Source organism: Streptomyces sp. NPDC047917 (assembly GCF_043204345.1).
Taxonomy (GTDB): Bacteria; Actinomycetota; Actinomycetes; order Streptomycetales; family Streptomycetaceae; genus Streptomyces; species Streptomyces sanglieri.
Window position 1 is genome coordinate 1 of sequence record NZ_JBIDCA010000014.1, and the last position, 57,671, is coordinate 57,671.

At 71.7% G+C, this 57,671-nt stretch carries 40 protein-coding genes (1 of these 40 running past the window's edge); 22 read left to right on the forward strand and 18 right to left on the reverse strand.

Going from position 1 to position 57,671, the window contains the following annotated elements:
* Positions 1–184 precede the first annotated feature (184 nt).
* Entirely contained in the window at positions 185–1,483 is a 1,299-nt protein-coding gene (locus ACGF8B_RS31290) for a DUF6986 family protein (protein ID WP_392745315.1), read from the forward strand.
* Between the two features lie 207 nt (positions 1,484–1,690).
* Here the strand turns inward: ACGF8B_RS31290 and ACGF8B_RS31295 are convergent, their stop codons facing one another.
* On the reverse strand, positions 1,691–2,719 hold the full coding sequence (locus ACGF8B_RS31295; RefSeq protein WP_392745317.1) for a LacI family DNA-binding transcriptional regulator: 1,029 nt from the start codon (positions 2,717–2,719) through the stop codon (positions 1,691–1,693).
* A gap of 181 nt (positions 2,720–2,900) precedes the next feature.
* Between ACGF8B_RS31295 and ACGF8B_RS31300 the strand changes: the two genes are divergently transcribed.
* Positions 2,901–3,857, forward strand: a complete 957-nt coding sequence (locus ACGF8B_RS31300) for an ROK family protein (RefSeq protein WP_392745318.1) — start codon at positions 2,901–2,903, stop codon at positions 3,855–3,857.
* Between the two features lie 101 nt (positions 3,858–3,958).
* On the opposite strand, the gene ACGF8B_RS31305 is transcribed toward ACGF8B_RS31300, so the two are convergent.
* Positions 3,959–5,944 carry an NPCBM/NEW2 domain-containing protein gene (locus ACGF8B_RS31305; protein ID WP_392745320.1) on the reverse strand — a complete coding sequence of 662 codons (1,986 nt, stop codon included), beginning with the start codon at positions 5,942–5,944 and terminating at the stop codon, positions 3,959–3,961.
* 328 nt (positions 5,945–6,272) lie between these two features.
* Between ACGF8B_RS31305 and ACGF8B_RS31310 the strand changes: the two genes are divergently transcribed.
* The 3 genes from ACGF8B_RS31310 to ACGF8B_RS31320 are packed head-to-tail and all read left to right on the forward strand — an operon-like array spanning position 6,273 to position 9,416.
* Positions 6,273–7,562, forward strand: a complete 1,290-nt coding sequence (locus ACGF8B_RS31310) for an ABC transporter substrate-binding protein (RefSeq protein WP_392745321.1) — start codon at positions 6,273–6,275, stop codon at positions 7,560–7,562.
* 46 nt (positions 7,563–7,608) lie between these two features.
* Positions 7,609–8,523, forward strand: coding sequence for a carbohydrate ABC transporter permease (locus ACGF8B_RS31315; RefSeq protein ID WP_392745323.1), 915 nt, complete (start codon positions 7,609–7,611; stop codon positions 8,521–8,523).
* Complete coding sequence (locus ACGF8B_RS31320) at positions 8,520–9,416, forward strand: carbohydrate ABC transporter permease (RefSeq protein ID WP_392745324.1); 897 nt, start codon at positions 8,520–8,522, stop codon at positions 9,414–9,416. Before ACGF8B_RS31315 ends, ACGF8B_RS31320 begins: the two co-directional genes overlap by 4 nt.
* Positions 9,417–9,450: 34 nt before the next feature.
* Here the strand turns inward: ACGF8B_RS31320 and ACGF8B_RS31325 are convergent, their stop codons facing one another.
* Positions 9,451–9,858 (reverse strand): excalibur calcium-binding domain-containing protein, encoded by a 408-nt coding sequence (locus ACGF8B_RS31325; protein WP_392745326.1) that lies wholly within the window; start codon positions 9,856–9,858, stop codon positions 9,451–9,453.
* 382 nt (positions 9,859–10,240) lie between these two features.
* Between ACGF8B_RS31325 and ACGF8B_RS31330 the strand changes: the two genes are divergently transcribed.
* Positions 10,241–11,278, forward strand: a complete 1,038-nt coding sequence (locus tag ACGF8B_RS31330; protein ID WP_392745327.1) for an NUDIX domain-containing protein — start codon at positions 10,241–10,243, stop codon at positions 11,276–11,278.
* Positions 11,279–11,654: 376 nt separating this feature from the next.
* Here the strand turns inward: ACGF8B_RS31330 and ACGF8B_RS31335 are convergent, their stop codons facing one another.
* Positions 11,655–13,019 (reverse strand): dipeptidase, encoded by a 1,365-nt coding sequence (locus ACGF8B_RS31335; RefSeq protein WP_392745329.1) that lies wholly within the window; start codon positions 13,017–13,019, stop codon positions 11,655–11,657.
* A 147-nt stretch (positions 13,020–13,166) separates the two neighbouring features.
* Here ACGF8B_RS31335 and ACGF8B_RS31340 point away from each other — a divergent pair, with 147 nt between their 5' ends.
* Positions 13,167–14,417 carry a geranylgeranyl reductase family protein gene (locus ACGF8B_RS31340; RefSeq protein ID WP_392745672.1) on the forward strand — a complete coding sequence of 417 codons (1,251 nt, stop codon included), beginning with the start codon at positions 13,167–13,169 and terminating at the stop codon, positions 14,415–14,417.
* Between the two features lie 37 nt (positions 14,418–14,454).
* On the opposite strand, the gene ACGF8B_RS31345 is transcribed toward ACGF8B_RS31340, so the two are convergent.
* A complete protein-coding gene (locus ACGF8B_RS31345) occupies positions 14,455–14,907 on the reverse strand; it encodes a nitroreductase family deazaflavin-dependent oxidoreductase (protein WP_392745330.1) in 453 nt (150 codons plus the stop codon).
* 128 nt (positions 14,908–15,035) lie between these two features.
* Here ACGF8B_RS31345 and ACGF8B_RS31350 point away from each other — a divergent pair, with 128 nt between their 5' ends.
* The 4 genes from ACGF8B_RS31350 to ACGF8B_RS31365 all read left to right on the forward strand — a co-directional run bounded on the left by ACGF8B_RS31350 (position 15,036) and on the right by ACGF8B_RS31365 (position 18,337).
* Positions 15,036–15,743 carry a TetR/AcrR family transcriptional regulator gene (locus ACGF8B_RS31350; protein WP_392745332.1) on the forward strand — a complete coding sequence of 236 codons (708 nt, stop codon included), beginning with the start codon at positions 15,036–15,038 and terminating at the stop codon, positions 15,741–15,743.
* Positions 15,744–15,837: 94 nt separating this feature from the next.
* Positions 15,838–17,100 (forward strand): sensor histidine kinase, encoded by a 1,263-nt coding sequence (locus tag ACGF8B_RS31355; RefSeq protein ID WP_392745334.1) that lies wholly within the window; start codon positions 15,838–15,840, stop codon positions 17,098–17,100.
* Positions 17,097–17,762 carry a response regulator gene (locus ACGF8B_RS31360; RefSeq protein WP_392745336.1) on the forward strand — a complete coding sequence of 222 codons (666 nt, stop codon included), beginning with the start codon at positions 17,097–17,099 and terminating at the stop codon, positions 17,760–17,762. Before ACGF8B_RS31355 ends, ACGF8B_RS31360 begins: the two co-directional genes overlap by 4 nt.
* Positions 17,763–18,211: 449 nt before the next feature.
* The gene (locus tag ACGF8B_RS31365) at positions 18,212–18,337 is read left to right on the forward strand and encodes a hypothetical protein (protein WP_392745337.1); all 126 of its coding nucleotides are present in this window, start codon (positions 18,212–18,214) and stop codon (positions 18,335–18,337) included.
* Between the two features lie 48 nt (positions 18,338–18,385).
* On the opposite strand, the gene ACGF8B_RS31370 is transcribed toward ACGF8B_RS31365, so the two are convergent.
* Entirely contained in the window at positions 18,386–19,141 is a 756-nt protein-coding gene (locus ACGF8B_RS31370) for a maleylpyruvate isomerase family mycothiol-dependent enzyme (protein ID WP_392745339.1), read from the reverse strand.
* Positions 19,142–19,185: 44 nt separating this feature from the next.
* Entirely contained in the window at positions 19,186–20,409 is a 1,224-nt protein-coding gene (locus ACGF8B_RS31375; protein ID WP_392745341.1) for an MFS transporter, read from the reverse strand.
* A 390-nt stretch (positions 20,410–20,799) separates the two neighbouring features.
* Here ACGF8B_RS31375 and ACGF8B_RS31380 point away from each other — a divergent pair, with 390 nt between their 5' ends.
* The 4 genes from ACGF8B_RS31380 (at position 20,800) to ACGF8B_RS31395 (ending at position 26,306) form a co-directional block, all read left to right on the forward strand.
* Positions 20,800–22,014: an ROK family protein gene (locus tag ACGF8B_RS31380; protein WP_124719319.1), complete on the forward strand. Its 1,215-nt coding sequence runs from the start codon at positions 20,800–20,802 to the stop codon at positions 22,012–22,014.
* A gap of 647 nt (positions 22,015–22,661) precedes the next feature.
* A complete protein-coding gene (locus tag ACGF8B_RS31385; RefSeq protein WP_392745343.1) occupies positions 22,662–22,952 on the forward strand; it encodes an SHOCT domain-containing protein in 291 nt (96 codons plus the stop codon).
* On the forward strand, positions 22,949–23,737 hold the full coding sequence (locus tag ACGF8B_RS31390) for an ABC transporter ATP-binding protein (RefSeq protein WP_392745344.1): 789 nt from the start codon (positions 22,949–22,951) through the stop codon (positions 23,735–23,737). Before ACGF8B_RS31385 ends, ACGF8B_RS31390 begins: the two co-directional genes overlap by 4 nt.
* A gap of 4 nt (positions 23,738–23,741) precedes the next feature.
* Positions 23,742–26,306, forward strand: coding sequence for an ABC transporter permease (locus tag ACGF8B_RS31395; protein WP_392745346.1), 2,565 nt, complete (start codon positions 23,742–23,744; stop codon positions 26,304–26,306).
* A gap of 79 nt (positions 26,307–26,385) precedes the next feature.
* On the opposite strand, the gene ACGF8B_RS31400 is transcribed toward ACGF8B_RS31395, so the two are convergent.
* Positions 26,386–26,907, reverse strand: coding sequence for an ATP-binding protein (locus ACGF8B_RS31400; RefSeq protein ID WP_392745347.1), 522 nt, complete (start codon positions 26,905–26,907; stop codon positions 26,386–26,388).
* 187 nt (positions 26,908–27,094) lie between these two features.
* Positions 27,095–27,412 (reverse strand): hypothetical protein, encoded by a 318-nt coding sequence (locus ACGF8B_RS31405; RefSeq protein ID WP_365475645.1) that lies wholly within the window; start codon positions 27,410–27,412, stop codon positions 27,095–27,097.
* 205 nt (positions 27,413–27,617) lie between these two features.
* Here ACGF8B_RS31405 and ACGF8B_RS31410 point away from each other — a divergent pair, with 205 nt between their 5' ends.
* Positions 27,618–28,748, forward strand: coding sequence for a PLP-dependent cysteine synthase family protein (locus tag ACGF8B_RS31410; protein WP_392745348.1), 1,131 nt, complete (start codon positions 27,618–27,620; stop codon positions 28,746–28,748).
* A 30-nt stretch (positions 28,749–28,778) separates the two neighbouring features.
* On the opposite strand, the gene ACGF8B_RS31415 is transcribed toward ACGF8B_RS31410, so the two are convergent.
* Both ACGF8B_RS31415 and ACGF8B_RS31420 read right to left on the reverse strand, forming a co-directional pair.
* Positions 28,779–29,258 (reverse strand): SRPBCC family protein, encoded by a 480-nt coding sequence (locus tag ACGF8B_RS31415; RefSeq protein WP_392745350.1) that lies wholly within the window; start codon positions 29,256–29,258, stop codon positions 28,779–28,781.
* Between the two features lie 407 nt (positions 29,259–29,665).
* Positions 29,666–30,301, reverse strand: coding sequence for a TetR/AcrR family transcriptional regulator (locus ACGF8B_RS31420; RefSeq protein ID WP_392745352.1), 636 nt, complete (start codon positions 30,299–30,301; stop codon positions 29,666–29,668).
* A 130-nt stretch (positions 30,302–30,431) separates the two neighbouring features.
* On the opposite strand from ACGF8B_RS31420, the gene ACGF8B_RS31425 reads away from it, so the two are divergent.
* Positions 30,432–31,862, forward strand: a complete 1,431-nt coding sequence (locus tag ACGF8B_RS31425) for an amidase (protein ID WP_392745353.1) — start codon at positions 30,432–30,434, stop codon at positions 31,860–31,862.
* Between the two features lie 78 nt (positions 31,863–31,940).
* Here ACGF8B_RS31425 and ACGF8B_RS31430 read toward each other — a convergent pair whose 3' ends face one another.
* Together ACGF8B_RS31430 and ACGF8B_RS31435 are read right to left on the reverse strand one after the other, a co-directional pair.
* Complete coding sequence (locus ACGF8B_RS31430) at positions 31,941–32,393, reverse strand: SRPBCC family protein (RefSeq protein ID WP_392745355.1); 453 nt, start codon at positions 32,391–32,393, stop codon at positions 31,941–31,943.
* A 68-nt stretch (positions 32,394–32,461) separates the two neighbouring features.
* A complete protein-coding gene (locus ACGF8B_RS31435) occupies positions 32,462–33,298 on the reverse strand; it encodes a DeoR/GlpR family DNA-binding transcription regulator (protein WP_392745357.1) in 837 nt (278 codons plus the stop codon).
* A gap of 137 nt (positions 33,299–33,435) precedes the next feature.
* Here ACGF8B_RS31435 and ACGF8B_RS31440 point away from each other — a divergent pair, with 137 nt between their 5' ends.
* Positions 33,436–35,877, forward strand: coding sequence for a hypothetical protein (locus tag ACGF8B_RS31440; RefSeq protein WP_392745359.1), 2,442 nt, complete (start codon positions 33,436–33,438; stop codon positions 35,875–35,877).
* On the opposite strand, the gene ACGF8B_RS31445 is transcribed toward ACGF8B_RS31440, so the two are convergent.
* The 5 genes from ACGF8B_RS31445 to ACGF8B_RS31465 all read right to left on the reverse strand — a co-directional run bounded on the left by ACGF8B_RS31445 (position 35,847) and on the right by ACGF8B_RS31465 (position 44,116).
* Positions 35,847–38,285: a right-handed parallel beta-helix repeat-containing protein gene (locus ACGF8B_RS31445; protein ID WP_392745360.1), complete on the reverse strand. Its 2,439-nt coding sequence runs from the start codon at positions 38,283–38,285 to the stop codon at positions 35,847–35,849. The two genes, ACGF8B_RS31440 and ACGF8B_RS31445, sit on opposite strands and share 31 nt — an antisense overlap.
* Before the next feature lie 152 nt (positions 38,286–38,437).
* Complete coding sequence (locus ACGF8B_RS31450; protein WP_392745362.1) at positions 38,438–39,046, reverse strand: hypothetical protein; 609 nt, start codon at positions 39,044–39,046, stop codon at positions 38,438–38,440.
* A gap of 223 nt (positions 39,047–39,269) precedes the next feature.
* The gene (locus ACGF8B_RS31455) at positions 39,270–39,776 is read right to left on the reverse strand and encodes a DUF6643 family protein (protein WP_392745364.1); all 507 of its coding nucleotides are present in this window, start codon (positions 39,774–39,776) and stop codon (positions 39,270–39,272) included.
* 352 nt (positions 39,777–40,128) lie between these two features.
* Complete coding sequence (locus ACGF8B_RS31460; protein WP_392745366.1) at positions 40,129–40,605, reverse strand: DUF6630 family protein; 477 nt, start codon at positions 40,603–40,605, stop codon at positions 40,129–40,131.
* Positions 40,606–40,768: 163 nt separating this feature from the next.
* Entirely contained in the window at positions 40,769–44,116 is a 3,348-nt protein-coding gene (locus ACGF8B_RS31465; protein ID WP_392745367.1) for a BTAD domain-containing putative transcriptional regulator, read from the reverse strand.
* A gap of 112 nt (positions 44,117–44,228) precedes the next feature.
* Here ACGF8B_RS31465 and ACGF8B_RS31470 point away from each other — a divergent pair, with 112 nt between their 5' ends.
* The 4 genes in view from ACGF8B_RS31470 to ACGF8B_RS31485 are tightly spaced (at most 33 nt apart) and all read left to right on the forward strand, a layout consistent with a single transcriptional unit that may run on beyond the window.
* The gene (locus ACGF8B_RS31470; RefSeq protein ID WP_392745369.1) at positions 44,229–45,302 is read left to right on the forward strand and encodes an ACP S-malonyltransferase; all 1,074 of its coding nucleotides are present in this window, start codon (positions 44,229–44,231) and stop codon (positions 45,300–45,302) included.
* Between the two features lie 3 nt (positions 45,303–45,305).
* The gene (locus tag ACGF8B_RS31475) at positions 45,306–45,563 is read left to right on the forward strand and encodes an acyl carrier protein (RefSeq protein WP_392745371.1); all 258 of its coding nucleotides are present in this window, start codon (positions 45,306–45,308) and stop codon (positions 45,561–45,563) included.
* Positions 45,564–45,596: 33 nt separating this feature from the next.
* Complete coding sequence (asnB, locus tag ACGF8B_RS31480) at positions 45,597–47,639, forward strand: asparagine synthase (glutamine-hydrolyzing) (RefSeq protein ID WP_392745373.1); 2,043 nt, start codon at positions 45,597–45,599, stop codon at positions 47,637–47,639.
* Positions 47,639–57,671: the 5' end (the start) of an SDR family NAD(P)-dependent oxidoreductase gene (locus ACGF8B_RS31485; RefSeq protein ID WP_392745375.1), read on the forward strand. It continues 10,172 nt past the right edge of the window; the window shows 10,033 of its 20,205 coding nt (coding positions 1–10,033); the start codon lies at positions 47,639–47,641; its stop codon lies beyond the right edge, outside the window. The genes asnB and ACGF8B_RS31485 overlap by 1 nt, the downstream gene beginning before the upstream one ends.

The window sequence follows — 57,671 nt, forward strand, 5'->3', positions numbered from 1 at the left end:
GGGCTGACCCACGACACCACTTCCCCCGCTTTCCCGACGGTCCGGGGCCGTACGGTGCACACGCACCGCACGGCCCCGGACCGTTTCCGATCACCATTGACGCAGGTCCGACGGGCTTATAGCTTCACTATACGGATTGTTGATTCCGGGAAGCGGAAACGGCGTGACTGTGGAGGGTGTGGAAATGGGTCAGCAGGAGAAGGTGGCAACGAGCCTCGCCGGTGCGGTCAGCGAGGAGATCAGCGCCTCCCTCACCGCGGTCGACGCCGAGCTCGCACGCCGCTACCCGGGAGACCCGGGCACGCGCCAGCCGGTCCACACGGTGTACGTACCCGGCGACACGTTCGACGAGGGAACCATCCGCTCCTGGGGCGACCGGGCCCTGAAGGCACTCGACGAGCACGCCCCCGACGCCGCCTCGTTCGCCGCGGTCCTCGGCATCCCGGACGAGCTCGCCGGGCCGGTCCACGACCGGGTGCGCGCCAAGCTGGAGCGCGAGCCGGTCGAGGACCTCCGCATCGACTTCGAGGACGGCTACGGCCCCCGCCCCGACGCGGAGGAGGACGAGGCCGCCGCCCGCGCCGCCCGGCTGGTCTCACAGGCCTTCGCGAACGGCACCGCGGCCCCCTACATGGGCATCCGGATGAAGTGCATGGAGGCCGCCGTACGCGACCGGGGCATCCGCACCACGGACATCTTCCTCACCGGCCTGACGCGGGCCGGCCGCCTGCCCGACGGGCTGGTCCTCACGCTGCCCAAGGTGACGTACCCGGAGCAGGTCACCGCCTTCGTCCGACTGCTCGAAGCGTTCGAGGAGGCGCACGGGCTGCCCGCCGGGCGGCTCGGCTTCGAGATCCAGATCGAGACGAGCCAGTCCATCCTCGCCGCCGACGGCACCGCAGCCGTCGCCCGCATGATCGACGCGGCGCGGGGCCGGGCCACCGGCCTGCACTACGGCACCTTCGACTACAGCGCCTGCGTCGGCGTCAGCGCCGCCTACCAGGCCGGCGACCATCCGGCCGCCGACCACGCCAAGGCCGTCATGCAGGTCGCCGCCGCCGGCACCGGCGTACGGGTCTCGGACGGCTCGACCAACGTCCTCCCGATCGGCCCCACGTCCCAGGTCCACGAGGCCTGGCGGCTCCACTACGGCCTCACCCGCCGTGCCCTGGCCCGCGCCTACTACCAGGGCTGGGACATGCACCCGGGCCACCTGCCGACCCGGTACGCGGCCGTCTACACCTTCTACCGCGAGGGCCTGGAGCAGGCCGCAGCCCGCCTCGCCGCGTACGTGGCCAAGGCCGGCGGCGACGTCATGGACGAGCCCGCCACCGCCAAGGCCCTCAGCGGCTATCTGCTGCGCGGCATCGACTGCGGGGCCCTGGACACCGCCGAGGTCGCCCGGCTGACCGGGCTGACGCGGGACGACCTGGACGCCTTCGCCTCGCCCCGGCGCGGGGGACTGACGGTCACGGCACCGTAGGGCGCGGGCCCCGGGCCCTGCGCCCTTTGCGGCACCCCTGGAGGGAGGCTCGGCGATCCCGCTGGAGCAGTCGGGGTCGTCCAGCCGCAGGAAGTGCCCGGCACCCGGCTGGACGACCGGTTCGGCCGAGAGGAACACCTCCGCGACCGCGGCCAGGGTGTCCCGGGCCGCGCCAGGCGCCGCCCCGGGCCGTCGGCCCGGGCCTGCTCAGGCGGGCGGCAGTTCGCCGGAGCCGCGGGGGACGAGGTACGTCGGCAGCTCCACCCGGGCCGGCGCGTGGTCCGCGCCGTCCAGGCGGCGGAAGAGGTGCTCGGCCGCCGTGCGGCCCACGGCCGCGGCGTCCTGGGAGATGACGGTGATGCCGAGGAGGTCGGCGAGCTCGATGTCGTCGAAGCCGACCAGGGCGATCCGGCGGTCCTGCTCCGCCAGTACGCGGACGACGGTGACCGTCACCCGGTTGTTGCCCGCGAAGAGGGCCGTGACCGGCTCCGGGCCCGCGAGCATCGCCTCGGCGGCGGCTCTGACCCGCGCGGGCTCGGTGGAGCCCAGCGAGACCCAGGAGTCCTCGACGGTGATCCCGGCGTCCGACATCGCCGCGTGATACCCGCGCAGGCGCTCCGTCGCGGTGTGGATACGCGGCTGGTCACCGATGAAGCCGATCCGGCGGTGACCGTGCGCGATCAGATGGGCGACGCCCTCACGGGCGCCGCCGAAGCTGTCGGAGAGCACCATGTCGGCGTCGATCCGGCCCGCCGGGCGGTCCACGAAGACGGTGGCGACGCCCGCCCTTATCTCCGGCTCCAGATAGCGGTGGTCGTCGCCGGCGGGGATCACGATCAGCCCGTCCACCCGGCGCGCGCACAGTGCCAGCACCAGCTCCTGCTCGCGCTCCGGGTCCTCGGCGCTCGACCCGTTGATGAGCAGGGCGCCGTGTGCGCGGGCGACCTCTTCCACGGCCCGGCTCAGCGGCCCGTAGAACGGGTCCGCGAGATCCTCCAGGACCAGGCCGATCGAGGCGGTGCGGCCCTTGCGCAGCACGCGCGCGCTGTCGTTGCGCCGGAAGCCGAGCGCCTCGATCGCCTCCTGGACCCGGCGCTCGGTGTCGGGTGTGACCCCCGGCTCACTGTTCACCACGCGCGAGACCGTCTTGAGCCCCACTCCGGCGCGGGCGGCCACGTCCTTCATGGTCGGCCGGTTGCCGTAACGGGTCTCGGAGTGACGGGCGGTCTCGGCCACGGTGCGCTGTCCTGTCCTCGGGTGCGGGAGGGGCCGGCGGATCCGTGGACGGTGTCACGGGCCGGCCGGAGGCTGTGCCGACGAGCATAGGCCCTGGACAACGTTGTCAGCTGAATGGAGACTGGGCAGACTGTTTTCCTGAAGCCGCAGGTCCCCGCCCTCTACTCACGGAGCCACACCGATGCATACCGACCTCGTCGCCGCGCTGGACATCGGCGGCACCAAGATCGCCGCCGCGTTGGTGGACGGCGGCGGCTCGCTCCTTGTACGGGCGCAGCGGCCGACGCCCGCCCGCGAGGGCGCCGAGTCGGTGATGGGGGCGGTGACGGAGGTCCTCGCCGAGCTGTCCGGCTCTCCGCTGTGGGGGCGGGCGACGGCGGTCGGCATCGGCAGCGCGGGTCCGGTGGACGCCTCGGCCGGTACGGTCAGCCCGGTCAACGTCCCCGGCTGGCGGGACTTCCCACTGGTGGAAAGGGTCGGCAAGGCGGTCGGCGGGCTCCCCGTCGAGCTGGTCGGCGACGGGGTCGCGATGACGGCCGCCGAGCACTGGCTGGGTGCCGCCCGCGGCTACGACAACGCGCTCTGCATGGTGGTGTCGACCGGTGTCGGCGGCGGGCTCGTCCTCGGCGGCAGGCTCCACCCCGGTCCGACGGGCAACGCCGGGCACATCGGCCATGTCTGTGTGGACCTGGACGGCGACCCCTGCCCGTGCGGTTCGCGTGGCTGTGTCGAGCGCATCGCCAGCGGCCCGAACATCGCCCGCCGGGCGCTGGAGGCGGGCTGGCGGCCCGGGCCGGACGGCGATGCCTCGGCCGTCGCGGTGGCCGCCTCGGCGCGCGCCGGGGACCGGATCGCCGTCGCCTCGTTCGAACGCGCCGCTCAGGCGCTGGCCGCCGGGATCGCCGCCACCGCCACGCTCGTCGAGATCGACATCGCGGTGATCGGCGGGGGAGTGGCCGGTGCGGGTGACATCCTCTTCACGCCGCTGCGCCGGGCCCTGCGCCAGTACGCGACGCTCTCCTTCATCCGGCAGATCGAGGTGGCCCCGGCGGTGATGGGTACCGACGCGGGACTGGTCGGCGCGGCCGCCGCGGCGGCGCGGGTGGGGCCGGGCGGAGTGGCGGCGGTGCGGGGCTGACCGGGCCGTCCGGCGCATCGCGCCGGACGGGTTCCCGGGGGCAGCCCACGGGGCGGGTTCCCGGGGCAGCACCCCGGGAACCCGTCACCGAGCCCTCTGCGTCAGCAGGTGATCCGCAGGTCCGCCCAGTCCGCGTGGTCGGAGTCGACGCCGTCCCCGCCGTCGGTGACCACCAGACGTACCACCTGCGCACCGCTCACGTCCGCGCCGACCGGCCGGGCGGGCATCGCGTTGGTCAGTACGCCGGTCGACGCCACCTTCGTGCCGTCGGCCCAGACCTCGAAGGCAACCGTCCCCTTCGCGCCCTTCTCGTCGTCGACACCGACCTGTGCCGTCACGGTCTCGCACGCCCCGCCGGTGTAGAACTCGACGGCGCTGTCGGCGTGCACGCCGAGGCCCTTGGCGTAGACCGTGCCGCCGATCGTCAGCGGATTCCCGTCCCGCGCGCCGCTCTCACCGTTGCTGGTGTCCTTCTCGACCGGGCCCCAGCCGTTGGCCGCCGAGAGCTGCGGCAGATCGCTCATGAAGCCGCCGCCCGCCGGTGGCGCGACCACCACATGGGCCCGGAGCGGGACCGTGGAACTCACCCGTGTCCCGGCCGGCGAGCGGTACCGGACGGTGAAGTCCAGGTCGTACGCACCGGTGGCGCCGGCGGGGGCCGTCACCTGCCAGCGGGTGGTCAGCGACCGGCCGGTCGGCAGGGCCGGCGAACCGGTCGGCGACACCGCCTTCAGCCGCCAGCCCGAGGGGCCGGTGAGCAGCGCCGAGACCTTCCTGGCGGGGGTGCGGCCCAGACCGGTGACCTTCGTGGTCAGCACGGCGGTGCGTCCCGCCTCGATCAACGGGCTTGATTCCAGGCCGAGTTCCACGGCGGGCGGCTGCGCGGCCCACGTACCGTCGGCGGCGACCCGCAGCAGCACCGTCCCGTGCGCGGGGACGGTCGCCGCCAGGGTGCCCGCCGTGTTGTACGACCTGTGCTCCCACAGGTCGCGCATCGTGTACCCGTCGGCCTTCGGCAGCCCGACCTCCTCCGCCGTCGTCGCGATGCGCTGGGCGCTGCCGGTCTCGTTGAACAGGGCGACGGCGCGACTGCCGTCCCCCATTTCCTTGGCGACCACCCAGCGCCCGTCGGTGGAGGAGAGCACGGTGCCCTGCTTGCCCAGCGGGTCCTGATCGACCGCGACGACCTCGTGGTTGGAGAGGATCTCGAAGGTCTCCGCGCTCGCCTTGCGCAGGTCGGATCCGATGAGCAGCGGTGCCGCCATCACGGACCACATGGAGAAGTGGGTGCGGTACTCCGTGTCCGTCATGCCGCCGTTGCCGACCTCCAGCATGTCGGGGTCGTTCCAGTGCCCCGGTCCGGCCGCGGCCGCGAGGGGCAGGTTCTTCTTCATGATCGACAGCATGCTGCCCCAGCTGTCGTTGATGTCGCCGGTCGTGCGCCAGAGGTTGCCGAGCCCGCCGGCCCACTCCCAGGGCTTGTTCTCGCCCCATTCGCAGATGCTGTAGACGATCGGGCGGCCGGTCGCCGCCAGCGCGTCCCGCATCGTCGTATAGCGCTCCTTCGCGTCGACGCCCTGGTTGTTGCAGTTGTCGTACTTCAGATAGTCGATGCCCCAGTCCGCGAACTGCCGTGCGTCGCTGAACTCATGGCCCAGTGCGCCCGGGAGGCCCACACTGTCGCAGGTCTTGGTGCCGGCACTGGTGTAGATGCCGATTTTGAGGCCCTTGGAGTGGACATAGTCCGCGACGGCTTTGATCCCGTTCGGGAAGCGTTGCGGATCGGCCTCCAGTCTGCCGTCGGCATCGCGCTGCGGTTTCGCCCAGCAGTCGTCGAGATTGACGTATCTGTAGCCCGCGTCCTTGAGGCCCTTGTCGACGAAGATGTCGGCGATTCCCTTGACCATCGACTCGTCGAACTCGGCCCGGCAGTGCGTCGAGTTCCAATTGTTGAACCCCATCGGCGGGGTGAGCGCAAGGCCGTTTCCGGACTGCGGATCCGCGGCGGGAGCGGATGCCGGCGCGGGTGCGGGCGAGTGCGCGGCGGCGGGAACGGTCGTTCCCGCGGCACACAACAGTCCGGCCATCAGGGCTCCGACGACTCCACGACGGCTGGTTCGGGTTGTACGGGTTGGAAGATGACGCATCGTTACGTTCCTCCATACTCGTCCATGATCGGATGACAGCATGTGCACGCCAAGGCGTGCGAATACGTTAGGGCGTGTTGAAGTCTGTTGGAAGAGGGAGTGGCGGCGGTTGCCCGGCATCTCGTCAAAACCCTTGACGACACCATGACTTGGGGGTGAGATCCAATCGCACGTTCGGTTGTGTTGGGTTGCATCTCCGGAGGAGTGGGGCATGACGCAGTCTGATTACGACAGGTCTGGTGTGCCGGGAAGTGTCGCGGGACATCGGATGTCCCGACGAAGTCTGCTGCGTGGTGCGGCCGTCGGCGCCGGAGCGGTGGCGCTCCCCGCGCTGCTCACCGCCTGCGGGAGCGGCCCCGGCGGCGACGGGAAGACGATCACTCTGGGGTCCAATTCCTCCGACCCGGTTCCGAAGAAGGCCTTCGCCGACGCCTTCGCCGCGTACGAGGCGCAGTCGGACGGGCGGAAGGTGAAGGTCAACACCGTCGACCACAACACCTTTCAGGAGAACATCAACCGGTATCTGCAGGGCAAGCCCGACGACGTCTTCATGTGGTTCGCCGGCAACCGGATGCAATTCTTCGCGGAAAAGGGACTGCTGCACGACATCAGCGACAACTGGCAGGGCTACAAAGGCTTCTCGGCCGCGCTGAGGGCCCAGTCCACCGGAGCGGACGGCAAGCAGTACCTCACCCCGTACTACTACTATCCGTGGGCCGTCTTCCACCGTAGGAGCCTGTTCGCCGACCGCGGCTATCAGGCACCGAAGACGCTCGACGAATACGTGGCGCTCGCCGAACAGATGAAGAAGGACAAGCTCGACCCCATCGCATTCTGCGACAAGGACGGCTGGCCCGCCATGGGCACCTTCGACTACATCGACATGCGGACCAACGGCTACGAATTCCACAAGAGCCTGATGGCGGGCGAGGTCGCCTGGACCGACAAGCGGGTCAGGGAGGTGTTCGACACCTGGCGGCGGCTCCTGCCGTACTGCCAGCAGGGAGCCAACGGCCGTACCTGGCAGGAGGCCGCCAACAGCCTTCAGAAGAAGGAGGCCGGCATGGCCGTCTTCGGGCTGCCGCACCCCGGCGCCCAGTTCCCCAAGGACGAACAGGGCGACATCGACTTCTTCCCCTTCCCCGTGATCGCCCCGGAGCACGGGCAGGACGCGGTCGAGGCCCCCATCGACGGCTTCCTGCTGGCCAAGAAGTCGAAGAACCTCAGGAACGACAAGAGCCTGGAGAGCGCCAAGGACCTGCTCAAGTGGCTGGCCACCGGGAAGGCCGAGGACATCTACCTGAAGAGCGACCCGAACAACATCGCGGTCAGCGACCAGGCCGACATCTCCGCGTACTCACCGCTCCAGAAGAAGGCCGTGGAGCTGGTCTCCGGGGCGAAGCAGATCTCCCAGTTCCTGGACAGGGACACCAGGCCGGACTTCTCCTCCACGGTCATGATCCCCGCGATCCAGAAGTTCATCAGCGACCCGGACGACGTGGACGGCCTGGTCAACGACATCGAGCGGCAGAAGAAGACCATCTTCGCCGCCGACTGACCCCGGACGACCCGATGGCAATCCGACCGAACCTGGAGTACCGACCGTGTCGTTCATCCCGGCCCGGCGCACCGGACGGCGGGTCTCGCGGCGGTTCACCGGCCGCGACCTCGCCGTACTCGGTGTGCTGCTCGGCATACCCGTACTGCTCGACATCGCCATCGTCTGGGGACCGACCCTCGCCTCCGTGGCGCTCTCCTTCACCGGCTGGGACGGCATCGGTGAGATCAAGTGGGTCGGTACGCGGAACTACGAGAACCTCTTCACCAACTACCCGCAGTTCTGGCCGGCGGCCCGGCACAATCTGCTCTGGCTCGCCTTCCTCGGCCTGGTCGCCACCCCCTTCGGACTGCTGCTGGCCGTACTGATCGACCGGGGAGTGCGTTTCAGCCGCTTCTACCAGTCGACGCTGTACATGCCCGTCGTGCTGTCGCTGGCCGTGGTCGGATTCATCGCCCAGCTGGTCTTCTCCCGCGACCAGGGCGCCCTCAACGCGGTCATCGGCGACACGGCTTCACCGACGGACTGGCTGGGCGACCCGGACCTCAACATCTGGATGGTCCTGCTCGCCGCCGCCTGGCGGCACACCGGCTACGTGATGATCCTCTACCTCGCCGGGCTGAAGGCCGTCGACCCCTCGCTGAAGGAGGCCGCGGCGATCGACGGGGCGGGCGAGGCCCAGACCTTCTTCCGCATCGTCCTGCCCACCCTGCGGCCGGTCAACGTCATCGTCGGCGTCATCACCGTCATCGAGTCCCTGCGCGCGTTCGACATCGTGTACGCGGTCAACCACGGCCGCAACGGACTCGAACTGCTCTCGGTGCTCGTCACCGACAACATCATCGGCGAGGCCGGCCGGATCGGCTTCGGCTCCGCCATCGCCGTCGTCCTGCTGGCCGTCTCCCTGGGATTCGTCGTGACGTACCTGGTCCAGGAGCTCCGAGGGGAGAAAGACCGTTGACCGTGCAAGCCGCCCCCGCCCGCCGCACCGCCCGGCGCCGGATCCGCCCCGGCCGGATCGGCGTCCACGCCTTCCTGATGGCGGTCTCCCTCGCCTTCCTCGCCCCGCTACTGCTCGCGGTGTACGCGTCCCTGCGGCCGCACGACGAGACCGCCGAGCACGGCTACTTCTCGCTGCCGCGCCACCTCTCCCTGGACTACTACCGCCAGGCGTTCTCCGACTCGGGCATGACGAAGTACTTCGTCAACACCATGATCATCGCGGTCCCGGGGGTGCTCGTCACCCTCTTCCTCGCCTCGTTCGTGGCCTTCGCGCTGGCGCGCCTGAAGATGCGCGGCGGGCTCGTCCTGCTGATGCTCTTCACCGCCGGGAACCTGCTGCCGCAGCAGGTCATCGTGACGCCCCTGTACGTGGTGTTCAACCGGATCCCGCTGCCCTACTGGATGTCCGACTCGATGACGATGTACGACTCGTACTGGGCCGTCGTCGCCGTCCAGGTCGGATTCCAGCTCGGCTTCTGCGTCTTCGTCCTGGCCAACTTCATGCGCACCCTGCCGCAGGAGATCCTGGAGGCGGCCGTCGTGGACGGCGCCGGCGTCTGGACCCGGTACTGGCGGATCACCCTGCCGCTGTGCCGGCCGGCCCTGGCCGCGCTCGGCACGCTCCAGTTCACCTGGATGTACAACGACTTCCTGTGGGCGCTGGTCTTCATCTCCGACGGCGACAAGCTCCCCATCACCTCGGCGCTGAACAACCTCAGGGGCCAGTTCTTCACGGACTACAACCTGCTCGCCGCCGGTTCGGTGATCGTCGCCCTGCCCACGATCGTGGTCTTCCTGCTGCTCCAGCGCCACTTCATCGCGGGCCTCACCCTCGGGTCCAGCAAGGGGTAGCCGCCGGACCCGGGGGAGGGGCCACTCCGGGCGGCTATTCGCAGGCCACCCCGTCCCCGTCCCGGTCGAGGTGGTGACCGTAGCCGGGCTCGCCCGCGTGGATGGGCGCGGCGCCGGCCGCGCGCACGGCGGTGCAGTTGGCGTAGTACGTGCCGGCGCTGCCCCCGCCCGAACCGGATCCGCCGGAGGAGCCGTCGTCGTCGGCCGCGGGCGGGACGGTCACCTTGACGGTGCGGGTCTTCGTGACGGTCGGCGCCGGCTTCGGGCTCGCGGTCACCGTCTCGGTGACCGACGGCGCCGGGGTGGCCGTCACCGTGGCCGTCGCGGTCACCGTCGAGGACGGCGCGGCCTTCGCGGCCGCGGTCTTCTGTGTCGCGGCTGGATCGTCCGCGGCCCCGATGCCCACACCCACGAAGAACAGGACGACGGCGGCCGGGATCACTATCCGCTTCCGCGCCCACTTCGGACGGCGCTCCGGCGGCGCGGGCGGTCCGTACGGCGTGTTGCCGGGCGGCGGTGGCGGCGGTCCCCATGGCGGTTGCTGACTTTGAGACATATGTCCCCCCTGGTGCGGCTCGTGGAGAGATGACCGTAACGCTCCCGGCCAGCGCCGAGGATTCGAATATTCCGGTGGTGATGAAATCGTGATGGTGCGGTGGAAGGGGTGTGGCCGTCCGGCGGTCGTCCGGAGATCGCGGCAGCTCGCGGTGGCGTCGGCGCCGTACGGCCGCCGGTTCCGCCCGGGAAGCAGGCATCGCCACAACCGGGTTTTCGCGGCAGGGTGTTGCGGGCAAGCCACAGGGGGCTACGGAAGAGGGGGAACCGTGATCGTTTGGCTCAACGGCGCGTTCGGCGTGGGCAAGACGAGCGCCGCGCGTGAACTGATCGATCTGATCCCGAACAGCACCTTCTACGACCCCGAACTGATCGGCGCGGGGCTGCGGCAGCTGCTGCCCCAGAAGAGACTCGCCGAGGTGACGGACTTCCAGGACCTGCCGATCTGGCGGCGTCTGGTGGTGGACACCGCGGCGGCCCTGCTCGCCGAGGTGCCCGGTGTGCTGGTGGTGCCGATGACTCTGCTGAGGCAGGAGTACCGCGATGAGATCTTCGGAGGACTGGCCTCCCGGCGCATCGCGGTGCGCCATGTCCTGCTCTCGTCCGAGGAAACGATCCTGCGTAAACGGATCGCCGACCGGGTGGAGTACCCCGCCGACCCGGCGCACAGCGACCGGGTACGGCAGTGGGCCCGCCAGCACATCGAGCCGTACCGCGCGGCCCTCGGCTGGCTCACCCAGGACGCGTACACCATCGACACCGGCGCGCTCACCCCGTACGGCACGGCCGAGCGCATCGCCGAGGCGGTCGGCAGCGGCGCCGCCACCCCGTGCGAGATCGTGCAGACGCCCGAGCCGACGGCGGAGACCGTGGCGGCCGGTGTCCTGCTCTTCGACGAGCACGACAGGGTGCTGCTCGTCGACCCGACGTACAAGCCCGGCTGGGAATTCCCCGGCGGAGTCGTCGAGTCCGGCGAGGCACCGGCCCAGGCCGGCATCCGTGAGGTGGCCGAGGAGATAGGAATCCGTCTCGACCGGGTGCCGAAGCTCCTCGTCGTCGACTGGGAGGCACCCCGGCCGCCCGGCTACGGCGGCCTGCGGCTGCTCTTCGACGGCGGCCTGCTGACCGGCGCGGACGCGCAGCGGCTGCTGCTGCCCGGCTCCGAACTGCGTGACTGGCGGTTCGTCACCGAGGCGGAAGCGGCCACCATGCTGCCCCCGACCCGGTACGAACGCCTCCGCTGGGCGCTGCGGGCCCGGGAGCGGTCGGCCGTGCTCAATCTGGAGGCGGGCGTCCCGGTCGGCTGAGCCATGCGGCGGCACGGCGGCGTCCGCGGCGAGCGGCCCGCCGTGCCCGGAGCGGACCGTGCCCGGAGCGGACCGTGCCCGGAGCGGACCGTGCCCGGAGCGGACCGCGGCCGGCTCCAGCGCGGCCGGCCGCCGGAAGGAGGGCCACGGTCCGCGCCCGGTCGTGCGGGAGGGGAGCCGCGGCGGCCTCCACGCCCCGGATCACCAGGCGCCCAGATCACGGGTGAGGGTCTCGGCACCGTGCCGGTCGGCGAACTCCCGCGCCGGGCCGCAGTGGTCGCAGTGCCCCATGGGCAATAACGATCCGGCCGCTGCGGCCCGGGTCCGGGCCCGGACCGCGTTCTCGGTCGGGGCCCGGAGGACGGGCGACGGGCGGTCAGGCCTGCTTGGACTCCGCGTAGTTGCGCAGGAACAGGGCCTCCGCGATCGACAGCCGCTCCAGTTCCTGGGGCGACACGCTCTCGTTCACCGCGTGGATCTGCGCCTCCGGCTCGCTCAGGCCGATCAGCAGGATCTCGGCCTCCGGGTACAGGGCCGCGAGGGTGTTGCAGAGCGGGATCGAGCCACCCATGCCGGAGGTCTGCATCTTCTCGCCCGGGTACGCGGCCTCCATCGCCTGTGCCATCGACGTGTACGCCGGGCTGGAGGTGTCCGCGCGGAACGGCTGGCCCTGGCCGACCTGTTCCACCGCGACCCTGGCGCCCCACGGGGCGTGCGCCTTCAGGTGGGCGGTCAGCAGCGCGGTCGCCTCGACGGCGTCCTGGCCCGGCGGGACCCGCAGGCTGATCTGCGCCCGCGCGCTCGCCTGGAGCGACGGTGTCGCGCCGACCACCGGCGGGCAGTCGATGCCGATGACGGTGACCGCGGGCCGGGCCCAGATGCGATCGGCGACCGTGCCCGAGCCGATCAGCCCGACACCGTCGAGGACCCTCGCGTCCTTGCGGAACTCGGCCTCCGGGTACTGCAGTCCGTCCCACTCGGTGTCCGTGGCGAGCCCGTCGACGGTCGTGGTGCCGTCCTCGGCGCGCAGCGAGGCCAGCAGCTGGATCAGCGCGGCCAGCGCGTCGGGGGCGGCGCCGCCGAACTGCCCGGAGTGCAGGTTGCCTTCGAGGGTGTCCACCTGGACCCGCAGCATCGTCATGCCGCGCAGCGTCGCGGTGACCGTCGGCAGACCGAGCCGGAAGTTGCCGGTGTCGCCGATGACGACGGTGTCGGCGGCCAGCAGTTCGGGATGCGCCTCCGCGTACCGCTCCAGACCGCCGGTGCCCTGCTCCTCGGAACCCTCGGCGATCACCTTCACGGAGACCGGGACGCCTCCGTCGGCCTTGAGGGCGCGCAGCGCGAGCAGGTGCATGATGAACCCGCCCTTGCAGTCGGCCGAGCCGCGGCCGTACCAGCGGCCGTCCCGCTCCGTCAGCTCGAACGGGGGCGAGAGCCAGGCGGACTCGTCGAGCGGCGGCTGCACGTCGTAGTGCGCGTAGAGCAGTACGGTCGGGGCGCCGGCCGGGCCGGGCAGGAAGCCGTAGACCGACCGGGTGCCGTCGGGGGTGTCGAGAAGGGCGACATCCTGGAAGTCCTCGGCGCGCAGCGCGTCGGCGACCCAGTCGGCCGCCGCCTCGCACTCGCTCTTCGGGAACTGCGCGGGATCCGCCACCGACTGGAAGGCCACCAACTCGGCCAGCTCCGCCTTGGCGCGGGGCATCAGCGAGGCAATGGTCTCGGGAATCGGACGGGCGGTCATGGGCACGCTCCTCGTGGGTGCGACGTTATGTGTACGAATCCGGCCACATGTGCACCGAGTGTGCGGCATCGCATGCGGGACGAACGTACGGTCGATCCTCCCACAGCGGGGGCCGGGAGCAACGCGCCGTAGGATGCCGTGAGCAGCATGGGCCACTGGTGGGATCGGGAGCAGAAGCACATCGTGAGCAGCGAGAACGCAGACGCCGTACAGGAGCACGAAGAGTCGTCCGTGTGGGATGTCGTCGTAGTCGGCGGCGGACCGGCCGGAGCCTCGGCGGCATACGCGGCGGCGGTCGCCGGCCGGCGGGTGCTGCTCCTTGAGAAGGCGGAGCTTCCCCGGTACAAGACATGCGGCGGCGGCATCATCGGGTTTTCGCGTGATTCGCTGCCGCCCGGGTTCGAACTGCCGTTGCGGGACCGGATCCACGCGGTCACGTTCTCGCTCAACGGCAGACTGGCACGGACCCGCCGCTCCAAGCGGATGCTCTTCGGGCTCATCAACCGCCCGGAGTTCGACGCGGGTCTGGTCGAGGAGGCGCAGAAGGCGGGCGCCGAACTCCGCACCGGCGCGACGGTGACGAGGGTCGAGCAGCACGGTGCCTCGGTGCCCGACCGGCGCACGGTCGCCGTGGTGCTCTCGGGCGGCGAGACGGTCCTGGCCCGCGCGGTCGTCGGTGCCGACGGCAGCGCGGGGCGCATAGGGGCTCACGTCGGGGTGAAGCTCGACCAGGTGGACCTCGGCCTGGAGGCCGAGATCCCGGTTCCGGCCACGGTCGCGGAGGACTGGGCGGGACGGGTGCTGATCGACTGGGGTCCCATGCCCGGCAGTTACGGCTGGGTCTTCCCCAAGGGGGATGTCCTGACCGTCGGCGTGATCTCGGCGCGGGGCGACGGGGCGGGGACCAAGCGGTATCTGGAGGACTTCGTCGCCCGGCTCGGCCTGGCGGGTTTCGAGCCGAAGATCTCCTCCGGCCATCTGACGCGCTGCCGCAGTGACGACTCGCCGCTGTCGCGTGGACGGGTGCTGGTGTGCGGTGACGCGGCGGGCCTGCTGGAGCCGTGGACCCGCGAGGGGATCTCCTTCGCCCTGCGGTCGGGGCGGCTGGCGGGGGAGTGGGCGGTCCGGATCGCGGAGTCGCACGATGCGGTGGACGCCCGCCGTCAGGCGCTGAACTACGCGTTCGCCATCAAGGCGGGCCTCGGCGTCGAGATGGGTGTCGGACGGCGCATGCTGAAGCTGTTCGAGCGCAGGCCGGGGGTGCTGCACGCGGTGCTGACGGGATTCCGCCCGGCGTGGAACGCGTTCGCCGGGATCACCCGCGGCACGACCTCGCTCGGCGAACTGGTCCGTACGCATCCGCTGGCGCAGCGGGCGCTCAACGCGATGGACCGCTAGAGGTTCTTGCCGGAGCGCCGCCTGCCGGGCCGCCCGGTCAGCTCTCCACGGAGATGCGGAAGACCGGGTGGTCCGGGCAGGCCGCCAGCAGTTCGGCGTCCGAGGACTCCGCGGTGACGCCCTGGAAGTAGTCGTTGACCTGCCAGCCCCACCGCTTCAGGTAGGCGCGGATGATCAGCGACTTCTGCTCGTCGTCCGGGATCTCCACGGCGGTGAACTCGCGGACCTTGCGGCCCACCCGCAGCTCGCCGCCGCCCGCCGCCCGCATGTTGCGCACCCACTGGGAGTGACCGCGGGCGGAGACGAGGTACTGCGTGCCCTCATGCGTGTGGGGGTTCACGGGCACCCGCTGCATCTGCCCGCTCCTGCGGCCGCGCACCGACATCTCGGCCGAGCCGAACATGCTGAGGCCGTGACGGGCGAGGCGGCCGACGATGCCGTTCATCCGGACGTTGAGGGCGCTGCCGCGGAGGTAGTACGGCTGAGACATGGTGACTCCACAAGTTTTTGAGAGCGGTGCTCTCGCTTGAGATCAGTGTGCACGGTTCGGGTGCTCAAAAGCAAGAGCACTGCTCTCGATATTGGTCGGTGCTCTGCTTCCGTGGCAGACTGCTGGCCATGAGCACTGTCCGGGGAGCCAGGGAACGGGCCCGTATCGAGGTCACCGCCGCCATCAAGGACGAGGCGAGGAAACAGCTCGTGGCCGAGGGTGCCGCGAAGCTGTCGCTGCGCGCCGTCGCCCGGGAGCTCGGCATGGCGTCCTCCGCCGTCTACCGCTACTTCCCCAGCCGGGACGAGCTGCTCACCGCTCTGATCGTCGACGCGTACGACTCCCTGGGCGCGGACGCCGAGGCCGCCCACCGGGCCGCCGCGGCCGGGGCCGCCGGCCACCTCGCCCGCTGGATCGCCGTCACCCGCGCCGTCCGCGACTGGGCCCTCGCCCACCCCCACGAGTACGCCCTGATCTACGGCTCGCCGGTGCCCGGCTACAGCGCGCCCCAGGCGACGATCGGCCCCGCCTCCCGCGTCGGCCTCGTCCTGATCGCCGTGGTCGCGGACGCCCATCGGACGGACGGCCTCGCCCTGCCGCCGCTCGCCGGCGATCTGCGCGCGGAGGCCGCGCGGATGGTCGCCGAATTCGCCCCGGACCTCCCGCCCGAGGCCGCGCCCCCGCTGATCGCCGCCTGGGCGCAGCTGTTCGGGCTGATCTCCTTCGAGATCTTCGGCCAGTTCCACCGGGTGGTGGAGGTCCGGGAGCCCTTCTTCCGGGAGGCGGTCACCGAGATGGCCCGCACGGTCGGCCTGCCCGCCGGCGAGAGCGCCTGAGGGCTCTCCCGTACGACGTACTCCCCAGGGAGTACGGGTGATGACCACGCCCGGCTGACGCCCGGGGCGGGGTCCGCGGTCTAGCGTGACCGGCATGGAAGAGCAGCGCTCACACGGCAGCGGCGGCGGTCCCCCCTGGGCGCACGGCGAACCGCCGCGGTGGCTGACCGGGGCGCCGGGACGGTTCGCCACCCGGCTGCCCTGGCCGTCGACGATCCTGATCGGCGCGGTCGTCATGATCGGCTCCACCGTCGCGGCCCGGGGACAGATGGACGAGCGGGCCCCGCTGGACCTGTTCGCGCGGCTGCTGCTCTTCCTGGCCGTCGCCGTGCTCCTGGTCCGTCACCGGCACCCGGTGGTGGCCGTCTTCGGCAGCTCGACCGCGGCGATGATCTATCTGGCGGCCGGCTATCCGTACGGGCCGGTCTTCCTGGCCGTTGCCGTGGGCTGCTTCAGCGCCGTCGTCTCGGGGCACCGGCGGGCCGCCTGGTCGGCCGTGGGCATGGTGTGGCTGGGACACGTCCTGGTGGCGCACTGGCTCTACCGGTGGCTGCCGCCCTCCGACGACCACCCCGCCGCCTGGGGGCAGGAACTGGGCATCGCCGCCTGGGTGGTCGCCATCATCGCGGCTGCCGAGTTCGTACGCGTACGCCGCGAGCAGTGGGCGGACCGGCGGGCGGAGCGGGAGGCCGCGGAGCAGCGCCGGGCCGACGAGGAAAGACTGCGGATGGCGCGCGAACTCCATGACGTACTGGCCCACAGCATCTCCGTCATCAACGTCCAGTCGAGTGTGGGGCTGGCGCTGCTGGATTCCGACCCCGAGCAGGCGCGTGCGGCCCTGACCACCATCAAGGCCGCCAGCAAGGAGGCGCTGGGCGAGGTCCGCCAGGTCCTCGACACGCTGCGCACCCCCGGCGACGCGCCGAGGGCCCCGGCCCCGGGACTCGGCCGGCTCCCCGAGCTGGTCGAGCAGGCGGCGCGCACCGGGCTGACCGTCACCGTCGAGACCGAGGGCGAACGGCCGGCCGTGCCGCCCGGCGCGGATCTCGCCGCCTTCCGCATCGTGCAGGAGGCGCTGACCAATGTGGTCCGGCACTCCGGATCGCGTACCGCACGGGTCCGGATCGGCTACCGGCCCGGCCGCATCCGGCTCGGAATCGACGACGAAGGACCCGCCACCGGCGGCGACGCCGGAGGCAGCGGCAACGGGCTGGCGGGGATGCGGGAGCGGGCCGCCGCGCTGGGTGGCACGATCGAGGCGGGCCCCCGGCCCGACGGCGGCTTCCGGGTGCGCGCCGAGCTTCCGCTGCCGTCCGGTTCGTCCGGCACGGCGGCACACGAGGAGGAGACACCGTGATCCGCGTACTGCTCGCCGACGACCAGTCGCTGGTCCGGGCGGGCTTCCGGGCCCTGCTGGACGCCCAGCCCGACATCGAGGTGGCCGGGGAGGCCGCCGACGGCGCGGAGGCCGTGCGCCTGGTCGGTGAACTGCGGCCCGACGTCGTGCTGATGGACATCCGGATGCCGCGTCTCGACGGCCTCGCCGCGACCCGCGCCATCACCGAGGACGTCCGGCTGGACGACGTCAGGGTGGTCATGCTCACCACCTTCGAGCTCGACGAGTACGTCTTCGAGGCCATCCGTTCCGGGGCCTCCGGCTTCTTGGTCAAGGACACCGAACCAGATGAACTGCTGCGCGCCGTACGGGCGGTGGTGGGCGGTGACGCCCTGCTGTCGCCGGGGGTCACCCGGCGCCTGATCGCCGAGTTCGCGGCCCGCTCCAAGGAGCCCGCGGCGGCGACCGGGCTGCGCGAGCTGACCGAACGGGAGCGGGAGGTGATGGCGCTCGTCGGCATAGGTCTCTCCAACGAGGAGATCGCACGGCGCCTCGTCGTCAGCCCGCTCACCGCCAAGACCCACGTCAGCCGCACCATGGTGAAGCTGGGCGCCCGTGACCGAGCCCAACTCGTCGTGCTGGCCTACGAGTCGGGGCTGGTGCGGCCGGGCTGGCTCGGCTGACCCAGGAGTCCGCGGAGCCCGCGGCGCCGTACGGGTACGGTGTCCGGCCGATGGGCGAGCCCCGGCCGGACACCGCACCGTCCCCCTCGCCCGGTGGTCGGTCCCGCACGGACACCTTCCGCGCGGTCGTCGTCGGCGCGGCCTGCGCCGAGCGGTCCGTCCCGATGCGACCAGCACGGTGCGCTGGACGGGGCGGCGGCGCAGTCCGGTGAGCGTGATCAGCAGTCCGGCGAACGCGACCACGGTCACCACGACCAGGCCGGGCCGGTAGCTGTCCTGGACCGCCTGGAGGGTCGAGGTGGTGAGCCCGAGATCGTCGGCGAAGGACGGCAGCGTGACGCCGGCCATGGAGACGTCGTACAGGAGCTTGCCTCCAGGGTCCATCTCGGCCGGAGCGCGCTGTCCCGTCCGGTGGCGCGGCTGGAGAAGGACCACCTGGTGCGCCGGGGATGTGCAGTGAGGACCGGCGGGGCGTCCAGGTGGAGCCGACGGCGAAGGGCCGGGCGCGCCATGCCGAGGTGAAGCCGCTGCGGAGGCCGGTGCTCGCCCGGATGCCCGACGGGGCGGCGGAGTGAGCGTGGCGTGGGCCGCCGTCCTGTCCCGGTCGCTCCCGGTCCCGGTGGTCAGGACCAGGTGACCGCGGAATTCTCGCGCCAGATCCTGGCAGGTTCCGCATCGCCCGTCACCGTGATCGCGGCGAGCGGCAGCCGGTTCCAGAGCGCCAGGTAGAGCTTCTCGGCCGATGCGGTCAACTCACAGTCCACGGGCCCCTCTCCGGACGCTCCGTCCGTCCTTGTGGCCCGTGGCGGCTCCGGCGAGAGGTGTACGGTCCAGCAGGCGTCCACGTCCGTGGCGCGCACCCGGAGGGAGCGCGGCGCCGAGGAGCGCACCCGGCTCTCCGGCCGGGTGTGGAACCCGCACAGCAGCTCGTCGATCCCGTCCACCGCGTGAGCGGCCGGGACCGGTGACGGCCGACCGCCCCGGGCCGACTCCGCGTCCACCCGGTGGATCGTGGTCTCGTGCGCCTGCCGCCGGGCCCAGAAGGCCAGGGGTGACGGCGCGGGCAGGAAACTCCAGCACGCCAGCCCGGCCGGTGCGTCGTTCAAAGCGTCCACCAGGAGGCCGTGGCCCTCGCGGAACCAGTCGATCAGCGCCGGCCCGTCCAGATCGGGCTCCCCGCCGCCGGGGTGGTACGAGGTGTGGCCCTCGACGACGAGCGCGGTCACCCAGCGGTGCACCATCCCGGTGTGCCGCAGCAGATCGCGCACCCGCCACCGCGGACACGTCGGCACCGGGGCGTCCGTCCCCGCCTCGTGCGCGGCGGACGCCAGCAACCGGCCCTCGGCGGCCAGGGACCTGATGTGTTCCGTGATCTCCATGGCTCCGATTGTGCCCGGCAGGGCGAGCCTTCGGGCCCGGATGCTCAGGCCGCCGGCGGATGGGTCGCGTTGCGTGCTCCGTACCCCAGCGCGGCGGCCGCGGTGGCCAGCAGCGCCACGGTGGTGAGGGCCACCGGGAGCGAGAACCAGTCGGTCAGGAAGCCGATGGCGGGCGGTCCGAGCAGCATCCCGCCGTAGCCGAGCGTCGACGCGGCGGCCACCCCGCCGGGCCCGGCCAGCTCACCGGCCCGGCCGACCGCGACCGGGAAGATGTTGGCCAGGCCGAGACCGGTGACGGCGAAGCCGAGGAGGGCCGGCCAGGTGGTGGGGGCGAGCGAGCCGAGCAGCATCCCGACCGCGGCCGTCGCACCGCCCACGACGAGGGTGCGGGTCTGGCCGAGCCGTTCGAGCAGCGCCGTACCACTGAGCCGGCCCGCCGTCATGGCCAGCGCGAACAAGGAATAGCCGGCCGCCGCGACGCCGGGGTGGGCATGCAGGTCCTGCTCCAGGTGAAGTGCGCCCCAGTCGGCCAGCGCGCCTTCCCCGTAGGCGGTGCAGAGTGCGATCAGGCCGAACAGGAGCACCAGCCGGCGGGCCCTTCCGCCGATCCGTCGCGGTGCCTCGGCGGCACCGGCCCCCACCGGGGACCGGGGCGCAGGGTGGCTGAGCAGCACCGGCCCCACCACCGCTGTGACCAGGAGCCCGACCCCGGTGAGGATCAGGAGATGGGTGGCGGGGGAGAGGCCGCCCGCGACCAGTCCGCCGAGCCCGGCGCCGATCATGCCGCCGAGGCTGAAGGCGGCATGGAAGCCCGGCATCACCGGGCGCCTGAGTGCGGCGACCAGATCGACCGCGGCGCTGTTCATCGCCACGTTCATCCCGCCGTACGCGGCGCCGAAGACCAGCAGTACCAGGCCCAGCGCGAGCGCCGAACGGGTCTGCGCGGGCAGGGCGATGGAGAGGGAGAGCAGGACGCCGCAGACCACGGTCACCGGATGGCTGCCGAAGCGTCGGCACAGCCGGCCGGTGAGCATCATGGTCACCACGGCGCCGGCGGACACTCCGAGCAGGGCCAGGCCCAGGGTGGCGGCGGAGGCACCGGTCTGGTGCTTGATGGCCGGGATACGGACCACCCAGCCGGCGAAGAGGAAGCCGTCGAGGGCGAAGAACACGGTCAGGGCGGTACGGAGGCGGGCCGACGGAGGTGCGGCGGTGTTTCCGCCCGGTCCCCCCGGTAGGGCCGTCCGCAGTTTGTTTAGTTGCGGCACAAACTCAGCATAGGGGCGCCGGGACAACGGGCGCAAGGCGGTCGTCCGCCGCTTCGGCGAAGCGGTGAGCGGCCCGTCCCGCACCGCCTCGGTGAAGCGGTGAGCGACGGTTCTGCGCCGCTTCGGCGAAACCTTCTCGATGGATCCGGCCCGGACCGGACGTGCGGCTTCCGGTGCGTTTCCGTCAAGTCCCGCCGTACATCCGCCGGGTGTGGCCCGCGGTGCCGGGTGGGTGCCGGGCGTCGAGGGAGTGCGGGGCGGGCGCCGCGGGAGTGTGCGTCGGGCGAACGAGCGAGTGCGGTCCGGGCGGGTTCCCCGGACGTGCTCCCGGCGCACAGCCGCACCACCGGGGCGTCGGCCGTACCCCCGGACCGTGGGAGACTCGCCCCCATGAACGGCAAGGTGTCCACCACCCGGACAAAGTTGGAGAGAGGCCGCAGCGCGCTCGGACCCGCGCTGGAACTGGTCCACACCGGACGCGCGCCCACCCGCGCCGTCCTCACCTCCGAGCTCGGAGTCACCCGGGCGACGGCCGGTGCGGTCGCCGCGGAGCTGGAGGCGCTCGGCCTGATCCGGGTCGACTCCCGGCCCGGCTCCGCCGCCGGCTCGCAGGGCCGTCCCTCGCACCGGCTGTCCGTCCGGGAGTCGGGCCCCGTCGCCATCGCCGCCCAGGTGCATGCCGACGGATTCCGGGCCGCGCTCGTCGGGCTCGGCGGGCGGCTGGTGGCCACTGCTCCCGGCTGTGTCACCGTCACGGCGGACCCGGCGCAGGTCATCGGTGAAGTGGTCGACGACTGCGCGCGGTTGCTGCGGGACAGCGGGCTGCGCTGCGTCGGAGCGGGCCTCGCGGTGCCCTCGGCGGTCGCCGAACCGGAGGGCAACGCGCTCAACCCGCTGCACATCGCCTGGCCGGCCGGTGCGCCGGTGAGCGAGATCTTCGCCGACTGCGTGCGCGGGGCGGGCATCCCCGGACCCGCTTTCACCGGGAACGACGTCAACCTCGCCGCGCTCGCCGAACACCGGCACGGTGCCGGGCGGGGCGCCCAGCACCTGCTCTGCGTGGCCACCGGACACCGGGGAGTGGGCGGCGCCCTGGTCCTCGACGGCCGCCTGCACACCGGGAGTTCGGGGCTGGCGCTGGAGGTGGGGCATCTCACCGTGAACCCCGAGGGGCGCCCCTGCCACTGCGGCGGCCGCGGCTGCCTGGACGTCGAGACCGACCCGCTGGCCTTCCTCGTCGCCGCCCGACGCGAACCCGGACCGGAGGAATCGCTGCTCAAGCAGGCCGGAGACCTGCTGCGCACGGAGTACGGGGACGCGGCGGTACGGGGCGCGGCCGAGGAACTGATCGACCGGCTCGGCCTCGGGCTCGCCGGCCTGGTCAACATCCTCAACCCGGACCGCATCATCCTCGGCGGACTGCACCGCGCCCTGCTCGACGCGGACCCGGAGCGACTGCGTGCGGTGGTCGCCGACCGCAGCCTGTGGGGGAGGAGCGGCAGCGTCCCGATCCTGCCGTGCACGCTCGACCACAACAGCTTGGTCGGCGCGGCGGAACTGGCCTGGCAGCCGGTGCTGGACGACCCGCTGGCCGCCCTGGCCTGACGGAGCCGGGCGGCACGGTCTCGGCCGCCGTATCGCCTCCGCGGGGGTCCGAAACCGTACGGGACTCCACCCCGGCCCGGCCGGCGTGTGTCCGCCGGGCGGATGACTTGCGGAGGCCGTACGGGTCTCGGCCTCCGGCCAGGTCCGAAGGCGCACGGCTGAGCGGCCACCCGTGCCGGGTCGCCCAACAGGTCCGCTCCCAACGCCCTTTTCCCCAGGGCCTGTTCGAGGCGAGGGCGCAGCCGGCACGGCATGCCCGGGGCGCCGGGCACGGCCGTGACACCGCCCAGCAGCGACTGTCCGCCGAACCGGCCCCGGTGAGCGCGCCGACTGCGCGGGCAGCCGCCGGCCCGGCCCGCGCCCGCTGCCGGACGGACCCGGGGCCGGTCCCCACCTCGCACGCACCCCCACGGGAGCTCCAGGGCGGCCCGATCATCCTGCCCGCAGAGCTCGTCCGCCCGCGCCTACCGGTACGAACAGTCCCGGCCCCGGTCGTCGACGGGAGCAGCCGCGGCGGCGCCACGTACTCCCCGGGGGGTACGCGCACGGCCGCTGGCCGTACGACGACTCGGGAGCCGCTCTCGGCGAGGCTCGGAAGCGTCAGGAAAACCTGAACTCCAACCCCTGAACCGAGGGAGCCGACCGAGATGAACACCCTGGCGTACAGCGGTGGACCCGGGCCCTGGATCCTCCTCTTCCCGCTCTTCTGGGCGACCGTCGTCATCGGCGGCGTCACCCTGCTGCGCCGTACCGTCCGGCGCGGCCGACGAGGACCCTGGCAGGCCCGTACCACCGGGGAAACATCCGCCGAGCCGTCACCGATCACCCTGCTCGGCCGGCGCTTCGCGGCCGGCGAGATCGACGAGGACGAGTACTGGCGCCGGCTCTCCGTACTGGACGAACAGTTCGGCCGCGGCAGCAACGGAGGCGTGGCATGACCACCACCGCCCCCGTCTCCGAACCCGCCTCCGCCGCCACTCCCGCCCCCGCCGCCCGGGTCGTCGACGCCGTGAAGCTCTACGGCACGGGCGACACCCGGGTCAGGGCACTGGACGGGGTGAGCGTCGACTTCCCGACCGGGCGCTTCACCGCGATCATGGGGCCCTCCGGATCCGGCAAGTCCACCCTGATGCACTGTGCCGCCGGGCTCGACACGCTCACCTCGGGCTCCGCCTTCATCGGCGACACCGACATCAGCGCACTCGACGACCGCGGTCTCACCCTGCTGCGCCGGAGCCGGATCGGCTTCGTCTTCCAGTCCTTCAACCTGCTGCCGACGCTCACCGTCGCCGAGAACATCACCCTCCCCCTGGACCTCGCGGGGAAGCGGCCCGACCGCGAGTGGCTCGACACCCTCGTCGACACCGTCGGGCTCCGGGACCGGCTGCACCACCGGCCCGGCGAACTGTCCGGTGGACAGCAGCAACGGGTGGCGGTGGCGCGGGCCTTCGCCGGCAGCCCCGACGTCGTCTTCGCCGACGAACCGACCGGCAACCTCGACTCCCGCTCCGGCCAGGAAGTACTCCGGCTGCTCGGCCGCACCGTCCGGCAGACCGCCCGTACGGTCGTCATGGTCACCCACGACCCGGTCGCCGCCGCCCACGCCGACGAAGTGGTCTTCCTCGCCGACGGCCGGCTCGTCGACCGGATGCCCGACCCCACGGCGGAGCGCGTGCTCGACCGCTTCAAGTCCTTCGCCCCCCACCCCTCGCGCAGGCGGTGACGGCATGAACGGCACCCGTGCCTCCGTACGCCTGAGCATCTCCTCGCTCCGCGCCCACAAGCGCCGCTTCGCCGGTACGTTCGTCGCCGTCCTGCTCGGCGTCGCGTTCCTCACCGGGACGCTCGTCATGGGCGACACCCTGCGCGCGAGCTTCGACACCATGTTCACCGACGCCAACGCCGGTACCGACGCCGTCGTGCGCGGCACCGACGTGATCACCGTCGCCGGTGAGACCCGGGGTACCCGGCAGCCGGTGAGCACCGCACTGGTGAAGCGGATCGAACGGACTCCCGGCGTCGCCGCGGCGGCCCCCGACATCCAGGGCGCCGGCCAGCTCATCGGCGCCGACGGCAAACCCGTCGGCGGACAGGGCCCGCCCACCCTCGCGGGCAACTGGATCGACGACCCGGAACTCAACCCGTACCGGCTCGCCGCCGGACGAGCCCCCGCCGCCCCCGGCGAGGTCGTAGTCAACCGCGGCACCGCGGACCGGGGCGGGCTCAGGATCGGCGACACGACCGTGCTGCGCACCCCCGACCCCGTACACGTCAGGATCGTCGGACTGGCCACCTTCGGCGGCCAGGACGGCATGGGGCAGGTCACCTACACGGCGATGACGCAGGCCGACGCCGAGAAGTACCTGACGCCGAAGCCCGGCCAGGCATCGGCCATCCAGGTCCGCGCCGGCCCCGGAACCGGGCAGCGGGAACTCGTCGACGCGCTGCGGCCCGTGCTGCCCAAGGGCGTCGAGGCCATCACCGGGCAGGCGGCGGCCGCCGAGAACCGGGACATGATCTCCGGCGCCTTCCTCGGCCTGTTCACCACGCTGCTGCTGGTGTTCTCCGGGATCGTGCTGCTCGTCGCCACCTTCTCCATCCACAACACCTTCGCCATCGTCGTCGCCCAGCGCACCCGGGAGAACGCGCTGCTGCGCGCCCTCGGCGCGGCACGCCGTCAGGTCGTCGTCGCGACCCTCGTCGAGGCGACCGCGGTCGCGGTGATCGCCTCCGCCGCGGGTCTGGCCGGCGGCATCGGGATCGCCGCCGGACTGCAAGCCCTCTTCCCCGCCGTGGGATTCCCGTTCCCGGGCGGTTCGCTGGTGATCGGCACCGTCTCTCTGGTGCTGCCGCTCGCCGTGGGCGTCCTGGTCTGCCTCGGCTCCGCCCTGCTGCCCGCCGTCCGGGCCGGACGCACCGCGCCGCTCGCCGCCCTGCGCGAGAGCGCCGTCGACGACTCCGGGGCGTCCCGGCCCCGGGCCGTCACCGGGCTGGTCCTGCTGCCGGCCTCCGTCGGCGCCATCCTGTGCGGCACCCTGGCCGTCCCTTCGGTCTGGCTGCCGGCCCTCGGAGCGGTGGCGGCACTCGCCGCGTTCGTGATCCTCGGCCCGGTCGCCGCCACGTACGCGGTACGGACCCTCGGCGCACCGCTCGGCCGGCTGCGCGGCGTCACCGGGGGGCTGGCCCGGCGCAACGCCCTGCGCAGCCCCCGGCGGACCGCGTCCACCGCGACCGCGCTGATGATCGGCGTCGCAGTGGTCTCGCTCTTCACCGTCTTCGGCGCCTCGCTGAAGGCGACCATGAACCGGACCGTCGACCGGTCCTTCGCGGGCGATGTCGCCATCAGCGCGCCCGCCTTCGGCGCGGGCGGCAGCGGACTGAGCCCCCGCCTGGCCCCGGCCGTCGGCCGGCTGCCACAGGTCGCCACCGCCGTCGGCCTCGGCAAGGGGGTCGCGGAGGTCGACGGCGCGGGACGCGCCCTGACCGTCACCGACCCGGCCGCGCTCGGCAGGGTCTTCGACCTCGGCAGGGTCGACGGCTCGCTGACCGGGTTCGGTACGAACGGGATCGCCGTCTCCGCCGCCGAGGCCGCCGAGCGCGGTCTGCGCCCCGGATCCCCGGTCCGGCTCACCTTCACCGACGGCGCCCGGCAGGACTTCACCGTCCGTGCCGTCTACGACCGGCCGGAACTGGCGGGGGACTACGTCATCACCCGCCGGGCCTGGGCCCCGCACCGCGCACAGGACTCCGACTCGCTGATCGCCGTCTCCTTCGCACCCGGGGTGTCCACCGCCGACGGCAAGGCGGCGGTCGCGAGGACCGCGGCGGCGTACGGCAACCCGGACGTACAGACCCGCGGCGAGTACGCGAAGTCCTCGGCCGGAGCCATCGACATGATGCTCACCCTGGTCTACGCCCTGCTGGCACTCGCGGTGCTCATCGCCCTGCTGGGCATCGCCAACACGCTCACCCTGGCCCTGCACGAACGCACCAGGGAGCTGGGTCTGCTGCGAGCCGTCGGACAGACCAGGGGCCAGCTGCGCTCGATGGTCCGCTGGGAGTCCGTCCTGGTGGCCGCGTTCGGCACGGCGGGCGGACTGCTGCTCGGCGGCTTCCTCGGGTGGGTCCTGGTCGAGGCGTCCGCGGGCGACACCGCAGTCGCCTTCGACCTGCCGCCGCTACGGCTCCTGGCGGTCGCCCTCGTGGGGATCGTCGCCGGAGCGCTGGCCGGCCTGCGCCCGGCCCGCCGGGCCGCACGGCTCGACGTGCTCCGCGCGATCGCCGCCCAGTAGCGCACGACGGGGAGGGCGAGCCGCCGTCCGGCGGCTCGCCCTCCCCGTCGTGTCACCTTCCGTCACGGGGCCCGGCAGGTCAGCCCACCACCGCCGACCGTGCGGCGAAGGGCGTACCGCTCTCCAGGTACATGACGGATTCCAGCTCGAACGGCCCGTCGGTGGTGGCCCCGTACACCGGATGCGGTGGCAGCGCGAAGCATCGCGGAGGCGCCGGAAGGGTGAACCAGACGACCTTCCCCGCCCCGCCCCTCGGCCGGACCCCCCAGCTCTCGCTGACCGCGGCGATCAGTGCGAGCCCGCGCCCCGACGTGCTGGACGCACTGGGCTCACGCACGGTCGGCAGCCGTGGGTCGTGGTCGTGGACGGACACCGTCAGCCGTTCGAGCAGCAACTCGACCTCGACGGTGCACGCCTTGTCCGGCTGGGCATGCCGGTGGACATTGGTCAGCAGTTCGGTGACGCCGAGCGCGGCCTGGTCGATCAGAGGATCGAGATGCCAGTAGCGCAACTGCGCCGAGATGATTCTGCGGACCTGACCGATCCGCGACGGCAGGGCCTGGAGCTCCACCGTGCAGTGCCTGCTTGGCTCGCTGATCACGGCTGCGACTCCCCGAAATAGGTCCGGAAGAAGACGAAGGAACGGATCGCGCGGCCGACCGGCCGCTGATCCGGTCTCCGGCGGCGTGGATCTCGGTGTCACCACCGGTGAACCATGAGTGACGTGTCCAATGTCGCCCAGGGGTCACAGCTCCGCAACTCGCGACGGACCGGTACGGCCGTCGGTGTCAGGTCATCCGTCCGCCCGCGCTGCGCAGCGTTTCGAGGAACCGGCGGGTCGGGCCGCCCCGGTCCGGACCGAGGTTGCGCTGGCCCATCGTCAGCCGGTACCGCGTCCCGTTCAGGCGGGCCACGGCCGCACCGGCTCCGGCGAACCACGGCCTGCCCGCGCTCACCGACACCACCGGGGCGCTGTCGATCTCCCGCCCGTTACTCGTCAGCAGGGCCAGTCTGCCGTCCTTGACGATCACCTGCCCGGCCCTCGTGAGCGAGCGGGCCCACCGCTCGATCCGTACCCCCGTCGCACTGAACTCCGTTTCCGGCATGGCTGCTTCGCCCCCTTCGTGACACTTCTGATGGGAAGTCTGCACAAACCGGGACCGCCGCGCCAGGCCGCGTCCCGATCCGGTTTCGAAGAGACCGGCCCGTCCACGCCAAGGCAGGGCTATGGAGCATCAAAGTGAACGTTTGTGCAGGTGGGGGGAATACCGTTGTCGGTGGAGTGACGGCGACACGAGGAGGAACGCGCTGATGGGCAACGAAAAGCACGGCGGCGGCGGCCGGGCCGCGGCGACGATCGACATCGACCGCTCCGACGCCGGGTACCGGGCCTGGCTGAAGGAGGCGGTGCGCAAGGTCCAGGCCGACGCCAACCGCTCGGCCGACACCCACCTGCTGCGCTTTCCGCTCCCCGAGGCATGGGGCATCGACCTCTACCTCAAGGACGAGTCGACGCACCCCACCGGCAGTCTCAAGCACCGGCTGGCCCGTTCGCTCTTCCTCTACGGGCTCTGCAACGGCTGGATCCGGCCGGACAAGCCGGTGATCGAGGCGTCCAGCGGATCGACGGCCGTCTCGGAGGCGTACTTCGCCAAGCTGATCGGTGTGCCGTTCATCGCGGTGATGCCGCGCACCACCAGCCCGGAAAAGTGCCGGCTGATCGAATTCCACGGCGGCCGATGTCATTTCGTCGACGACTCGCGGAAGATGTACGAGGAATCCGCCACGCTCGCCGCGGAGACCGGCGGCCACTACATGGACCAGTTCACCTACGCCGAGCGGGCCACCGACTGGCGCGGCAACAACAACATCGCCGAGTCGATCTACCAGCAGCTGAAGCTGGAGCGCTATCCGGAGCCGACGTGGATCGTGGCCACGGCGGGCACCGGCGGCACCTCGGCGACCATCGCCCGCTATGTGCACTACATGCAGTTCGACACCCGGATCTGCGTGCCCGACCCGGAGAACTCCTGCTTCTTCGACGGCTGGACCCAGCACAACCCCCTGGCCACCAGCGACTGCGGCTCCCGGATCGAGGGCATCGGCAGGCCCCGGATGGAGCCGAGCTTCGTACCCGGGGCCATCGACCGGATGATGAAGGTGCCGGACGCGGCCAGCGTCGCTGCCGTGCGCGCCCTGGAGCAGGCCATCGGCCGCAAGGCCGGCGGTTCCACCGGTACCGGGCTGTGGAGCGCGTTCAAACTGGTCGCGGAAATGGTCGAGCAGGGCAGCGCCGGCAGTATCGTCACCCTGATCTGCGACCCGGGCGACCGCTACCTCGACAAGTACTACTCCGACAGCTGGCTCGCCGCACAGGGCCTGGACATCGCCCCGTACACGGCGACCATCGACTCCTTCCTGGCCGACGGCAACTGGCCCTGACCGCATGGCCGGAGCGGGGTGCGCGACGGATCAGGCCGCGGATCCGGTCAGCCGCCGGTCGAGTTCGCGCACCGCGTCCCGGAAGGACCGGCCCACGCCCGACCGGGCCAGCCGCAGGGCGAACCGGAAAGGCGCGGAACCGTCGGCGGCGAACGTCCACCGGATCCGCGTCCCGGTCCCGGCCGGGGTGAGCCGCCACTCCTCCAACAGGGCCCGCATCCCTGGGGCGTTGGTCCGGTCGGCCCGGTAGGCGTACCGTTCGCCGGGCTCCGCCGCCATGATCGTCTCCTGGATCACGAAGCCGCCCCTGAGCCGGACCTCGCGGCCTCCGCCGTCCTCGGTGGGCCGGGCCGACGTCACCGCCGTGAACCAGCCCGGCCAGCCCGGCACGTCGTCGGCGAGTGCCCGGTAGACGTCCTCGGGGGCCGCGGACACCTCGGCGGCGAAGACCAGTCGCAGCGGAGCGGATTCGACGAAATCCAGTTCCACGGAACGGAGTCGGCGTGGCATGGAGCGCACCTCCCGTGCGATCGATGGCGGACGGGGCCGTGCCACACCATAGCTGACGTGCCATCAGATGTCGTGGTCGCCGGAGCCGTCGCGCCCCCGGGTACGGGTCGGTCCCGGGGGTTGAGGGACGCCGGATCGACATCCGGCGCCAAGGATCCGTCGGCCCTGGTGGGCGGCTGACGGGGTGTTGTTCGCGGGAGCGGTCCGAAGTCATCCCGCGGACAATGCCCCCATGCCTGCGGTGGTTCGGTCCCGCGCCTGCGGTGATGTGCTCCGGCCGCTACGCGAAGCGGCTCTGATGTCCGCGGTTCTCCGGAGGCGATCGCCGGGCTCGCCGCGGCCTGCTCGCCCCCGGTGACAGCCGACGCTGAACGCGGGAGGCCTGATTCGCCTGTCGTTTCTTCGCCTCACCCGGTCCGGTCCTGATGGGGGAGAGGAGGCCGGACCGGCTGCTCCCAGAGCCCGGCCAGGTGTGCGTGGAGGACGTCGTGTGCCTCTTGCGGGGTGAGGTGGCCGATGAGGACGTGTGTGGTGAGACCGTCCGCAAGGGCGAGGAGGGTGCGGGCCTCGCGTTGCGGATCGAGGGGCACGGCGCGGTCGGTGCCCTCGCGGGCTTCCGGGATGAGGCGGGTGAACGCCTCCTGAAGGGCTGCGTAGTTCGCCTTCAGTGTCCTGGCCAGCGCCTTGCTGACAGCCGCCTGCGCGACGAAGGCGAGCCAGACCCGTGCCTCGGCGCGGTGCTCCTCCCTGAGCAGTGAGATCTCGTCGGCCGCATGGCCCAGGGCGGTGCCGGCCGACTGGGCCGGGCTCCTGACGAGGCGGGCCTGTACGCGCTCGCTGATCCGCTCGCTGACGTGCCCGAGAGCGAATACGAGCATCTCTTCCTTGGTGCCGAAGCACCGCTGCACGGCGCCCATGGACACCTGCGCGCGAGCGGCGACATCGCGAAGGGTCACGCCCTCAAGGCCGCGTTCGTCGGCGAGGTGGCAGACGGCCTCGGCGATGAGGCGGCGTCGGCCCGCGTGATCCACCTGCTTGGGCATGCCCGTTCGCCTCCCTGTTCCACGGCGCCCTGCTTCGCAGTTCACCTTATTCGATGCGATCGCATCGGTACCAGGGTACGGTGGTGTTTCCGATGCAGGTGCATCGGTACGTGGTGGAGGAAGGAAGGTCATGCGGGACGCCCTTTGGAAGATGTCGGCCGCCGCCCAGGCGGAGGCCGTGCGCGGCGCGCACGTCTCGGCACTCGAACTGGTCGACAGTCACCTCGATCGCATCGCCGAGGTCAACCCGCAAGTGAACGCGGTCACACAGCTCCTGGCGGAGCGCGCACGTGAGGCCGCGACACGGACGGACCGTCGGCGGGCCGCCGGTGAAGCGCTGGGGCCGCTCGCGGGCGTGCCGTTCACCGTGAAGGAGAGCACCGCCGTCGAAGGCGTGCCGACCACGTTCGGCACGGAGCGCTTCCGCGATCTGGTGGCGCCGGCCGACGCACCCCCGGTGGCGCGGCTGCGCGCGGCCGGGGCCATCCCCATCGGGCACAGCAACATCCCCACCCTGATCCTGGCGGGGATGCACACGCGCAGCGAACTGTTCGGCGACACGGTCAACCCGTGGGACAGCAGCCGGACCCCGGGCGGCTCCAGCGGGGGCGACGCGGTGGCCGTGGCCACGGGCATGGCCGCGCTCGGGCTCGGCAACGACTCCGGGGGATCACTGCGCATCCCGGCCCAGTTCTGCGGCGTGGCCGGGCTGAAGCCGTCCACCGGCCGGTTCCCCGCCGACCACCGCGTTCTCGGCCCGGACGACCCGGGCCCGGCTTCCCAGATACTGGTCACCGACGGTCCGCTGGCCCGGAGCGTGGGCGACCTGCGGCTGGCTTACGAGGTGCTGGCCGGGACCGATCCGCGAGACCCACGGGCCGTACCGGTGCCCGCGTACGGCGAAGCGCTCCCCGGACCGGTGAAGGTCGCGGTCGTGGCGGACCCCGGCGGGCACGGCGTCCACCCCGCGATTCGCGGAGCCGTCGAGACCGCGGCCGATGCGCTCCGCGACGCCGGATACGACGTGCGCGAGGTAAGGGACGTACCGCGGATGGACGAGGCTCTCGAAGCGTACGGCCGGATCACCGTGACCGAGTTCGCCCCGACCTGGCCGGTGGTGCGCGGACTGCTCGGCAAGGGCGGGGACCGCTTCATCGCGATGGCGATGGAGCAGACCCCGCCGGCAAGCGCGGACGAGTTCATGAAGCTGATGGGCACCTGGATGACCATTCGCCGCTCGTGGGCCGAATTCCTCGACACATACCCGCTGTTGCTCGGCCCGTCGTTCACCGAGCCACCGGTCGAGCCGGGGCTGGAGTCGCGGGACAGGGCAGGCCGGGACCGGGTCGGGTCGGGAATGCGCCTGTGCAGCGTGACCAGCTTCGTGGGCGTGCCCGGTGTGGCCGTACCGACCGGCGTGGTCGACGGGCTCCCCTCGGGAGTGCAGATCGTCGGGCGCGCGTTCCGGGAGGACCTGTGCCTGGACGCGGCCCAGGCGATCGAGGACCGGCTCGGAGTTCTCACACCGGTCGACCCGCGCGTGGGAGGCCGGGCCGGCTGAGCCGTTGTGCCGGACAGGGCGCGTACGGCGGCCCTCGTACCCCTCACCCTCGGCCCGCGCCTCCGCCCCGGCGTCACATCACGGACGGCGCCCCGCCGGACGGTCGAGCATGCTGTCGAGCACCCGGCCGAAGACCCGGCGGCCCGCCCCGGCGATCAGCGGATCGCACCAGCGCGGCAGCAGCCGCACGCCCAGCTCCTCCACCCACACCACATGCGAACCGGAATCCGTCGGATACACATCGATCGACGCCCGGCCGCGCACCAGCGAACCGCGCTTCTCCAGCCGGCACAGCCCCGCGCGCCCCGCCGCGGGCGGCGTCCACCGCACCACTTCCATCGGGTCGTCGAACGCCAGCGGCCCCACGCCCGTACGTGCCACGAAAACGGTTCCGACGCCGGTCGGCAGCCCCGCGGGGACGGTGATCGTGGTCAGCGGTACCTGCGCGGCGTGCCGTTCCCAGTCCGTCACCCGGCGCCAGGACTCGGCGGCGGGCAAGGAGGTGAAGCGCTCGATCCGGAAGACGGCCACAGCACGATCCTAGAGGCCCGGGCACCGCAGGTCGCGAGCCGAGCGGAATCCGTGCTATGGGCGAGGGCTCAGGAGTCGCCGTCCGCGACGGCGCCGGTCACCACCAGCCCCGGCAGATGCTCCTCGATCTCCTCACGGGCGGCGGCCGACAGCCCCGCGTCCGTCACGAAGGTGTCCACCTGATCCAGCGAGGCGAACGAACTCAGTCCCACCGTCCCCCACTTGGTGTGGTCCGCGACCACCACCACCCGCCGCGCCGACTGGACGAAACGGCGGTTGGTCTCGGCCTCCGCCAGATTCGGCGTCGAAAGCCCGGCCTCCACCGAGATTCCGTGCACCCCGAGGAACAGCACATCGAAATGGAGGGAGGCGATCGCCTGATCGGCGACCGGACCCACCAGCGAGTCCGAAGGGGTCCGCACCCCACCGGTCAGCACCACCGTGGCGGCCCCGGGCCGCGTCCCGCCCGCGCCCCCCGGACGCTGCGCGGCGTGGAAGACATCGGCGACCCGCACCGAATTGGTCACCACCGTCAGATCCGGAACGTCCAGCAACTGCTGGGCGAGCGCGTAGGTCGTCGTACCGCCGGACAGCGCGATCGCGCTGCCGGGCACCGCCATGGCCGCCGCCGCTCGCGCGATGTCCTCCTTGGCGCTCAGCTCCAGCGCCGACTTGGCCTCGAAACCGGGCTCATGGGTACTGGCCTCGACCACCGGCACGGCCCCGCCGTGCACCTTCTCGACGACCCCCTGACGGGACAGCGCGTCCAGGTCCCGGCGCACCGTCATGTCGGAGACGTTCAGCCTGCGGGTCAGCTCATTGACCCGGACCCCGCCGCGCCTGCGCACCTCGTCGAGGATCAGGGCGCGCCGCTGCTCCGCGAGCAGGTTCTGATTGTCGCTCAACGCCGGGTCCGGTCCTTCCCTCTGGCCGTGCAGCAGTCTCTTCGAACGGGGTCATCCTGCCACGCGGTGTCGCCGGGCGCCGCACTGGGGAGATTCCGTGAGAGCGGTGCGGCCACCGGCCCCCTTCCGCGATTCTGATGTCCGCGCATCGACACCCCCCACGACCCAGAGAGCGAGCCACTCCCGTGCCACCTGCCACCCAGGCCCCACAGAGTCCCGGGCCCGCGCTGGAACTGCTGGTCCACGGCGTGGGCGGCGCCACCCCCCAGGAAATGCTCGACGACCCGCGCACGGTCCGGATCACCGGCGACGCGACCGCGGCGATCTACCGGCGGGCCGAGGACACGGACGCCGAACAGCACCCGGAGCGCTATCGTGACCGCCCCATCCCCGAGGCCTACTGCTGGTCCAACCTGACCTCCGGCAACGGCTCCCGAGCCCTGTGGCTGCTGCTGCTCCCGTTCATGGTGGTCAACCTCGCCCACTGGATGCGCCCCACCGCCCGCTCCCGCACCCGCACGGTACGGCTGTACGGCGTCCTCGTCCGGCTCGTCGCGCTCAGTCTCACCGTGCTGCTGACGGCGGCGGCCTGCGAGGTCGCGCTCGACCTGGCGGCCTGGCAGTGCGCGGGTGTGCCCAACTGCTCGAACCAGCGGTCCTGGCTCGGCTTCCTGTCGACCGCGCAGGGCGGCTGGTGGTCCCAGCCGGGCCGCAGACTGGCCCTCGCCGCACTGGTGCCCACCGCCCTGGTGGCGCTCCTCTGGTTCCTGTCCAACCGGACCTGGAGCGCATACGAATCGCAGCGCCCGCTCACCGGAACCGAACCGGACGAGGACCTCGACCCCGCACCCGCCCCGGCCACCACCGGCACCGGGCCCGTCGTCCGCCCCGCGCTCGGCCGGCCCGGATTCTGGTACGGCCGCCGGCTCGTCGCCCGGCTGCGCGCCGCCCACACCGCCGCCGGCTTCCTGACCGTCGCCGCCTCGGTCGCGGGCGCCGCGGCCCGTCACGACCGTGCCGTCACCGGTCCCGTGCCGGGCATCATCGGCCGGCTGATCGAGGCGGCCCTGGTCCTCGGCGGACTCGTCGTGCTCTGGGTGGTCTGCCGCCGCGGCCGCAGCGAACGGCGCCTCGACAACCGGCTCGACCGCGCCCTCATCACCTATCTGCCCGGCGTCGCCCTGGCCCTGCTGGTCCTCGCCGCGGTGTACGCCGGCTGGTCCCGCCCCGACTGGGCCTCGTCCGGCGCCCTCCCCGGAGACCTCGCCTTCAGCGTCATCACCCTCGGCCAGGGGACACTCGTCGTCGTGCTCGCCGTGGTGTCACTGAGCCTGTACCGCCGCACCCCCGAGCCCCGCACCGTCATGTACGGACTCGGCGGGCCCGTCGTCGCGATGCTCGCCTGCGCCCTCGGCGGCGTCATGAGCGGCGGGGTCTCCCAGCGCGTCGCCGACTGGCTCGACGGACCCGGCACCCCCGGCATGGGCCGCAGCTCCGTCATCGAGGGCCCGCCGGTGCTGCTCAGCTGGCAGGCGTCCGTCATCCCCGTGCTCCTGGTGCTGCTGGCCGTACCGGCCCTGCTGCTGCTCGTACGGACCTGGCTCGCCGCCCGCGCCCTGGAGCCCGGGATCGACCGGGCCTACGAGGACGAACGCCCGGACCCCGCCCGGACCCGGCAGATCGCCCGGATCCAGGCCGCGGCCGCCCTCACCGACTCCGCGCCCTGGATCCTCGGCCCGGTCTGCGGCGCCACCCTGCTGCTCGGCGCGGCGGCGGTCTGCGGGGCCTGGGTGAGCGGCCAGGTGCCCGGACTCGCGATGAAGGGCAACGGCCCGTTCATCGAGTCCGTCGCCCAGGCCGCCCAGTCCACCGGCTCCTGGATGGTCGGCCTCGGCTTCATACTCTTCGTCACCTGGGGACGGCGCGCCTACCGCGACGCCTCGGCCCGGCGCACCATCGGCATCCTCTGGGACGTCGGCACGTTCTGGCCGCGCGCCGCCCACCCCTTCGCACCGCCCTGCTACGCCGAACGGGCCGTCCCCGACCTGGCGTCACGGATGTCCGCCTGGACCGCGCTCACCCGGGGCAGGCTCGTCATCTCCGGTCACTCCCAGGGCAGCGTCCTCGCCGCGTCCGCGGTCTGGCAGCTCCCCGCCGAGACCCGCGGCCGGGTCGCCCTGCTCACCTACGGCTCGCCGATCGAGCGACTGTACGGACGCTGGTTCCCGGCCTACTTCGGCCCCGGACCGCTGCACGCGATGCACCGCTCCGTGCACTGCTGGCGCAACCTGTGGCGCGCCACCGACCCGATCGGCGGCCGGGTCCGGCTCGACCAGGCCCCCGGACCCGAGGTCGACCGCGGGCCGCTGAAGGACCCCCTGGTCTACGGCCGGACCCGGGAACATCCGCTGCCCGAAGCCGTCCTGGGGCACTCGGACTACCAGGCGGACCCGGTCTTCGCCCAGGAACGGGCCGCGCTCCTGGAACGACTGGACCCGGTCCTGCCCCGCCAGGCCGGCGTGGAGGACGCCGCCGGCGCCCCGCGGGCTCAAGGCAGTTCGGGCAGATCCTCCGGGTAGAGCAGCGTGAGGTCGTCCGTGCTCGGTTCCGGGAGCTGGGCGACCCGGCCCGCATGCCGCTCCACCATCGACTCGAAGGTCTGGCGCGCGGTACGGCCGTTGCCGAACGCCGGACCCTTGGGAAGCTCGGTGAAGTACTTCGACAGCGCCTCCCCGGTGCCGGAGGCCAGGCTGTACTCGTGCTCGTCGGCCTGCTGCTCCACGATGTGCAGCAGCTCGGCGGGCTCGTAGTCGCTGAAGGTGATGGTCCGTGAGAAACGGGACGCCACACCGGGGTTCACGGTGAGGAACCGCTCCATCTCGTGGGTGTAGCCGGCGACGATGACGACCACCGCGTCCCGGTGGTCCTCCATCAGCTTCACCAGCGTGTCGATCGCCTCCCGGCCGAAGTCCCGGCCGGAGTCCTCGGGCGACAGGGCGTACGCCTCGTCGACGAAGAGCACCCCGCCGCGCGCCCGGTCGAAGGCCTCCTGGGTGCGGATGGCGGTCGAGCCGATGTGCTCGCCGACCAGATCGACCCGGGACACCTCGACCAGGTGGCCCCGCTCCAGCACGCCGAGCGAGGCGAGGATCTCGCCGTACAGCCGGGCCACGGTGGTCTTGCCGGTGCCGGGGGAGCCGGTGAAGACGAGGTGGCGGCGGACCGACGCGGCCTTCAGACCGGCCTCCTGACGCCGGCGGCCCACCTCGATCATGTCCGTGAGGGCCCGCACCTCCCGCTTGACGCTGTCCAGCCCCACCAGCGCGTCCAACTCCCCGAGCACCGCCTCCGAGCCGCGCGCCGGCGCGGTGGCGGGCACCTCCACCGGGGCGGGCTCGACGGCGCGCTGCCCCGGAACCCCGCCGAGCAGTCCGGGGGCCGACTGGGTCGCCGTCAGCACGGCGGGCGCCGGGGGAGCGGGGGAGCGCAGCGCGCTCTCGTCGCTGGTGCAGTCCTCCACGACGGGGCCGGTACCCCGGCCGTCCCCGTGCGCGACGGGGGGCTCGGCGAACTCGTAACCGCCGCGGGCGCACCGCTCGGTCCGGCAGCGGGTCAGCGTCGTACGGCAACCGTCCATCACATGGAAGCCGTAACCGTCGCTGCCGGTGACCCGGCAGCCGTGGAAGGTGCCGCGGCCCTCGGCGGAAACGTAGAAACCGGCCTCGGCGGGCGAGGTGACCGTGCAGCGCTCGATCGTCGGGTCGGCGCCCTTGGTGACGATCACTCCGGTCTGCGCCGTGTCGATGGTGCAGTTGTTCAGCGTGCCGCCGCTGCCGTGATCACGGAACCAGGCGCCGGTGGAGGCCTCACGGATGCGGCAGTCGTCCAGCTGCGCGGTCGCCCCGTCGCTCACCGAGACCGCGGTGTTGCGGACCTGGGACAGATCGCTGTCGACGACATCGGCGCGCGAGCCCCGGTCCAGCACGAAAATGGCGTCCGGCACGTCATGGACCCGGCAGGAGTCCAGTATCACGGTCGCCCCGTCGCTCACCCAGACCGCCGGGTAGTCGCCCGTACTGTCGTGGATCTCGCACTGGTTGGCGTCGACCCGGGTACCGGGATCCCAGACCGAGAGGCCGTTGCGGCCGAAGCGGCGCACCGTGGAGCGGGTCAGGGTGAGCACCGAACGGGAACGCAGGTCCACCGCGTTCTCCGGGATGTCGTGGATGTCGCAGTCGGCGAGGGTCAGGACCGCGTCGGTGTCGAGCGTGACGCCGTCCGCCGAAGTGCGGTGCACCGTGCAGTCGGTGAGGTGGGCGGCGGCGCGCGCGGTCACCTGTATCCCGCTGCCCTTGATCTCGTACACCTCGCAGCCGACACCCTCCAGGGCGCTGCCCTCGCCGGTGACGCTCAGCCCGGCGCCCGACGCGTGGTGGACCCGGCAGCGCTCCAGCCGCGGGTGCGCGCCGTCGCGCACCGAGACCCCGGACTGCCCTGCGGAGACGACCTCGCACTCCTCGAACACTCCGCCCGCGCCGTCGAGCACGGCGATGCCGACCCCGGCGGGATTGTCGACCGTGCAGCGGCGCACGTTCGGCCGTGCCGTGCCGCGCACCTCGATCCCGGCGGCGGACCGGGTGACGATCCGCAGGTCCGCGATCTCCGGGGCGCCGTCCTCGACCAGCAGCGCGGGGGCTGTCGAGTCCTGGCCCTCCACATGCAGGTCCGAGACGACGGCGGAGGCGCGGACGGTCAGTGGCACCCCGTCGGCCGGCGCGATCCGTACGGAGCCCACAGATCCCTCGGGCCCCCGCAGCGTCACCGCCCGGTGCAGGACCAGATTCTCCCGGTAGGTGCCCGGGGCGATGGTGAGGACATCACCGTCGGCCGCGGCCTCCAGGGCTGCGGTGAGGGAGGCGTATTCGCCTGTGCGGCGCCGCCACCGCGATGTGCCGGTGTGCGTCACCTGGACCGTGCCCTGTGCCATGGCGCTGTTGTGCCCCCACCTCGTGCGTGTGTGATGCCCGGGTCACCGGCCTTGCGGCAGCGGCGAATCCCGGGACCGCCCACCGGGAAGGCGGGCGGGCCGGTCCACCGTAGCGCGCGCGGCGGGCGGGAGTTGACCCGATCAGCAGCTGATCAGCTGCCGGCGCCGGTCCTGCCCCAGTCCGGACCGGTCCTGGCCCAGTCCTGGTCGATCCGGGCGTACCTCGACCGCATCATGTGCCGGACGATCAGCTGCCGTACGCCCTCGATCAGTCCGACGGCGAGCATCGTCGCGCCGAGACCCGCCAGCACCGCGTGCGTACGGGCCGTCGGAGCGTCCATCGGACGCGGGGCGGGGCGGCCGTCGAGGTCCGTCCAGATCTCCAGCTCGGTGCCGGGGGCGGCCTTCCGGGAGGAGGTCGTCACCGTGCCCCGGCGGGCGGTGCCGTCCGGGGCCTTCCAGCGGGCCACCACCGGGATCTGCGAGGTGCGCTCCGAGGAGACCTCGGGATCGGTGGCGAAACGCGGCGGCCGCGGCGCCCGGCGCAGCACGACCGCGGTGGCGGTACGGCGCACGGCCTGCTGGGCCCGCACCGACTTCTGCAGGGCCTCGTCCGCGTACGATCCGCACACCTGGCCCAGGGCCGGCGCCGCCAGCACCATCAGGAGCAGCGCGACAAGAGCCACCCATGCCTCGCGCCGGTCGGTGGCGCGGCGCAGGGGATTGCGCCGCCAACGCCATACACCCGTAACCGCTCGCACAGTCCTGCACCCCCTTCCGTATCCGTCTTAGCCTGATACGGCACGCTTCGCGTGCTGAAGGAGCGAAGAGAGAGCAACCTCACCCCGGCCAACGCGCGGACCACCCCCGTGAGTTCCCGTCCGCCGGGCCGGGCTGACGGGCCGTCCGGTGCGGGAACGCCGAAGTCGCCGTCGAGTCCCCATGGCTCGACGACGACTCCGTGCGACTGCGCGTGAGGTCGGCTCAGTACCCCCGGCCCTGGTACGGGCGGTTGTACGGGTCCTCGTACGGCGAGGGCGCCGGGGCCGGCCGCTGCGGCGCCGGACGCGGAGCCGCGGGACGCATCGCCTCGTAGCCGGTGCCCGGAGCGGGCCGCTGCTGTTGCTGCGGGTGGGGCGGCTGGTATCCGCCCCGGGCCGCGGACGGCTGCTGCGGGATGTACGGCGCCGGCGCGTGCTGCAACTGCGCGTGCTGCAACTGCGCGGGCTGCATCGGCGCGTAACCCTGCTGCGCCGGCGGCTGCTGGTAGCCGTACGACGGGCCGGGCTGGGAAGGCGCCGCGGGAAGAGCCGGCAGCGCCGCCGGGAGAGCCGGCAGGTAGCTGTTGCCGGTGTCATAGGCGGCAGGCACTCGGATCGGAGCGATCTGAGGGGTGCCCCGCTCCGCGACCAGGGAGTCGTAGATCGGAGTGTCGGGGAACGACGGTGCGGCGTAGTAGCCGCCGCCGTAGGTGGAGCGGGGGGAGGTCATGACACCTAAGTTAAGCCCACGATGTGCTGGTTGGGGAGTCCCAATCTTGGGGTCATCCGTTTTACGCTGATTCTGTCCGCCCGGCCTGCTAAGAGATCCATAAACTTTCGTCGGTCGCGGGGGCTTTTCCGTCGCGGGGCCCTATGCGCAAGCGCGTGGAGAATTTCTCGGAACGGCGGTGGCGTGTTCCCTCACATCCGCCTCCCGTTCAGTGAGTAGGGCGAGTTCCGGGAGTACATCCGCGCCCGGCACGCGCCGGTCGCCGGGCAGGGCGAGGCCCGGCGTGATCCCCCGGAGAACGCCCGCACCTCACGGTCCGGGCCGCCACCACGCCGTGGCCACCGCACCGCCCTCAGCCGCCCAGGCCCCGGGCGGCGTACCCCGCACGGCCGGCGAGCTCCGCCAGCTCTTCGACCCGCGCCGCGCGCAGACACACCACCGGGTAGCAGTCGGATTCGATGTCGAGGACGGCGAGCGCCGCGCCGACATCGCGGTAGTGCCGACCGCAGGCCGTCAGGAACTCGTGGGTCGGCAGGGACATCTCGTCGGCTTCGAACAACACCCAGGGATCCACGGACGGCCGGGAGGCGAGCATCCTCAAGCGGGCCCGGATCTCCTGCGGATCCTCCTTCCAGTCGAATTCCGCAAGCAGTTGGTGATCGAAGAGTGCGTCCACGAGCGCTATCCACGCGAGTTCCGCGACGGGCTCGTGGATGCCGCGCTCACCCAGCCGATCCGCGTGCGTCCGCACATAGCCCTCGGGATCGTCGTGGGCGTGCAACACCTGCTCGACCACATCGGGATGAGCCGGGGCGAGAAGTGATGCCATGGCTTCCAACGACATTCGGACTGATTCGGTGCCGGACATGAAGTGTGCTCCTCGGGTGTTCGTGCTGCCGTGTCGTCGCCGGGGCGAGGGCGGGTGCCCTCCGGGCGTTCACGGGATACACCTACACCCCGAGCGGCTCACCGGGGGCCGCGGGTGACACCGCTCACTCCGGCAGTACCGTTTCCGCGGATTCCGGGCCCAGCAGCTCGTGCAGCAGGTGCGTGGCGGGAAGCGCGGCGTTGAGGTACACGTACTCGCGCCGGTGCTCGACCACCGCGACCATGGTGCGCAGTGTGTCCACGGCGTCCTCCCGCTGCCCGGCGTGGTGCTGGGCCTGGGCCAGCAGCCCCAGATGGAGCGGGAGGCGTATGTTCGTCCTGGACTGCCGCAGTTCGGCCAGCGAGTTCTTCATGTCGGATATCCCCTCGCGGCGGTCGGCGTACGTGAGGGCCCAGCCCAGCGGCAGACGGAGCATCGACTTCCAGTAGTACAGCCCGTGCTCGGCGGCCAGCCCGACGCCCTCGGTGCCGGAGGACCGCGCTGTCTCCACGTCTCCCTCCCAGGCGGCCACGATCGCGTCGACGTAGAGGGCCTGGACCCGGTCCCACGGCCTGCTCCCGTGCTGTGTGAGCCGCAGCAGGCGGCGGCGCTGTTCCGCGGCCGTCGCGCGGTCGTTCAGCAGCCAGTGGGCCAGGATGCAGTAGCAGCGGAAGGAGACGCGTGGGTCGGACCGGTACGTTCCGTCGGGTAATCGGCCCTCACAGGCGAGGCGCTCCGCCAGTTCCGCGCCGGGCTCCAGCTCCTTGAGCGCATCGGACAGGTGCCCGCGGACGAACAGCGCCATACCCTCGCCGTACGCCGCGCCGAGCCGGGCCGTCGGGCCGTCGGTGCGCTCGGCGATGTTCCGCAGCAGGACGGACAACTGCTGTGACTCGTCGTAGCGGCCGCGGACGAGAAGCGACGTGGCCAGCAACGACAGTACCGCCGGGTCGTCCGGCGTATGAGGCGCCGTGTGCGGGGTGCGTCCCCGGGTGATCTCCGCCTCCGCCTCCGCGTCACCGAATCCGTGCACCTGGCCCAGTACATGCCCCAGCTCCAGGTGGAGCCGCTGCTTCAGGGCACGGGTGGTCGTCCCGTCGGGCAGCGAGCCGGCCAGGCCGACCGCACGGCGCAGCCACAGTTCGCGCTCCTCGGAGGCCAGGCGCAGCTCCGCGTTCTCCGCCGCGCGCAGCAGCCAGGGCAGCACCCGCTCCGAGGGCATGACGTCCTTGGCGAGCCAGGCGTGGCGGGCGACGCGACCGGTCTCCCGCGGATCGCCGCCGATCTGGACATGCGCGGACAGCGCATCGGCGTACCGGGCGTGCAGCCGTTGGCACTCCTGCTCCGTCAGCTCACCGATCAGCACCTCCTGAGCCTGGGGAGGGGCGAGGCGGAGCCGTCCGGCCCGCTGCCGGTCCGGAGCGAGCAGGCCGTACCGGACGGCCGACTCCACGACGGCGATGGCCGAATTGCCTCCGACGGCACGGCAGACCGTGTCCAGGTCGAAATCGGGTGCGACGACCGCGCACAGCCGGAGCAGCCGCAGGACGGGTTCCGGCAGCATGGCGAACTCCTGGCGCAGTACCGTGCGCGCGCACGTCACGATCAGGCCGAGGATCTCGTCCGTGGCCCCGGGCTCGCGCAGGTCCCTGGCGTCGCAGAGCAGGGAGAGCATCTGGACGACGAAATACGGACTGCCCGTGCTCTGGTGGTGCAGCGCGTCGATGATCCGCTCGTCGACGCCGGGCCCCGCGTGCGCGTCGACCAGCGTGGCGACATCCGGACGGGCCAGGCCGGCGAGCCGCAGGATCTCCGCGTCCGGGCCCTTGAGCACCTCGGTCATCACCCGGAACCGCGAGGCATCGGGCCAGGCCTCCAGGTCCCAGCCGGTCAGTACGATGCTGAGGGGATGCCCCTGGCGACGGGTGGTCAGCAACCGGAGCAGGTCCAGAGAGGCCGCGTCCGCCCAGTGCACGTCCTCCAGCAGCAGCACCAGGGGCCGCTGCGCGGCCAGCGAGAGCAGCACTTCGCAGAGCGCGTCGTGAATCCGGAAGGGGCTCGGTGAGCCGCCGGGACCGGGGCCGGTCCCCGCGCCGGTTCCGGTCTGAGGTCCGGGCAGCAGAGGGGCGAGCAGCGAGCCGAACGGCGCGGCGGCGGCCTCGAAGGCCTCGGGCCGTGCCGCCGACAGCCGGCGCAGCACCTGCGTCCACAGCCAGTACGGCGGGACTCCCTCCCCGCAGAAGCAACTGCTCCGGATCGTCTCCATGCCCTCGTCGATGCTCCGCAGGCGCTGGACGAGTTCCATCATCAGGTGGGACTTGCCGAGCCCGGACGAGCCGAACACACAGGCAAGATGTCCACGCCCCGTCGCCGCACCGGCCGTCGCGGCGACCAGTCGCCGCAACTCCCGTTCCCGGCCTGTCAACGGCGGGGGCGGCTCGGACTGGAGGAGGGTGAGCCCGGGGGCCATGGACGCGACGCCTGCCGTACGGTCCGGGTCCTGCGGCTTGCCCATACTGCGCATGGCGGTCTTCGCGGCCCCGGTGGGCACCTCAGCCACCCGCTCCGCCGCGCCGGACAACACGGTCCGGACGGGCCGCGGGAGCCCGGCGGCCCCGGCCGGCGACGCGTCACTCAGCACGGCACGTGTCCGCTGCTCACCGAGCTCCTGCCGGAGCAGAGCGGTGTGCAGCTGCTGGAGCTCGGCCGTCGTGTCCACGCCGTACTCCTCGACCAGATAGCTGCGCGTCCACTCGTACACCTCCAGCGCCTCCGCCTGCCGGCCCGACCGGAACAGCGCGGTCATCAGATGGCCCACCAGACGCTCCCGGGTGGGGTGCTGACGCACCTCACGTTCCAGTTCCGTGATCACCTCAGCGGTCCTGCCCAGGACGAGACCGGCCTCCGCGGAGGCCTCCAGGGCGGTGAGCCGGACCTGCTCCAGCCGGGTGCTCTCGTCGGCGAGCGGCTGGTGAGTGACGAACTCCGCGTACGGGGAGCCGCGCCACAGTCCGAGCGCCCGGGTGAGCCGGTCGCGGGCGGCCACCGGATCCTGGCGGGCGAGGAAACGGCGCCCCGTGGAGAAGAGCTGCTCGAACCGGTGGACGTCCACCTGTTCCGGGGGCAGCTCAAGGACGTATCCGGGGGCCCGGTAGCGGAGGACCGCCGGCCGGTCGGGGCCGGTCGCGGGGGCCAGCGCCCGGCGCAGATGCGAGATATGGCTCTGCAGGGTGGCGACGGCCCGCCGGGGCGGGTCCTCCCGCCACAGCTCCTCGACGAGCACGGTGGTGGGGACGACCCGGCCCAGCCTGATCAGCAGCAGGGCGAGCAGCGCTCTGCGGCGTGGCGGGCCGAGCGGTACGTCATGCCCCTCGTACTGGGCCGACATCGGCCCCAGGACCTGGAGCACCGGTCCGGAGTGGGCGGCCGACGGTGGAGGCAGCAGTGTGCTCTGAGCCTGACGTGCAGACATCTTCGGCCCCATTCGTTCCCACGCTTGAGACTTCTCCGGCCAATTGATCCTAGAACAGGGGGTGTTCCGTCATGTGATTCGGCTGATGAATGGCCAATAAACGATCACGTAATTGGCAATTTACTTCTCCTGTATACCGATGGAAGCGGCAAGCGAACGGCAGCCGGCAGGCAAGGATCCGGACAAGGGATCGCGCCGGGTCATCAGCATTCCGGCCAGTGGACCGCAAGGGGGGTGGCACAGCATGTGCGGAACCGACATCGCCGAGTGGTGTGGGCCAGCCACCGGCGCAGACCCTGGAGGCATCACGGTGTTCGCGATATTCTTCCCCGGGCAAGGAGCGCAGTTCCGGGGTATGGGCGCAGATGTTTTCGGCAGCTATCCGGGCCTGACGCGATTCGCCTGCGAACTCCTGGGGTATGACCTCGTCTCGCGCTGCCGTGACAATCCGGACGACGTGCTCTCCCGGACGGAGTGCACACAGCCGGCCCTGTTCACCGTCAACGCGTTGCACATGTTCGAGCGCGAGCGCCGGGAGAGTCGGCCCGCCGACTACTGCCTCGGGCACAGCGTGGGGGAGTACAACGCGCTCCTGGCCGCCGGGGTCTTCGACTTCGAGACGGGTCTGCGGCTCGTCGCCAAGCGCGGCGAACTCATGGCGGCGGCGTCGGGCGGCGGGATGAGCGCGGTCATGAACACCCCTGCTCCGCGCCTGCTCGACGTGTTGCGGGAGGACGGCGTCGATGGAGTGGACGTGGCGGCCTACAATACCGACGCCCAGGTGGTGATCGCCGGCAGCGACAGCGCGCTGCGCGCCGCCCACACCTCTTTGAAGGACCGGGGCATCCGCTTCGCCCCCCTGCGGGTCGGCGCTGCCTTCCACTCGCGTCACATGGAGCCGGCCCGCTCCGAATTCGAGAGTTTCCTCGACGGGTTCACGTTCGCGGAGCCCCGAACGACCGTGATCTCCAATGTGACGGGGCGCCCCTACGAACGGGGTGCGATCCCGGAGATGCTGAGCAGACAAATCGTGGAGCCGGTGCGATGGGTCGACAGCATTCGGTATCTCCTTTCCCGCGGCGCCGGTCTTGAGTACGAGGAGATAGGCGGAAAATCTCTTCTCCGCATGGTGAAAAGCATCGAGAGGACCGATACCCGGAACGCACTCGTCAAGAGCGGGGTGTGAGACATGGACAGGAAGCAGTACATACAGCGGCTCATCGAGGACCAGTTCCTCGTGGAGTTCGACGGCGAACTGACCGCCGAGACCGATCTGTTCAAGACGGGAGTGATGGACTCCTTCGGATACATTCAGCTCCTGACCGCTGTCGAGAGTGAATTCTCGCTCCAGCTGACGGACGAGGAACTCCTCAGGAACGTCTTCTCTTCGCTGGCGGCCATCGACGCCTTCGTAGCGAACAAGCTCGCCGAGCGCGACGGCCACTGAGACCGCGACGACCACCGGAGAAGGAGACCCCGCATGTGCGGAATCGCAGGCTTCGTCGCGCCCTCGCTCCACGACGGAGGGACGCCGGAGGTGATGACCTCGATGCTGTCGCTCATCCGTCACCGCGGGCCGGACGAGGCGGGCTACTACCTGGACGACGGCATCGCCATGGGCACGGCACGACTGTCGATAGTCGACCTGGCCACGGGTGCCCAGCCGATGGCCGACCCGACGGATCGCTACTGGATCTGCTTCAACGGCGAGTTGTACAACCACATCGAACTGCGTGAGGAACTGCGAGGGCTCGGCCACCGGTTCCGTACTCGTTCGGACACGGAAGTATTTCTGCGGGCATGGGCCCAATGGGGGCCCGCGTGCCTGCCCCGATTCAACGGCGCGTTCGCGGCCGCGATCCGGGACGTGAGGTCGGGAGACCTGTTCCTGGCACGGGACAGATACGGCAAGAGGCCGCTCTTCTACGTAGATCGCGAGGGGTGCGACGCCCTGGGGGCCGGGAGCGGAGAATTCCTCTTCGCCTCCGAGATGAAGGCATTCCGTGCGTTCCCGGGGTTCCGTTTCGAGCTGGACCCCCACGAACTCGCCTCCACCTTCGCGGTATGGACGCCGTTGCCCGACCGGACCCCCTTCAAGCACATCCGCCAGCTCCCGATGGGGTGTTACCTGACCGTCCGCGACGGGCGGGCGGTTCCAGGTGACTACGCGGAGCTCGAACTCGACGTGCCGCCGTTCACTGGTTCCGAACGGGAAGCTGCCGCATTGGTCCGCGATGCCCTCCGTGAGAGTGTCGAGATGCGGCTGAGGAGCGACGTCGAGGTCGGTGTCTATCTGAGCGGCGGTCTCGACTCCTCCATCGTCACCAGGCTGACGACCGAGCTCTCCTCGCACGAGGTCCGCACTTTCTCCGTGGAGTTCGACGACGCAGTCTTCGACGAGTCGAGCAGCCAGCGGGTCGTCGCCTCGCACCTCGGCACCCGCCACTCGTCCATTGCCGTGTCCGGCGCGGACATCGCGGCGAACTTCCGGTCCGCCGTGTACCACGCGGAAGTACCGGCGTTCCGCGCCGCGTTCGTCCCCATGTTTCTCCTGTCCCGCCACGTGCGGGACGCCGGAATCAAAGTGATCCTCAGCGGTGAGGGCGCGGATGAGGCGTTCCTCGGCTATTCGCTCTTCCGCGAGACGTTGCTGCGCGCTTCGTGGAACGAACTGTCGGACGACGAGCGCATGGCCAGGCTCGGCAGCCTCCACCCGGAACTGAGCCATTTCGGCCCCGCGAACCGGGCGCGGATGAAGGGCCTCTTCGAGCAGTTCACCGTCGAACGGCTGCCCGGCCTCTTCTCCCACGAACTCCGGTACCAGAACGGTCGTTTCGCCGCGCGCCTGCTGGAACGACATGACGAACCGTTCGCGGATCTCATGGCCCTGACGGATGCGACACCCGGATATGCCGGGCTGAGCCCGGTCCGAAAGGCACAGTGGCTCGAATTCAAGACGCTGCTGCCCGGCTATCTCCTCTCCACCCAGGGTGAGCGCATGAGCCTCGCCCACGGTGTCGAGAACCGGTGCCCGTTCCTGGATCCCGCGGTCGTCCGCGCGGCGGCCTCGGTCAATCTTCGCTTCGACGACGGTCTCGACGAGAAGGCCATCCTCAAGAAGGCGTTCCGGGGTGAGCTGCCGGAATCGAGTCTCACTCGGCGGAAGCAGCCCTACCGCGCGCCAGGAGCGGCCGTCTTCAAGCAGCAGCAACCGGACTACCTGGAACTTCTCCTCTCGGCGACGGAGCTGGAGAAGATCGGCGGCATCGACCCGGTGTTCGCCCGGAAGCTCGTCAAGAAGATCATGGCCACGCCCACGGAAGAGATCAGTACGAAGGAGGACCAGGCTTTCGTCTACCTGCTCTCGACCGCGGTCCTCAACCAGCAGTTCGTGCTCGGACAGGAAATACCCGGGGAATCAACGGCACAGGCCGACTTCAAGGTGAACACCGTCATTGACCAGCGGAATTCGCGGGGATCGACGCCGGCCGGTCGAGACATCCCCTCTGCGGGAGGAATCTGATGAGTACGTTCGAACCGGCGTCCGCGACGGACGATGTCGCGATCATCGGGCTCGCCCTGCGGTTCCCCGGAGCGGAAACACTGGAAGAGCTCGGCGGCCATCTCGTCGCGGGCCGTTCACTCATCTCGGAGGTACCGCCGGAACGCTGGTCGAAGGAACGGTATTTCGGTGACCCCAGGCTCGGGGCCCAGAAGACGAACAGCGTCTGGGGCGGCTTCATCGAGCAGGTGGACTGCTTCGATGCCGAGTTCTTCAATATTTCGCCGCGCGAGGCCGAGAGCATGGATCCCCAGCAGCGCATGGCTCTCGAACTCGCCTGGCGGGCGATCGAGGACGCAGGCTATGCGGCGAGTGCCCTCGCCGGTACGGAGACGGGCGTCTTCATGGGCGTCTGTCATGCGGACTACGCGGAAATGATGGAACGCGAAGGGGCAAGGACGGACGTCTATTTCCCCACCGGGACGGCCTACTCGATCATTGCGAACCGGATCTCCTACTATTTCGATTTCCAGGGCCCGAGCATCACCAACGACACGGCATGTTCGAGCTCGCTGGTGTCGGTGTACGAAGCGGTACGCGCGCTGTGCAACGGCGAGTGCGGGGTCGCCCTGGCCGGCGGGGTCAATCTGATCTGGTCGCCGAAGCACTTCGTCGCGTTCAGCCAGGCGAGCATGTTGTCCCGCACCGGTCGTGCCAGCGCCTTCGACCAGAGCGCCGACGGCTATGTCCGCGGTGAAGGCGGGGCGGTGCTCCTCCTGAAGCCCCTCGCGCGGGCCGTCGCGGACGGCGATCCCGTCCACGCGGTCATCAAGGGCGTCGCCACGAACCACGGCGGCCGCACCAACTCCCTCACGGTCACCAACCCGACGGCACAGGCGAATCTGATCGAGGGGCTCTACACCCGCGCCGGAATCCGGCCGGAAACCATTGGCTATATCGAAGCGCACGGCCCCGGAACGCCCGTCGGCGATCCGATCGAGATCATGGCTCTGAAGGAAGCCTTCCGGAACCTGCACGCGGCCCAGGGCACCGTCGCCCGGCCCGCGAGCTGCGGAATCGGCTCTGTCAAAACCAATATCGGACATCTGGAAGGCGCCGCCGGGGTCGCCGGGATCGCCAAGGTGATCAGCTCGCTGGCACTGCGGGTGCTGCCCGCGAACGTCAACTTCCGGAATCAGAACAGGCTCATCAAGCTCGATGACAGCCCGTTCCATGTCGTCCGCCACACCCGGCCCTGGGCCGTGGCGGCCCCGGAGAGCGACGGAACGATCCGGCCACGGCGGGCCGGGGTGAGCTCGTTCGGATTCGGAGGCACGAACGCGCACGTCGTGCTTGAGGAACACCTCGCCGATGAAGCGGATGTGGGAGCGCGGGACACCTCCCTCCGGGGGCCGGAGCTCCTGCCGCTCTCCGCGAAGACGCCGGACCGGCTGCGCGCGGTCGCGGTCAACCTGCTTACTCATCTGCGCGAGCACCCGGCGCAGGCACTCGCCGACATCGCCCACACCCTGCGGGTCGGCCGCGACCCCATGCCCGCCCGGGTCGTGTTCGTTGTCGAGGACCGTGACCAACTGGAACTGCTGCTGAGGGAGTTCGCCGAAGGAGCCCGCGCGGCGGGCGAACTCCACCTGGGCGGGACGGTGCGAGGCACGGAAGAGGAAGTCGCCGAGCTGAGGGCGGCGGGGACCGACTGGGTGCGGGGCGGGCCGGTGGACCGGGCGGACCGGTCCGGACACGACGCACCCGGGCCACGCCCACGACGGGTGCGGCTGCCCGGGTATCCCTTCGCCCGCGAGCGGCACTGGTTCAGCGTTCCGCACAAGGAGGCCGGGACCTCGTACGAGGAGTCCGAGGCTCCGCACAAGGAGGCGGGGACCTCGTACGAGGAGTCCGGGACTCCGCACAAGGAGGCGGGGACCTCGTACGAAGAGGCCGGTATTGCGCGCACGGGCGCCGGGGCAGGAGCGACGCCACCGGCAGCGCACGCCGCTGCCGCCGCGCACCCGCTCGTCCACGCCGGCACCTCCGGCCCCACAGGTCACCGCTACAGCTCGACGTTCACCGGAGCGGAGCCGTTCCTCGCCTCGCACGTGGTGGGCGGTGCCCGTGTCTTCCCGGCGGCCGCCCACATCGAGATGGTCCGGGCCGCGGCCGTTCACGCGGCGGGGCCCGACGCGGCGGAGCCGACGGTCGTCCGGCTCCGCGATGTCGTATGGCCGCGCCCGCTCGTCGTACAGGACGCGCCGGTCGAGGTCAGTGTCCGGCTCACCCCGCGGGACGGTGCCGCCCTCGCCTTCGAGGTCGCCACCGGCACCGACCCGGCCGCGGTCCACAGCTCGGGCGTCGTCGAGGCCGGCGGGCCGCAGCAGCCGGATCGCGTCGATCTGGGCGCGCTGCTGGCGGCCTGTCCCGGGGAGCGCAGCCCGGCGGACGTGTACGCGGCGTTCCACGACCGGGGCCTGGAGTACGGACCGGCGATGCGCGGACTCAAGGAGCTCCGGCTGGGAACGCGGGAACTGGTCGCGCGGATCGGGCAGCCCGCGGCCGCCGAGGCGGCGGACGCCGGATACGTCCTGCCTCCGAGCGTGCTCGACGCGGCACTCCAGTCCTCCCTCGTGCTCCTGGCGGAGACTTCGCGAGAGCCGGCCGACAGCCCGGCAATGCCGTTCGCGTTCGAGGAACTCACGGTCCACGGCGCCTGTGTGCCGGAGACATGGGCGTGGGTCCGGCGCCGCGAAGGACACAGCACGCTCGATGTGTTCGACATCGATCTCTGCGACCCCGAGGGCGTGGTGCTGGTCACTCTGCGCGGGCTGGTCCAGCGGACGCACGCGGCGAAGCCCGGACGCGGAACCGGCGCGGACGTCGTCACCGCCGCCGTTCCCTGGGTGCCCGCGCCCCTCGACGTACCGGAGGACCGGGCGACACCCCTCCCGTCCGTGCACGGCTACCTGGGCGGACGAGCCGCCGCCCACACCGCCGTCGTGGCGGACACGACCGGCTTCACCCTCGCCGGCCTTCCCGATGTCGGGCCCGGCCGGGTCGCCGATGGTGTCGGGGCCGTGGTGGACCTGGTCCTCCGGCACGCCGCGGAGCTGGTCAGGTCGAAGCCCGGGGGAGCACACCGGTTCGTCGTCCTGGTGGACGATCGGCCGCCGCGGCACCACCACGCGCCGCTGACCGGCCTGTTCAGGACCGTCGTCATGGAGAACCCGCGTGTCACGGGCCGTGTCGTACGCGTCGCTGAACTCGACACCGCGCCGCCGGAGCGGATCGCGGACATCCTCCGCGCGGAGGCGGCGGACCGGTCGGCCGACTGCGAGATCCGCTACGCGGCCGACGGCACCCGTCACGCGGCACGTCCCGCGGAATTGCGCCTCGGTGAAGGAGCGGAGATCCCGCCGCTGAAGGAGGGCGGGGTCTACTGGATCACGGGCGGTCTCGGCGGTCTGGGACTGCATGTCGCACGGTACTTCGGGCGGTGTGCGGGTGTCGTCGTCGTCCTGAGCGGCCGGTCGGCGCCCGGAGCCGCGAGCGGGACGGCCCTGCGCGGACTGCGGGAAGCGGGGGTCGAGGCCCACTACCTCCCCGTCGACGTGGGCTCGAAGGACGATGTGGACCGTGCGGTACGCACCATCACACGCGAGCACGGAGCGATCGACGGCATCGTCCACGCGGCGGGCGTCCTCCGGGACGCCTACCTCTTCACCAAGGACGTCTCGGACGTCCGGGCGGTGCTGGCGCCGAAGGTCGACGGCGTGCTCAACCTCGACGCCGCCACGCGTGGCCTCGCGCTCGACTTCTTCGTCGCCTTCTCCTCCGTGGCGGGAGTGTTCGGCAGCTCCGGGCAGTCGGACTACGCGGCGGCCAACGCCTTCCTGGACGCCTTCGCCCACCACCGCCGGGCACTGGCGGAGATCGGCGAGCGCAGCGGGACGACGTCGGCCGTCAGCTGGCCGTTGTGGGCCGACGGCGGGATGTCCATGGACCCCGTGACCCGGGAGTCGACGCGCCGGGACCGGGGCTGGGAGCCCCTCCCGACCGAGGACGGCATCCGGGTTCTCGGCGCCGTGCTGCGCGATGCGCCCGTCCACACCGTGGTGGCGTACGGCGCCGAAGCGACGCTCACGGCCACCGCCCCGCCTCGGGCAGCGTCCCGCTCCGTCCCCGTGGACGCCACACCAGTGGACACCACACCCGTGGAGCCCCCGGCCGCTGTCGCGGAGGAAGACCTGACGGAGCGTACGACGGCCCTGCTGCGCCGCATCGTGGGAGGGGTGCTGCACCGCGATCCCCTGACGATCGACGCGACGGCCAACCTCGTCGACTACGGGATCGACTCGCTCGCCATCCTGGAGACGACCGCGTCGCTCGAAGTGTTCTTCGGCCCGCTGTCCAAGACGATCTTCTTCGAGTACACGACCATCGAGGGCGTCGCAGGCCACCTCGTCGCGGAACACCGCGACAAGTTGCGCGCGGTCATCAGCGCCGAAGACCCGACGCGGGCGCGGACGCCGACGCCGACGCCGGCGTCCGCACCCGCGGCCCCCGTGGCCGGGACGGACGAGGCGCCGCCCCCCGCCGCACCCGCACCGACCGCCGCCGACACCCCCGCCGCCGACACCGGCGGCATCCCCGGCGCCCCCGGACCGCGCGACGACCGCCACGACATCGCGATCATCGGCATCTCCGGGACCTACCCCGGCGCCGACACCCTCGGCGACCTCTGGTCCGTGCTCGGCGAAGGCCGCCACGAGTTCCGCGAAGTGCCGCGCGAACGCTGGGACCACGACGCGGTCTACAGCCGCGACCGGAGCGTACTCGGCAAGAGCTCCATCCGGACCGGGACCTTCCTCCGCGACATCGAGATGTTCGATCCCCGCTACTTCCGTATCTCCAAGCGCGACGCGGAGAACATGTCGCCCGAGGTGCGCCTGTTCCTCCAGACGGGTGTCGAGGCGCTCGAAGACGCCGGCTATTCGCGCGAGACGATCCAGCGGCAGTACGACGGAGACGTCGGCGTACTGGCCGGTTCCATGAGCAACCACTACGGCCTGTACGGATTCCAGAACAGTCTGACGCGCGGTTCCCCGGCCAGCGGCAGCTACACGGCGACGCTGCCCAACATGCTCTCGTACTTCTACGGATTCACCGGCCCCTCGATGTTCGTGGACACGATGTGCTCCGGGTCCTCGACCTGTGTGCACCAGGCCGTGCAGATGCTCCGGGCCGGTGAATGCCGGATGGCGGTCGCGGGCGGGGTGAACCTGCTGCTGCACCCGTACAACCTCATCAGCTCGTCGCAGGAGCACTTCACGACGGCGACCTCCGATGTCATCCGGAGCTTCGGCCTGGGCGCGGACGGGACCATCCTCGGGGAGGGCGTCGGCGCCCTCGTTCTCAAGCCGCTGGCCGAGGCCGAGCGCGACGGCGACCACGTGTACGCCGTCATCAAGGGAACGGCCCTCGCCAACGCGGGGGTGCGCAACGGGTTCACCGTTCCCAGCCCCCGTATGCAGGCGCGGGCGATCGAGAAGGCGATCGACGACGCGGGAGTCGATCCACGGACCATCAGCTACGTGGAAGCGCACGGCTCCGGGACGTCACTGGGCGACCCGATCGAAGTGAAGGCGCTGACCACGGCCTTTGGGAAGTACACGAAGGACACCGGGTTCTGCGCGATCGGCTCCGTCAAGTCGAACATGGGACATCTGCTGCACGCCGCCGGAATGATCGGCATCGCCAAGGTCGTCCTCCAGTTCCAGAAGGGGGAGCTGGCACCCTCGCTGCACAGTTCGGTGACCAATCCGGACATCGACTTCTCCCGTACCCCGTTCCGTCTGCAGCGGGAACTCGCCGCGTGGGAACCCGCGGTGACAACCGTGGAGGGGCGCAGGATCACACACCCCCGACGGGCGGGGATCACCTCGATCGGTGCGGGAGGGATGAACTCGCACATCATCCTTGAGGAGTACCCGCGGCCCGACCGCGATCCGCACGGCGCACAGGACGGGCCCGGGGAACTCCTCGTGTTCTCCGCGATGAACGAATCGGCCCTGGAGGAATACCTCACCCGATTCCGCGCCTACCTGGCCGAGGGCACGGAGCCGGACCTCGCGGCGATCGCGTTCACGCTCCGCGTCGGCAAGAACGAACTCCCGCACCGCTGGGCGTTCCTCGCGAGAACCACCGGGGAAGCCGTCGCCGCCGTCGACCGCTATCTGGCGGGAGACCGGGACCTCGGTGCGGCGCTCGCGGGCGGCGGACCCCGGACCGAGGGGCTGCGGCGGCTCGCCACCACCTGGGCCGGCGGCAGGAGCGTCGACTGGCGCGACGCCGGCGAAGGAACACGCGCGCTCCGACGGGTCTCGCTCCCCGCGTACCCCTTCGAGCGCGTGCGCTGCTGGGTCACCCCGGAGGAGGGCGCGCCGTCCGTGATCGCGCCGCTCGCCCTGCGCGACAAGCTCCATCCGTTCCTCGGCAGGAACGAGTCGGACGCCGACGGGCTGCGGTACGTGCTCGATGTGCACCTGGACGATCTCCTCGACTACGGGTGCACCACGGGGGAGCGGCAGGACAGGAAGCGCGGCGTGGTCCCGACCTTCGCCATCGACCTGGCGATCGCCGCGACCAGGGTCTCCGGATTGTCCGACGGGTCGGTCGTGCGCAGGCTGCGCCTCCTGGGCCCGGTCGACTGGGCGACTGCCGCCCGCCTGGTGACGGTCTTCGACCTCGGCGAAGGGAAGCAGCCCTCCGGACTGGTGTTCACACAGGACGAGGCGGGGGCCCGGACGCCCGTAGCGGCGTTCGACGTGCCGGCGGGTGAGGAGGACCGTACGCCGCTCTCCGGTCACCCCCTCGCGGAGCGCTTCGCGGGAATCGCCGCCGCTGTGCTCGCGCCCGACCGGGCGAAGCCGAGGTCCCCGGCGGAATTCCTCGCGGAACTCGCGGACGGCGGAATCGGATACGCGCCGGAACTCAGCGGCACGGAGAGCGCGTTCCGTCTGCCGGACGGGCGACTGGTGCTCAGGGTCGGCACCCCCGAACTCCAGCGGGACCATGTGAAGCCGGGTGTCACCCTCGCTCCGCATGTCCTTGCCGCCATCGCGCAGGGCCTCCAGGCCGAGGCGAAGCGGCAGGGCTCACCGCACGGGGCCCGGACCGCGCCCCACCGGGTCGACGAGATCCGGCTCCTCACCGACGGGAGCGGCGCAGGCGTCCCGGTCGCGTACGTCGTCTTCGACGTGGCCGCCGCCGGAGAGGGACTCGGCGGGTCCGTCGGCCTGCTGGACCAGAACGGCCAAGTGGTCGGCGTGCTCGGCGACCTGTGGTGCGGCGACGACGAGGGACCGCGAAGGGACCGGGACGTGAGCGAACGAGCGCTGGACGGAGCCGAGGCCGCGGAGCGGGAGACGCCACGGCAGGACGGGGACGACGTCGTCTCCTTCGCGGTGGACGAGCTGCGGGAGATGGCGGGCGGCATTCTCAAGTTCGACGCGGGTGGACTCGACGCCCGTACCGGCTTCGACGCCTTCGGCTTCGACTCGATCTCGCTCATCACCCTGTCGCAACAGGTGCACGAGCGCTTCGGCATCGATCTGACCCCAGCGGTCTTCTTCGACCGCAATACGTTCGACTCACTGGGCAGGCACCTGTTCACGGAGCATGAAGGCCCGCTGCGCGCGGCGTACCAGCGCTCACTCCCACCGGACCCCGCCGGGGAGCCCGCCACGAGCCCCGGAAACCGGTCCGGTGGCGAGACGACCGGAACGGCCGGAGCCACGACCGGAGCGGCTGGAGAGACCACCCGGGCCCCCGATGCCGGGCCGGCCGTCCCCCAGCGCCCGGCACCGGCGGACTCACCCCTTCCGGTGGCCGTCATCGGAGCCGCGTGCCGGTTCCCCGGCTCACCCGATCTGGACGCCTACTGGGCGAACCTGGCCGCGGGGACCGACAGCGTCACGGCCTTCCCCCTCGACCGGTACGACGCGCACTACGCGCGGATCGCACAGGCGGCGGAGTTTCCGCACCACGCGGCCGTCCTCGACGACGTGGACGCGTTCGACGCCGCCTTCTTCCGCGTCCTGCCGCGGGAGGCCGAGCTGATGGACCCCCAGCACCGGCTGGCGCTGGAGACGGTCTGGAACGCGGTGGAGCACAGTGGCTACGCGCCCGCCGGCCTGCCGGCGAACACCGGACTGTTCCTCGGTGTCTCCGGGACCGACTACGCGACTCTGCTCGCGGCCCACGGCACCCCGCCGGACGCCTTCACCTCCACGGGCAACGCCCACTCCATGCTCGCCAACCGCATCTCGTACGTCCTCGACATCCACGGCCCGAGTCAGCCCGTCGACACGGCCTGCTCCAGCTCGCTCGTCGCCGTCCACAGAGCCGTCGAGGCCATCCGCTCCGGGGCCTGCGACGCCGCGATAGCGGGCGGGGTGAACCTCCTGCTCGGCGTCGACACCTTCGTCAGCGCCGGGCGGGCCGGCATGCTGAGCCCGGACGGACGGTGCAAGACCTTCGCGAGCGGGGCGAACGGCTACGTACGTGGCGAGGGCGTCGGCGCCGTCCTGCTCAAACCCCTCGCCGACGCGGAGCGCGACGGGGACGCGATCCTCGCCGTGATCGTCGGGACCGCGGAGAACCACGGCGGGCGGGCCAACTCCCTCACGGCGCCCAACGGCACCGCGCAGGCGGACCTCGTGGTCCGGGCGATGGAAGGCATCGACCCCCGCACGATCGGCTACGTGGAGGCCCACGGCACCGGCACGGCCCTGGGCGACCCCGTCGAGGTGCGTGCGCTCCAGGCCGCGTTCCGGCAGCTGGGCGTCGACACCACCGCGACCTGCGGGCTCGGCTCCGTGAAGACCAACATCGGTCATCTGGAAGCCGCCGCGGGCATCGCCGGGCTGCTCAAGGTGGTCCTCGCGATGGAACACGGCACCCTTCCGCGGAGCCTGCACTGCGACCGGATCAACCCCTACATCCAGCTCGACGGCAGCCCGTTCCGCATCGTGCGTGCCAATGAACCGTGGCAGCGGCCCCGCGACCGTGACGGCGGCCCCGCCCCACGACGGGCAGGGGTCAGCAGCTTCGGATTCGGCGGCGCCAACTGCCACACGGTCATCGAGGAGTACACCGGGCGGACGGCGGACACGAGTCCGGCGCAGGACACGGACGGCCCCGGGAGCCGGGTCGCCGTACCCCTGTCCGCCCGTACGGAGCACCAGCTCCGTGAGCGGGCGCGGAACCTGCTCGCCCACCTGGAGGGCACGACCGGTCCCGCTCCGCTCCGTTCGATCGCGTGGACGCTCCAGACCGGGCGCGAAGCCATGGCCGAACGGATCGGCTGGGTCGTCTCCTCCCACCGGGAACTCGCCCACGAATTGAGGGAGTTCATCGGTGGGCGGGAGAGCGCACGGGTGAACGGGGCGCAGCACGGTGGCCGGCCCGCGCAGGACGGCCTCGCCGACGCGGTCGCGCGCTGGAGCGCCGGGGAGGAGGTCGACTGGCGACGGTTGCACGAGGCCGCCGGCCGGGCCCTGCCCGGACGCGTGCACCTGCCCACGTACCCGTTCGCACGCGACAGGTACTGGCTCCCCGACGGCGCCGGGAAGGCCGACAGCGTCGCCGGACGACGCCCTTCGGCCGGCACGACGCTGTTCGTACCCCGCTGGACGCCGAAGCCCGCGTCGCGGGACCTGACCGACGGAACCGCGTACACACAGCATGTCGTGATCCTCTGCGGAGCGTGGGCGGCCCTGCGGGACAGCGTGGAGCGCCGTCTGCCGGGTGTGCGCTGCCACGCCGTCACGACCGCCAAACAGCGCCCGGAGACCCGCTTCACCGACCTCTCGCGCCAGGTCTTCGAGATCGTCCGGGGGCTCGCCGGGCAGGCGCACCACGGCGCCACTCTTGTACAGGTCCTGTCACCGGCGGACGGCGACGAGGCGGTGGGGCCCGCGCTCGCGGGATTTCTGCGCACGACGGCGCTCGAAAACCCGCACATCGCCGGGCAGATCCTCGCTC

Bases quoted from the DNA above. Each gene is read 5' to 3' on its own strand.
- ACGF8B_RS31290 (WP_392745315.1), top strand. From the start codon at position 185: ATGGGTCAGCAGGAGAAGGTGGCAACGAGCCTCGCCGGTGCGGTCAGC.
- ACGF8B_RS31300 (WP_392745318.1), top strand. From the start codon at position 2,901: ATGCATACCGACCTCGTCGCCGCGCTGGACATCGGCGGCACCAAGATC.
- ACGF8B_RS31305 (WP_392745320.1), bottom strand. From the start codon at position 5,944: ATGGCCGGACTGTTGTGTGCCGCGGGAACGACCGTTCCCGCCGCCGCG.
- ACGF8B_RS31310 (WP_392745321.1), top strand. From the start codon at position 6,273: ATGTCCCGACGAAGTCTGCTGCGTGGTGCGGCCGTCGGCGCCGGAGCG.
- ACGF8B_RS31335 (WP_392745329.1), bottom strand. From the start codon at position 13,019: ATGACCGCCCGTCCGATTCCCGAGACCATTGCCTCGCTGATGCCCCGC.
- ACGF8B_RS31340 (WP_392745672.1), top strand. From the start codon at position 13,167: ATGGGCCACTGGTGGGATCGGGAGCAGAAGCACATCGTGAGCAGCGAG.
- ACGF8B_RS31345 (WP_392745330.1), bottom strand. From the start codon at position 14,907: ATGTCTCAGCCGTACTACCTCCGCGGCAGCGCCCTCAACGTCCGGATG.
- ACGF8B_RS31350 (WP_392745332.1), top strand. From the start codon at position 15,036: ATGAGCACTGTCCGGGGAGCCAGGGAACGGGCCCGTATCGAGGTCACC.
- ACGF8B_RS31355 (WP_392745334.1), top strand. From the start codon at position 15,838: ATGGAAGAGCAGCGCTCACACGGCAGCGGCGGCGGTCCCCCCTGGGCG.
- ACGF8B_RS31365 (WP_392745337.1), top strand. From the start codon at position 18,212: ATGTGCAGTGAGGACCGGCGGGGCGTCCAGGTGGAGCCGACGGCGAAG.
- ACGF8B_RS31370 (WP_392745339.1), bottom strand. From the start codon at position 19,141: ATGGAGATCACGGAACACATCAGGTCCCTGGCCGCCGAGGGCCGGTTG.
- ACGF8B_RS31380 (WP_124719319.1), top strand. From the start codon at position 20,800: ATGAACGGCAAGGTGTCCACCACCCGGACAAAGTTGGAGAGAGGCCGC.
- ACGF8B_RS31385 (WP_392745343.1), top strand. From the start codon at position 22,662: ATGAACACCCTGGCGTACAGCGGTGGACCCGGGCCCTGGATCCTCCTC.
- ACGF8B_RS31390 (WP_392745344.1), top strand. From the start codon at position 22,949: ATGACCACCACCGCCCCCGTCTCCGAACCCGCCTCCGCCGCCACTCCC.
- ACGF8B_RS31395 (WP_392745346.1), top strand. From the start codon at position 23,742: ATGAACGGCACCCGTGCCTCCGTACGCCTGAGCATCTCCTCGCTCCGC.
- ACGF8B_RS31405 (WP_365475645.1), bottom strand. From the start codon at position 27,412: ATGCCGGAAACGGAGTTCAGTGCGACGGGGGTACGGATCGAGCGGTGG.
- ACGF8B_RS31410 (WP_392745348.1), top strand. From the start codon at position 27,618: ATGGGCAACGAAAAGCACGGCGGCGGCGGCCGGGCCGCGGCGACGATC.
- ACGF8B_RS31415 (WP_392745350.1), bottom strand. From the start codon at position 29,258: ATGCCACGCCGACTCCGTTCCGTGGAACTGGATTTCGTCGAATCCGCT.
- ACGF8B_RS31420 (WP_392745352.1), bottom strand. From the start codon at position 30,301: ATGCCCAAGCAGGTGGATCACGCGGGCCGACGCCGCCTCATCGCCGAG.
- ACGF8B_RS31425 (WP_392745353.1), top strand. From the start codon at position 30,432: ATGCGGGACGCCCTTTGGAAGATGTCGGCCGCCGCCCAGGCGGAGGCC.
- ACGF8B_RS31440 (WP_392745359.1), top strand. From the start codon at position 33,436: ATGTCCGCGCATCGACACCCCCCACGACCCAGAGAGCGAGCCACTCCC.
- ACGF8B_RS31445 (WP_392745360.1), bottom strand. From the start codon at position 38,285: ATGGCACAGGGCACGGTCCAGGTGACGCACACCGGCACATCGCGGTGG.
- ACGF8B_RS31455 (WP_392745364.1), bottom strand. From the start codon at position 39,776: ATGACCTCCCCCCGCTCCACCTACGGCGGCGGCTACTACGCCGCACCG.
- ACGF8B_RS31460 (WP_392745366.1), bottom strand. From the start codon at position 40,605: ATGGCATCACTTCTCGCCCCGGCTCATCCCGATGTGGTCGAGCAGGTG.
- ACGF8B_RS31465 (WP_392745367.1), bottom strand. From the start codon at position 44,116: ATGTCTGCACGTCAGGCTCAGAGCACACTGCTGCCTCCACCGTCGGCC.
- ACGF8B_RS31475 (WP_392745371.1), top strand. From the start codon at position 45,306: ATGGACAGGAAGCAGTACATACAGCGGCTCATCGAGGACCAGTTCCTC.
- asnB (WP_392745373.1), top strand. From the start codon at position 45,597: ATGTGCGGAATCGCAGGCTTCGTCGCGCCCTCGCTCCACGACGGAGGG.